This is a genomic window from Streptomyces sp. RKAG293 (assembly GCF_023701745.1).
Lineage (GTDB): Bacteria > Actinomycetota > Actinomycetes > Streptomycetales > Streptomycetaceae > Actinacidiphila.
This window is the reverse complement of sequence record NZ_JAJOZB010000001.1, coordinates 9,019,546-9,075,200: the sequence shown is the minus strand read 5'-3', so window position 1 is coordinate 9,075,200 and position 55,655 is coordinate 9,019,546. Positions and strand designations below refer to the sequence as shown.

The following is a 55,655-nucleotide window of genomic DNA, read 5'->3' as shown; positions in this document are numbered from 1 at the left end:
GGTCGCGGCCGGACTCGTACAGCTGGAGGAGGAAGGCCGCCGTACCGGTGCTCCCGTGCATCAGCCCGGCCCGGCCGCCCGGAGTACCGGCCGCGGCAGGTCCGGCGTCCGTGGCGTGGCGGGTCGTCGCATCGGCCTGGAGACGGTTCGTGAGCAGCTCCGTGACGCAGTGCAGCTCGTCGCGCAGCCCTCCGTCTCCGGTCAGTTCCGCGAGCTGGAGCAGGGCCGAACCGACACCGGCCAAGCCGTCGTGCAGTGCCGGCGGCAGGTCGGCGCCGGTGGCGTCGACCGCCCTGGCCAGGGTGTCGAAGGCCTCGGAACGCCGGCCGAGCACGTGCAGCGCCAGCGCCGCGCCGTGCAGCCCGTCGTACAGGCCGGGGCGCGCGATGTCCGTGCGGCGTACGGTGTTGCAGAGCCATTGCGTGTGCTCCTCGTCCACCGGCTGCCCGGTGACGGCCAGCGCGTACAGGACACCGGCCGCGCCGTGGGCCAGGGTGTAGCCGCCGTCGTGCAGGGCGCTGGGATCGCCCGGGAAGAGCCGGTCGGCGCGTGCCGGGGTGGCGCAGGCGCTGATGGAGCGGCCGAGTGCGGTGCGCAGGGCGGCGGTTGACTCACCGGTGAACAGTTCTGCCACGGAAGGACGTTGGGGTCCTGGACGGCGCAGGCCCCGTCGGACCTGCGCGGTGTAGCCGCGCGGCACCGGGAACAGGCCGGCCATCGCGTCGCTGAACTCGTCCACCTTGCCGGGGTCCAGGTCCAACAGCACCGTGAGCGGCAGGAACAGCGCGAGACGCATGCTGTCCAGGGCGTACTGGTCGCGGTCGGTGCCCGTGACGGCGTGCGGGGCTATGAAGCCCGGGCAGCCCATGGCGGGCGGCGGGTCGATACCGGGGCGGTGGGCGACCTCGAAGTCGATCAGGCAGACCCGCCCGTCCGGGCGGAGCAGCACGTTGGCCAGATGCAGATCGCCGAAGACGTATCCGCGCTGGTGGATGGCGTCGAGGGCGCGCTGGAGCTGGTCGGTGATGTCGACAACGCGGGCGGTGTAGCGGGCGACGCGCTCCGGCGACGGATCCGGCCGGGTCATGGGGTTTTCGTGCGCCAGGAACTGCCGCAGGTCGATGCCCTCGATGTACTCCTCCGCCAGGTAGTGGTGCTCCCAGACGGTGAACCGGTCGAGCAGCCGCGGCACGAAGTCGAGCCCGTCCAGGGCTTTGAGGGCCGCGGCCTCTTGGCGCAGCCGGCTGACCGCGTCCACTCCCGCGCCGTCCAGCCCGGCCAGCGGGCGCGCTTCGCGCAGCACCACGTTGCGGCCGGTCTTCTCGTCGCGCGCCAGATAGACGCCACCGCCGTTGGAGAAGTGCAGAGCACGCTCGATGCGGTACGGCAGGTGCACTCCCTCGCTGGCGGCTTCGTCGGCGCGCAGTTGGGCTGCGACACAGTCCGGCGGCGTCAGCCAGTCCGGCAGCCGGAAGAACGGGTCGCGGCGGTCCGGGACCAGGGTGCCGTCCGGCCGGGCGATGGCCAACACACGATCGCCGTCCTCGTTGGTGCACCAGCGCTCGGCGAAGCCGCCGTAGCGCAGGTAGAGCGGTCCGTCGTGCCAGCGCAGGTCACCCAGGATGTACGGGCCTCGGCGGCCGGCCAGCAGCGGACCAAGCGTGTCCAGGATCCGCCGCAGGTGCCCGCTGCCGGTGGGGTAGAGCGCGAGCAGCTTGCCGCTGCTGCCTCGGCGGGCGTACTTGCTGTTGTTGAGCAGGTGGATCCGCGGTCCGGCGAGGAACTTGTGGGCCACCGCGTGCTTCACGCAGTACGCGCTGACCAGGTCGATGACCTCGGCCGCGTCCTCGGTCGTCGCGGAGACGTGGATCTTCCAGCCCTGGTCGGGCAGTCGAGCCCCGGTGGGCGTCAGATGAATCCAGGTCTCCTGCTCCACGCGGCGCCAACCGGACGGCACCGGCCGGTCGGCGGCGGCGAAACGCCCCTGTGCGGCGCGGTCGGGCCGGTCATAGAAGTGCGGATCGGCCCCGGCGTAGATGTGGTGATCGCGGATCACTGGTGACACCCCCGGTTCGACGGCGCCCCCACCGCGTTGGCCGGTGGCGGGCTGCCGACCAGAAGCATGGGACGGCGTACGGGCGGCTGTCGCGCACCGGTCCGCTCAGCGGACCGGACGACCTCGGCCTTGCGGGTGCCTGATGATGTCGGGCGGTGTGAACGGAATGCCGGAGCGAGGCTCCCCGGACGGCTCTGTGGTGGAGCTTGGCCTCTGAGCTGTTGGAGCGTTCGTCCCTGCTCACCGACCTGGACCGCGGGCTCGCGGAGACCGGTTCGGGTGGCCGGATCGCCCTGGTGTCGGGTGAAGCCGGAATCGGGAAGTCAGCGCTGGTAAGGCGCTTCATCCAGCGGGGAAGGTCGCTGTGGCGTCGGTCGGGGTGTCGATCCGGCCCCGTGAGGTGGTTGCGGCGGCCCCGAGGTTCTCCGCTGCGTTCGTAGCGGTCAGTACGCCACTGCCCCGCCTGCGCCCAGCCCCTGCCCGACTCCACGGGCCGGCCCCGCGAGTTCTGCAACCCGGGGGTGCCGAGGCCGGGAACAGACCCTGAGCCACAAGGGCCCGCTCCCCGGCGGGCCCCGCTCCAGTGCTGCCCCGCCCGTCCAGGGAGCACCTGGAGCCCGCCCAAGGCGGCCGGTTGGGGGCATCACACCCCGTCTCGGCAGATAGATGCGAGCAGCAAGTGTCCTATTCATGCCATTACCTGACAATTAATCATTATGGGGCAATTTCCCGTGAGACCTCTATATGTCCCGGACATGATGCGCTGTCATATTCTTGCCAGTTCGCCCCGTTCATCTCGTTGCACCCATCAAGGGAAGGCAGGAAAATGGGCAGGTTCAGGTACGGAACCACGGCGTCGGCCATCGCGCTGTGCGCGTTGGGATCGCTCGCGACCGCGGGAGGCACGGCTCACGCGGAAGCGGGCCAGGACACCATCAGCATGCTGAAACAGGAGAAGACCCAGTGGTGCTGGGTCGCCTCTGGACTGACCATCGCCAAGTTCCAGGGCTTCGACTCCACACAGACGGACTTCTGCAACCGGGCCCAGCCCTACTACGGCTGCAACAACCAGCCCGCCACGCTCGACGACATGGCCAAGGGCTGGAGCAGCCTCGGCATGGCCCACACCGGCTCGGGCCTGAGCAGCGCGGCCACCTTCAACCAGGTGTACACCGACGTCAAGGCGGCCCGGCCGATCGGCGCCCGCATCGGGTGGACGGCCGGCGGCGGCCACATGAACGTGGTCTACGGCTTCGACACGTCGAACAGCACCATCGCCGTGGCCGACCCGTGGCCGGACACCACCACCTACACGTGGTGGAACTACAACGACTACGTGAGCAACAGCTCCTCCAAGTGGACTCACTCCCGCATCGGTATCTCCCGCTAAGGCAGGCGACATGCGCGACACCAACGGCACCAACATGTCCAGCAAGCGGACGGCCTCCCGCTTCCCCCGCCTGTCCATCGTCATCGCAGTGAGTGCATCCGCGCTGCTGTCCGTCGTCGGCCCGACGCACGCGGCCCCGGCCAAGGACCCTCTGCCGGCCGACATCCCCGACTACCAGGCCGCCCTCGACGCGGTGAAGTCCACCGATGTCCGCAACACCGTCTGCCGCTTCCTGCGCACTCCGGTGCCCAACGATGGCGCCGGCGAGCCGGTGCAGACGATCCCCGAAACGTCCGAGCCCTGCCAGGGCCTGCCGGTCTTCACGATCAAGGACCCGGTGGCACGGAACGAGATCACCCCCGGGTTCGTCGCGGGCACCGCTCAGCCACTGCCCACCGAGGCCATCAGGCTCACACAGCTGGTCTCCTCCCTGAGCGTCACGGTCAACGGCCGCAACGCCACCGTCATGCTCGCCCCCACCCAGGGCGGCGGCTGGCACCTGGCGGCCGTGCGCGACGGCGACAGCGACGCCACGTACGCCAGCAAGGCGACCGCGGGCACGATGGTCTTCACGGAGCCGCAGATCCGCGGCTGGTACCAGCTCAGACTCCTCACCGTCGAGCCGCTCAACGAGCAGGCCCGCCAAGGACTGGGCGGCCAGGCGTCGGTGTCGCTCAGCGACTACCAGAAACTGCTCAAGGCCCGCTACGCCGACAAGCTCCCCGGCTCGGAGTACGCCACCAAGGGCTACTCCAGCGGCTACAGCTCCCAACGCGGGGTGCACGAGGCCTCGTCCTCCACCCCGTTGCTTGCCGGCGGAACCGGCACAGCCATCGCCCTCGTGGGCGGAGTCGCCGTGCTCCGCCGGCGCCGGCTCGCCAGCACCGGCTGAGCCGGACCCGTACGCCCCTTCGCTCCGCCCCGGCAGCCGGCCGGGACGGAGCGAATCCCGTCCGGCCGGACCGGCACTGCGGTCCGGCCACCCAGAGGAGCTACGGGTTGTGCATGTCCCAGCGCGCCCTGATCGCCGTCTCCATCCGCACGGGCGGCCTCGCCGGCTTCGAGATCGGCATCGGAGCAGGCTCGAGTGTCGTGGATCCGGCCCTGCGTGGTGTCGTGTCCGTGGTCCGCTCCCGGTCGTCGCGCCAGGTGCATCGCCGCCTGCCCCGGCCCTGTTTCGCGGGCCGTTCGGGCGCAGGGGGCATCGTCCGGCGCGTCGCCCGCGGGAGCACTTGCAGCCTCCCCGCAGCGGGAGGTACGCGCCGGGCGCGGCACGCAGCGGACGGGACCGGCGGGCAACGCACTGCGGCCCCCGGCAAACCGGGGGCCGCAGCGGAGTGACTGCGCTCAGTACTGGCCGGGGGCCGGGGTGAACGGGGGGCCGTCCGTGTAGCCGGGACCGGCCTTCGGGTTCGGGCCGTACTGGTTGTCACCCGGCGTGCCTTCGGTGGCCGCGAACACGATGAGGATGATGCCGCCGACGCACGGGATCGCCCCGAGGAGGACGAACCATCCCGACCGGTCCGTGTCATGCAGGCGGCGCACGGTCACGCCCAGGGTCGGCAGCAAGGTGGCGAGGACGTAAAGACCGTAGAGCAGCGGGAAGCTGCCGATGATCAGGTCCAGCGTATACAGCACGACGATGATGATGGTGTGGATCAGGGCGTACATCCAGTATTCCTGGCGCCGCGCCCGTCCGCTGAAGTTCACGTACTGCTTGAGCACGTCGAGGTAATAGTTCATTGTCCCCCAAGGACCACGATGGGGTCTGTCCCAGCAGATCAGACCGAGAGAGGGGAACGTATGTGCTGGCGGGGCGGGGGTCAAACCGTTACCTCGCCGGTCCGTTGTCCGGTACCTCCTTCCCAAGGCGCCGTGCGCGCAGCAGAGATACCGTCACCCCCTGCCACCGCCTGAGGGCACAGCACTTCTGAACGGGGCGAACTCATCCCCGCCGCACGCCCGCAAGGCCGGGAGACAACCATCCGATCGCGGAAACGCACGTGCGGGACGAGGGCGACAGACAGGCCGGAGCGTGCCGGAGAACGCCCCTCGCGAACGGACCGCATTCGCTGCGGTGATGTTTGCGGGCATCACGGCACTGCGGCGGCTTGGGAGTTCGGTGGATCCTCCACAGCACAACAGGGTGCGGCGCGATGCACGCTCAAGGGACAACAAAACGCCCTAGCGAGGTCACCGACGACATGCGGGCCGCCAGATAACGAAAGCCGACCGGTAGGCCAGGTTCGTGTGAGCTCGGGTCAGGCCATACGGCCGCCGGCCGGCCACCCTCCCTCGATGGCCGGGCCACTGCCCGCAGGGACATTCGCGGCCACCAGTGCCGCGGCCTCGCGAGCGCTGAGGCGGCTACCGAGCACCCGTTCCGGTGTCTGCGGTGACCACGGCGTGACCACGTTCCACAGCCCATCCCCAGCCGGATTCACGCGCGGTACCTCCTCGTGGAACGGGTCCGCGGTACTGCTGAGCAGGCTGAAATGGCCGTGCGACGGCCAGGGGAAGAACCTGCGCAGGGCCGGCTGCGCATACAGGGCCTCGGCCAGTTCGGCGTTACCCAGTCTGATCACCGGCGAGCGTTCCAGAGTCAGCCGCCAAGCGGTCGACACCACCCTTCCCGGTGGTGCCGCGTCCAGCGGGGTCGCCGCGAGCAACGTCCACTCGCGTCGCAATTGAGCGATGGACGCGCCATCACGCCAGGCATGCAGAATCGCGGCAACCACCGCGAGGTCCTCGGTGCTGCCGAAAGCACCCCACAGCCAGCCGGAGGGCCCGGAGATCTCGATGCGGAACTCGCGTTCGTCGATGTTGGTCGCATAGACAGCGAACCGTGCCTGCCCACGCGCGCAGCAAGCCGCGACCGCGGCATCGAACCCCTCAACACGATCCAGCGGCTCGCCACCACACCCGCGGCGAGCCGCCTCGCGACCCAACGCCTCTCTCAAACCGCCTGGGACAGCCAACTCCGGATAGAGCTCGCTCGACACCTCACCGGAACGTTCGTTCATGCACACACCGTCGGCCGTGGAAGTTCAGGAGCCGTGATGGTACGGCCCTCAGCCCAGGACCCGCCATGCCTCCCGGCCGTCCTTACCGGGACCAGATCGTGCCACCGCCGCACGATCGAACTGCTCGTACGCCTCCTGCAGGTATTCGGCCGACAGGTGGGATCCACCTGCCAGAGACTCGAAGCTCTGACCGTGGGCGAGCGCCTTCTCCACTGCTTCGTGCAGGCTGAGCTGCGTACGCCGGTTGGCCTCGACCAGGTCCGCGACCAGGTCCACCCAACGGCCATCGCGCAGGCTGGTGGCCGCCTTGCCGGCGATCAAGTCAGCAGCCAGGGCCAAGTCGGCATCCAGTACCTTCAGATCCTCGGAAAGGGGCTTCTTCTTGCCGGAAGTCTTCATGACGGCACAGTAGGCGCCGCAACCCTCCGCCCGCAGGGGGTCCGCCCCTAGAACACCTCTCCGAGGCCCGCCGCCGCGGTTTCACCGTGCCGATGGCCGAGATGCACCCGGTGGTGCCCCTCGCCAGGCTGAAAAGTCCGGCCTCGACTCCATCGCGAAGTTCGCCGCGCTGGTGTTGGCCAGACCTGCTCACCACGGTTCGCCTTGACGCCGGCGGCAGCTTGCCCGCCCTGCGGCCAGCCGCTGAGAGCCGGCTTGGTTGGATGACCGCATGACGGATTGGTCGCAGTTGAAGCACGCGTATGGCACCGCCGATGACATCCCCGGGCTGTTCGAACGGCTTGGCACCGAGCCCAACGACGAGGGCTGGAGCGACCTGTGGTCACGGTTGTGCCATCAGGGCAGTGTCTACTCGGCGAGCTTCGCTGCCCTCCCTCTACTTGCCGATCTGGGAAGCGAGGCGGGCAAGGACGGCGACAACGCGCTGCTCCTGGCCGGAGCGATCGCCGCTGCTGCCGATGACGAGACCCGAAACCAGCACGACGCCCTGATCGAGCGACTGCGGGCCCTGGCCCACGCTCGGATCCGCCGCCCGGCTGAACCCGCCTTCTACGTCTATCTGCTGCAGAGCGTCATGGCGTTTGACGGCGTCCCCGTCTGGTCCTCGGCTCTGGAGGGCTTGGCCGACGGGACCATCGAGGTGTTCTGCCCTGAATGCGAGATGGGGGTGTTCGTCTCCATCGGTGAGGCCGGCCACTTCTCCGCCGTCGGCGACTGGGAGCCCGGCGATCCGGAGGGCTCGCCGCTTCGCGCCGCCGAGTCGGACGACTTGTCGGGGCCCGCGCGCGTGCTCTACGACGCGGCCAGCGAGGCCGGGGTCGACACCGTCGCGCTCGCCCTGACCTACCTGTTCGGCGAGGGAACGTCCGGCGAGTGCGGCGCCGAGTTCTCGATCGCCGAGCAAGCGGCCGAGCAGTACTGAGACTCCCTGCGAGCAGGTCGGCCAGCGCTCGGCCGTCTGCCCGGTGTCCCCCGCTGCGGAGAGTTCCGTGACCTGACCCGCCGTCAATCCTCGGACCCCGCCGACCGAGGTCGGCGGGGTCCGACGCTCTCTCCCCACTCCACGCCCTCCCCAGGCCGTTGAACGGCTCAACCAAATTGGGACACCGAGAGCGGACCTGGTCGTTTTCGCGGATCCCCATCACGAGCCAGGTGGGGCCGCAGCGCAGGTCGCTCATCCGTTTCCGGCACCAGGGTGGGTTCGTTGGCCAACGAGGACGGCGCTGATCGGGCCGCTGAGGAGAGCGGGGTCGTGGTGGATGTGGGGGGGTGTTCCGGGCCGTCCCGGTGCGGTGGTCGGGGAGACGACGTGGTCGTTCGTCGGGCGGGATCGCCGCCGCCTACGAGATCGCACCCTTGGACCTTCTGCCGGGATGGAGGATCTCCGGGTCCATGGTGTGGAAGACCGATCCGGTGTGGCGGACGGATGTCGAGGTGGCCTTCAACCGCTTTAGGCAGGACACGCCGGCGCGGTTGTGCGGGGCCGGACCACAGAGCCTTACGCGGCTGGGCCCGGCCATCAGACCCGGGCCGGTGCACTTCCGCTGGATGGGTCAGCGACAGGGGTGGCCCGGGCCCGCCGGGGCACTCCCCTCAGCCCCACCAGTGCGGCGGCGGTTCGTCACGGGCGCAGCGATCCGCTCCGCCTGACGGTGCGGGCAGGACCCACAGGTCCGGATTCCTGTGCCGGTGGAGCGGCGGACCGATAGCTCGGACGACAAGACCCGCGCGAATTTCGACGCCGAGCACAGTGACCGAGTCAGGACGAAGCGGACGGCACGCACCGCATCGGCGAAGGCACCCGCATTGCGCCGGGCCATTCGGCCCACACCACAAAGCCGGAAGCGTGTTCCGGTTCGTGGACGACGCGAAGTGAGCCACCGCTCCCTGTAGAACCCCTGGCTCAGACGACACCCACAGTCGGGCCCGAAGGCGTCAGACTCACCCGCATCGCACCCACCCACGCAGGCCGGCCGGCCCAGGGACTGCTGCCAGCCCAGCTCGCTCAGTCCAGGCATCGCCCGCCCCCACGCCCTGGTCCCGGCCTCGGCGGGGCAGGCACAGGCCTTACAGGCCGTCCTGAGGACGCGCAGAACCATGCGGGCGGCGCGGCGGGTGTCCGCGCGGCGCGATGACCGGCCGGGCCCTATCGTGGAGATCACCAGGGATGGGACAGGCGCTGAGGCAGGCTGGGCATGACGGATCCTGAGATCGACTATGCGGCAGTGTTCCAGGCACTGCCCGGCATGGTGGCGCTGCTGACCCCCGAGCTGGTGTACGCGGACGCGAACGAAAAGTACCTGCACGCCGCCGGGCGCACCCGCGCACAGGTGATCGGCCGCTATCTGTTCGATGTGTTCCCCGACAACCCGAACGATCCCGGCGCCAGCGGCACACGCAACGTGCATGCCTCGCTCCAGCGGGTCCTCGCCACCGGTGAGCGCGACACCATGGCCCTGCAGCGCTACGACGTCCAATCCACGCAGCGGCCCGGCGAGTGGGAGGAACGGTACTGGAGCCCGGTCAACGCCCCCGTCCTCGACCAGGACGGCAAGGTCGTCCTGATCGTGCACCGGGTGGAAGAGGTCACCGAACTCATCGCGGCCCGCAGCTCCCCCGACGGCAGCCGAACCAGGGTCCTGGAAGCCGAGCTCTACACCCGCGCGAGGGAACTGCAAGAAGTCAACGACCGACTACGCCAGGCTCACACCCGCGAACGCAAGATCGCCCTCGCCCTGCAAGAAGCCATGCTGCCCGCCCCCGGCAACATCGGCCACCACCGCGCCGCCGTCCGCTACCGGCCCGCCGTCGGCTCCCTCAACATCTGCGGCGACTGGTACGACCTCGTCGCCCTGCCCGGTGACCGCATCGCGGTCGCCGTCGGCGACGTCGTGGGCCACGGCCTGCACGCCGCCGGCATCATGGGCCTGCTGCGCAGCGCCCTCAGCGCCGCCTGCCTCGTCGCCGACGGCCCGGCCCAGGCCCTGGAAGTCCTGGGACTGTACGCCCGCTCCGTCACCGGCGCCGAGAACACCACCGCCGTCGAGACGTACATCGACTGGGAAACCCACACCCTCACCTACAGCAGTGCTGGCCACCTTCCACCGGCCCTGCTCCACACACACGGCGGCGTCGAGTACCTCGACCAGGCCACCGATCCCCCGCTCGGCGCCCGCCCGGAACACGTCCCGCGCCCCCAGGCCGTCACCGGCTTCAGCGAAGGCGACACCCTCGTTCTCTACACCGACGGACTCGTCGAACGCCGCCGCGAAGACATCGACACCGGCCTCGCCCGCCTCACCCGCTCCCTCACCCGCCACCAAGGCGCCGACCCCGAAACACTCGCGGACGCCGTCCTCCTCGACCTCCTCCCACCCGGCGGGGCCACCGACGACACCGCCCTCCTCATCATCCGACTCTGAACACCACACAACTGACCAGGACCACGGTGACCGCGGTCGAGCCCATCGAACCGGCCGAACCGGCCGAACCGGCGCCGAACCACAGCGGCCACGAGAAAGTGCGGCGCCAGGCCGAGGGCCGTCACCTCACCCGGAAGCGACCACGAGCTCCTGCCGGAAGTATGATCGAGAGGGGTTTCGGCAGAATGGAGACCTTGTGGACGGGCCCGGTTCCGATGCGGTGTTCGCAGGCTCGATTCCCGAGTTCTACGACGACTACCTCGTGCCGCTGATCTTTGAGCCTTACGCCGAGGATCTCGCCCGCCGCGTGGCGGAACTTGTTCCGGCCCGGGTCCTGGAGGTCGCTGCCGGCACGGGCGTCGTCACGCGCGCGGCGGCACGAGCGCTGCCCGGGTCGGTGGAATTGGTGGCGACCGATCTGAACCAGGCGATGCTCGATCATGCCGAGGCCGTCGGCGCCACGCGACCGGTGCGGTGGCAGCAGGCCGACGCCATGCGGTTGCCCTTCGCGGCCTCGAGCTTCGATGTGGTCTTCTGCCAGTTCGGCGTGATGTTCTTCCCGGACAAGAGTCGCGCATTCGCCGAGGCGCGACGCGTGTTGCGTCCCGGCGGGACCCTGCTGTTCAACGTGTGGGATCGCATCGAGGAGAACGAGTTCGCGGACATCGTCACCAACACGCTGGCCGGCGTGTATCCGGACCGCCCTCCGCGCTTCCTGGCACGCACACCACACGGACACTCCGATCTGACCGCCATCGCCGGCGACCTGGCGCGTGCCGGATTCACCGCCGCACCGCGCCACGAGACGGTCACCGCGCGCAGCCGTGCGGCGTCGGCGCAGGTGCCGGCAACCGCGTACTGCCAGGGGACGCCGTTGCGTAGCGAGATCGAGGAGCGCACCGGCGCAGATCTTGCCGAGGCAACTGCCGCGTGCAGCGCGGCGATCGAGAGACGATGCGGCCCAGGTCCGGTCAACGGCAAGATCCAGGCGCACATCGTCACCATCGTGAACGTGTGACGGTCCGATCTCCAGGCGAAACTCATCATCCTCGAAAGCACGGTCACCGAGGATGCGATTTTCAGTGATCTTCTGGACGGTGGGAGACAGAGTAGGAGAGGCTGCAGCTAGTGCCTGGAACGAGCAGGCGATAGACCCCTCTCCCAGCGAAGTTGAGGCTCATGCCCGTGACGGTCCCCCTGGCATCCCTGCCCCCTGGCGTTGCTGAACTGGCAGCACAGCACGAACTGGGTGCGCTGGTTGCCGCCTTCAAGCCCCAGCGGTTCGGGGTGATCGTGAAGGCGTCGTTCTACCTGACGCTCGCGGTACTGCTCTTCCTCTTTGTGGTGCCGGCCGTGGTCTTCTACTACGTATCACTACGCCGCCATCCGGACTTCAATCGCCGGCAGGCGGCGAAGCGGCTGTACCTGTTCGAGCACGGCATGATCGCCGATCAGGAGACCGGTGCGGGGACGGTGGCCGTGCGGTGGGACCGGGTCCGGCTCTACGAGGAGCAGGTGCAAAAGATCATCAACGGCATACCGGGTCCGATCCTGCACACCTGTGTGGCGATGGCACCGGGAGCGAACGTGACCGTCACCAACTTCTACCAGGACGCCAACACCTGGGCCCCGGCCATGCAAAGAGCGGTCCTGCGGGCCCAAGGCACCACGGTGCAGAAGGCGTTCCTGGCCGGCGAAGTCCTCGACTTCGGCGAGTTCGACCTCTCCACCGCCGGGATCGCGCACCGGAAGCAACTGCTGCCCTGGACCCAGGTGGGGCAGGTCAAGCTCAGCGGCGGCGCTGTCGCGGTGATGAAGACCGGCGCATCGGACTTCTGGGCCCGCGCCATGGCCAAGAGCGTCCCGAATCTGCAGGTGTTCCTGGCCATGGTGGACAAGCACCGCAGCTCGTGAGCATTCATCTCGCGCCACTCAGCGGGAGAGCACCAGCACCGCCGCCGTGACTTCGGGGCGGGCCCGAGCAGGTTATGGAAGGCCTGCGGCGGGGCCGGGCCGCGCAGTTCGCTGCCCGACCCGGACCCGGGTCCGAGAGCCGCCCCGAAAACCGGCCCGAAGACGCCCTCAGCGGGCCTTGTACGTGTAGACGGCGGTGGAGGCGGCGCACTCGCCCGGCGGGATCATCTCGACCCGCAGGGTGCCGGTACGGGCGTCGTAGTCCACGCCTTCGGTCTCGAAGCCGGTACCCGCGCAGGCGGAGCGCTGCGGGAGGGGACGAATGACGGAGACGCGGCCCGTGACGGGCTTGCCGTCGAGCGCGCGGTCGAGGTCCACCTGGAACAGCGGGCGCTCCACCGGCCACAGCGACAAGGTGCTGTCGTCGGAGGCGCACACCAGGCGCCTCGCCGAGACGAAGTCGCAGCCCTGGATGTCCCGGACCGGGTGGTCCAGGGAGATCCGGCCTGCCTCGGGAAGCTCGCCGCCGCCCGCGGGGGCCCGGGTGTTGAAGACCGGGGCGGGGAAGACCAGGAGCCGGTCCTGCTGGTCCCATTCGCCCGAGACCAGCCACTGCGCGTCAGGGGAGACGGCGGCGAAGGAGTTGTTCATCCGCTCGTCGCCTTGGAGCTGATGCGTGTAGACGAGGCGCTTCCCGCCCGGGGTGGTGACGGCGAACATCTTGGCTGTCGCGCCGCCGTTGCCCTGGTAGGCGTCGAAGATGTGCTGGCGGGAGATCTCCGGGTCGCCGACGTGGGTCCAGCCCTGGTCTCTGAGGTCCTGGGGGATGGAGCCGTTGCCGCGGAACAGCAGGCTGCGGTTGCTCCAGGACGCCAGGCCCTGGCCGCCGGCCTGCGAGTTGACGTACGAGACGCCGGTCTCGGTCCACCTGTCGGGAGACGGGGAACAGGAGGCGACGGCGGTCGCCGTTCCACTGGCGGCGGCCAGGGCGAGTGCCCCGAGGAGTACGAGGAACTTCTTCATGGCTTTTCAGCCCTTCGGCTCAATTGAGATGGGGTTGGGGTGGAACCACGTGCCGAGCCAGGGGTTGCTGTCGCCCGGCACGTACGGAATCGGTCCGTTGGGGTCGATCGAGGCGCCCAGCCAGCCGCCCGCCCCGCTGCGCTTGCCGTCGCTGCCGCGCAGCCGCAGTCTGCGGATCGGATCATGGGGGGCAGGGGGTGACGCTGTGCGGGCATGGCGGATGCGCCTCTTCAATTCGGCGGAAGAACGGGCCCCGGCGCGACAGGGCAGGCCGGCAGAAAACGGGAGCCGCATGGGGCGGGTGCTGAAGTCACCGTCGGAGACGCGGGTGTTCATCACCGACAGTCGCGCGATGTCGGTTCGTCGTGGTGTGTGGCAGCACCGTCACACAAGTGCCGTCGAAGAGCGCCGCGGCCGCACCTGGAGCGTCTCGCATACGAGCGGGTCAGTACCTGTCACGAGAGCGCTCCGCTTGAGCACTCAGTGGGCCGCTGCCGATCGGTGCGTGCCATCGGTTAAGACTCGGCCGGGAGACTTCATGTGATGCACACCTTGCAGTTCGGTTGTCCAATCGGGGTGGAGCAGCCTGCGCCCCATGGGGACGCCGACTTCGGGATGCCGCCCGAGTCCCGCCGCATGTCCGGCGGTGGCCTCCGACAGCCGCTCCCTCCCCGTACGCGCAACGCCCGGCCGCCCCACACAGGGGCGGCTGCCGGCCGGCGTCTGCAGCCTCCCGTAGCCCCGTACCTTCTGAGTGAATCCGCCCTGACTGTCAGGGGCGAGCCAGATGGCCGTCCGGCGCCCGCCGGAACCCCGTTTGAACTCCCCGGTGTACCGCTTCGTGTACGTGCTTCCGACCTGGCGCTACTTCCACTGGACCTCAAGTCCCACCCGGCAGGTGTCCACGAACAAGAGGCCGCTTCCGGGCCCGGACCGCCGCCTGCGCCGACTCGGTGCGTTGGCGACGGCCCCGGCGACCGGCCCCGGCGTCCGGCCCCGTTCAGCTGCGAACGGGCGCGGCCACAGGGGTGGCCGGGACCAGCCGGTACGCGCCGTTCTCACGTCGCACGTGCCCGGCCGTCGGAGGCGCAAAGTGGCTACCGAGCAGGAGGGTTGACGTGTCAGCGAGCGAGTCGAGCAGTTCGTTCCGGGTTCTGGCGGCGAGTTCGGGTGCGATGTCGACGCAGCTGCCGACCGCCGGATGCGACAGCTGGACCGGGTGGTGGATGCTGTCACCGGTGACCAGCGCGGTCTCACCACGGCTGCTCAGCTCGACCGCTACTTGCCCCGGGGTGTGGCCGGGGGTGGGCAACAGGCGGATGCCCGGGGCGACGGCCGTGCCCCCGTCCGAGACGTCGATGAGGTCGAAGAGGCTCGCGTCCCGCACGGGGTGGACCGAGTCGCGGAACATCTGGCGGCGCGCCTCCTCCATTTCCACACCGGCCCAGTAGTCCCACTCGGTGCGAGTGGTGAGATAGCGCGCGTTCGGGAAGGTGGGTACCCAGTCGTTGCCCTCGGCGCGGGTGTTCCACCCCACGTGGTCGGCGTGGAGGTGGGTCAGGACGACGAGGTCCACACTCTCCGGCGCGAAGCCCGCCGCCCGGAGCCGCGATTCGTAGTCGGTGTCCAGGTCGTGCCAGGCGGGGTTGGCGCGCCGCTTTCCGTTTCCGATACCGGTGTCGACCAGTATCCTCATGCCGTCCATCTCGACAGCGAAGCTGTGGCTCGCGAGGCGCAGGACGCCCTGGTCGTCGGCGAAATCGGGATGCAGCCAGGGCGTCCGGGTCACGAGGTCGGCAGTCGCATCGGGCAGCAGCCACGGACCGGTCTCCGGGGGCAGGACCACCTCGTCGATGCGCTGGACGGTGTGGTCGCCCACCGTCCACGAGAGTGCCGGAGAAGTGGTCGTCGTGCTGGCGCTGGTCTGCGAAGGCGTGAACATGGATCTGGTTCCTTACCTGTTATGAGTCGTCTGGACGCGGGAAGCGTGGGTGGCGGCGCCCGCCGCAATGGATGCGGTGTCCATCGCGGCGAGACCGAGGTGAGTAGGGTGGGGCGGGGTCCGGCGTCGTCCGCGCAGGGACGCGGACAGCGCCACCACCGCGATGCCGGCCAGTACGGCAACGCAGCCGGCGTACGCCAGCGCCGCGGTACGCAGTCCGAACTCCGCGGTGAGGGCGCCGGCGCCGATGGCGGGCAGACTCATCGCCAAGTAGCTGAGTACGTAGTAGGAGGCGAGTGTGCCGCCCTTCTCCCCCGCCGGAACCGAGCCGACGACGGTACGCAGCGCACCCTGCGAGACGGCTCCGAAGCCGAACCCTGCCAGTGCTGCCCCGGCGAAGAGCAGAAACAGGCTACCGAGGAAGAGGGCGCCGAGGGACAGCCCGGCCGCCGGTATCACCGCGCAGCTTCCCAGGAGGGCCGAGACGTCGGCACGCACCTTGCGGGTGAGGTACACCGTCAGGGCGGCGACGGCCGTCAGGGTGAAGAAGACCATGCCGCCTGCGGATTCGGGTCCTTCTGGGGAGATGAGTCGTGCGAAGGCCGGGCCGAGGGACGAGTAGAAACCCCCGAGCGCCCAGATGGCGACCACACCGGCGCCGTTGAGCAGGAGAGCGTGGGCGGCCGCGGGCGGCAGCGCCAGGTGAGGCCGCATCGAGCGCAGCCCGCCAGGACGAGGACGGACGGTCTCGGACGTCCATGCCAGGGCAGCGGTCTGCGCGGCGAACAGCGCGACCAGGACCATGTACACCGTGATCGTCGGTGCGGGAGCGAAGCGCACCAGGACCGTGGCCCCCATGACGCCGACCGCCATGCCGGTCACCGGGGCGATGCTGTTGGCCAGGGCGGAACGGCCGGGCCGGGTAGGGCTTTCCAGGTCGAGGAGAGCCGCGCCGGCGGCGCTGGTTGCCGCGCCGGTGGCGAGGCCCTGCAACACCCGGGCGCCGATCAGGGTGGCCAGGCCGCCTGCCGTCGCGAACAGGGCCATGGAGGCGACCTGGACCGCGAGTGCGCCCATGAGGACGGGGCGTCGGCCTACGTGATCGGAGAGGGTGCCGGTCGTCAACAGGGCGATCAGCAGTGCCAAAGCATAGGCGCTGAAAACGACGGTGATGTCGAGGGCGGACAGGTGCCACTGCGCCTGGTAGCGGGAGTACAGCGGGGTCGGTGCGCTGGATGCGGCGAGCAGCGCGATCAGGATCGAGGCGTGCAGCACGAACGGCAGACGCGCTGAGCCTGAGGTGGATGTGCGGGGAGAGGCGAGACCCGCGGAGATGCTCTGCATGAGGGTCCTTCTCGAGCTAAAAGCAATCGGTTGGCTTTAAGCAACCGTAGGCCCTATCGTCGTCTAAAGCAAACGCTTCGCTTTTAGGCGATCGGTCGCCTTGAGCCTGTCCCCCGGCCCGACGCCCCGCACGGATCCGGAAGGACCCCGGAGGTGGCTGGAGCGATCGCCGGTCGGCTCGGACGGCCAGAAGCAACGCATTCGCATTAAGGTGAATCGTATGAGCCCCAAGCCCATGACTCGCCCCGGCGGGCGCAGCGCACGCGTACAGGAGTCCGTCCACGCAGCGGTGCGTGACCTCGTCAGCGAGGTGGGCCGCGAGGGGCTGACCGTCCCGATGGTGGCCGCCCGGGCCGGCGTGACTCCCTCCACGATCTACCGCCGCTGGGGCGACCTGCAGGAACTCCTGTCCGACGTCGCGGTCGAACGGCTGCGTCCGGAAACGGAGCCCGCCGACCTGGGGAGCCTCAGGGCCGACCTCGACGCCTGGGCGGAGCAGTTCCTCGACGAAATGGCCTCTCCCCCGGGGCGCGCATACATCCGGGACGCCTTGCTCGGGGACCCGGACGGCAGTAACGCCGGTCGGTGCTCGGCCTACGCCGCCGAGCAGATCGACGCTGTGCTGAACCGCGCGGTACTGCGCGGGGAGCAGGTACCCGATACGGAGCTGGTGATCGACCGCGTCGTGGCGCCGATCATGTACCGCATCCTCTTCCGCCCCGGCAAGCTCAACACCGAGTACGCGCGCGAACTCGTGGCGAGCGCCCTCCGTCAGTTCTGACGAGTGACTCTGGGGACGTTCGGACCGCAACGGTGGCAGGTGCCGTCCGCCGCTGTCCTCGGGACGATCATCGGCACGCATCTGCCGTGAGCGGTATCGCTGGGATGCCAGGCGGATCGGTCTGCCGTCACGCGCGTGCGGTGGGGAGGGTCTTCATGGTGACGTAGCTGGTCACGGTGGCCACGTTGGGCAGGCCGGCGAGCCGGTTGGCGTGGAAGTCCTCGTAGGCCGGAAGGTCGGCGAGGTCGACCTGGAGCAGGTAGTCGTAGTTGCCGGTGATGTGGTGGGTGAAGACCACCTCGGCGAGCTGGACGACCGCGCGTTCGAAGGCCGTCACGTCCGCCCGTGTGTGCCGCAGCAACCGGACGCCGGCGAACACCCTCAGCCCGCGGCCGAGCGCGGCGGGGTCGATCTCGGCGCGGTAGCCGCGGATCACACCGGTCGCCTCCAGTCGGTTCACCCGCCGCAGGCACGGTGACGGCGAGAGGCCCACTCGGGCGGCGAGCTCTGCGTTGCTGATCCGGCCGTTCTTCTCCAGCACAGCCAGGATCTGGCGATCCACTTCGTCCATAGGGGCAGAATAGTGCGCACCGAGGATCTGTAGGACAACATCATGCCTCGCACAGGGCGCAATTTGCTGCCAAAATTGCCCCGATTCCGGGCTGTCGCGGGCCGTCGGAGACAGGATTCCTTCTGTCACCAACCCGACCGAACGAGCTTGGTCGCTGAGGAGCTCCCGATGAAAACCCTGATCACAGGCGGCACCGTGCTCACCATGGACCCGTCCACCGGTGACCTGGCGCGCGGTGATGTGCTGATCGACGACGGCCGGATCGTCGAGGTCGCGGAGCGGATCGACGCGCCCGACGCCGAGGTGATCGACGCCACGGACCGGATCGTGATGCCCGGCTTCGTCGACACGCACCGGCACACCTGGCAGACCGCGTTCCGGGGCATCGGCGCGGACTGGACCTTCCCCCAGTGGGCGCTGGCCATGCACGGAACCCTCAAGCCGCACTACACGCCCGAGGACGTCTACGTCGGTACCCTCCTTGGCCGCCTTGAGGCGCTGCACTCCGGCGTGACCACGATGCTCGACTGGTTCCACTGCGCGAGCGGCCCCGACCACGCCGACGCGGCCGTCGCCGGCCTGCGCGCCTCCGCCGGCCGCTCGGTGTTCTGCCATGGCGCGGGCTGGGGCACCACCGAATCCGTCGAGACCGAGATCCGCCGCGTCCGCTCCGCCGTTTCCGACGACGGCCTGGTCACCATGGCCTGGGGCCTGCGTGGCGCGGACGAGACGAGTATCGAGACCGCCGCCGCCGAGCTGAAACTGGCCGATGAGCTCGGCCTGCGCACCAGCGTCCACGTCGCCTCCGACGGCATCCAGCGTCCGATCGCCGACCTGCGCGACGCCGGTCTGCTGCGGGACACCACGACGTTCGTCCACGCCAACGGAGTCTCCGACGATGAACTGCGCATGCTTGCCGACGCCGGCAGCTCCGTCTCCATCAGCCCTGATGTCGAACTGCGCATGGGGTTCGGCTGGCCGATGACCGGCCGGATGATGGCCGCCGGCCTGCGCCCGACCCTGTCCATCGACGACGTCCCCTCCGTGGGCGGCGACATGTTCGCCACGATGCGCACCGCCTTCGTCGTCCAGCGGGGCCTGGACGGCAGCCTCAACTCCCGTGACCTACTGGAGTTCGCCACCCTCGACGGAGCCCAGGCCCTCGGGCTCGACGCCCGCACGGGAAGCCTCACCCCGGGCAAGGACGCCGACGTGATCCTGCTGCGGACCGACGACCTGACCGTACTGCCGGTCACCGATCCCGCCGGAACGCTCGTCGCCTCCGGACACCCCGGCCTCGTCGACACGGTTCTCGTCGCCGGGAAGGTGGTCAAGCGGGCCGGGGCACTGGTCGGCGTCGACCTGCCCGAGCTCAGGGCGCGGCTGGTGGCCTCCCGCGACCGGGTCGCGGCGGCGGCCGGCGTGCCCCTGGACGGCACCTGGAACCCGCGGCCCAAGGCCTGAGCGCATCCGCACCAACAGGTCCGTTGGCCCGGCTCGGCCGCCGACCTCGACCAGCTCCTGGCCTCGGCGGCCGCCTCTTCCTGGCACTACGCGAACGCGGCTACCGCGGCAGCCGACAGGTATGCACGGGGCTTCCATCGGCGGCCGTAGGCGCTGAGGGCGTGGCGGACGGGATCGAGTGCGGTTGGTTCCCGGTCGACTCCACACCGGCCTCTGTTCGCCGCTGACCCCAGCCGCCGGCAGCTGACCGTTGGCCCCTGACGGACGAAGGCTCCCGGCCGGTGTGGTTCACCGGCCGGGAGCCTTCGTCGTTGCGTCGCCTGGTGTCAGGCGCAGTTGGACGGAGCGGGACGGCCCGCGAAGCGGTCCGCGATCCAGCCCAGGTACTCCGGCTCCGCGACGTTGGGAATCGTCTGGTGCGTCGCGCCCTGGTACTTCGTGTACTCGACCGGCTTGTTGAAGCTGCAGGCCCGCTTGACGTACTCGTCGGTCGAGTTCGGGTTGATGACGGTGTCCGCCGTCCCCTGCATCACCAGGATCGGCGCCACCGAGGCGACCAGGCCCGCGGTGTTCTCGCTGAAGCGCCGGTGCCAGACCTCCGGCACCACCGTCAGCGGCTGGAACAGGGTGTCGAGCTGGCCGACGTTGCCCACGTTGTTCTGGATCACGTCGGCGAAGTGCTCGATACACGCCACACCATCACCGCTCAGCGCCTGCAGACCGGCCGGCTTCAGCACGTCGGTGGCCTTCAGCTCGGGGTAGGCCGCAAGGAAGCCCCGGTAGACGTTGGTGCGCAGCGCCGCGTTGTGGGAGGCGGAGGTGGCGTCGGTCGGGCCGGGGAGCACCAGGCCGCGGAAGTCCGGGCCCAGGTTGGCAGCGGGCGCCAGCGCCGCGATGCCGACCATTTGGGTCTCGGGGGTGTACGCGCGGTAGTTCTGGGCGATGAACGCTGCCGCGCCGCCGCCCTGCGACCAGCCCAGGACGGCCGCCTTACGGTTCGCGTGGGTGGCGGTGATCTGGCGGGCCGCCCGGACCGAGTCCAGGACGTTGTTCGTCTCGGTGACGGCGACGGTGTACTGGTGCACGCCCGGGGTGCCCAGGCCCTGGTAGTCGGTGCCGACCACAACGTCGCCGGAGTCCAGGAACGGTGTCAGCGCCGGCACGCCGACGTCGATGCCCCAGGGGCTGTCGTAGGTGTAGTAGCCCACCAGGTCGGTGGCCGGATTCGGCACCGCGGACGGCGCGCACTGCCGCGGCCCGCCCACCGTCCCGTGAGCCCAGGCCACCACGTTGCGGCCGGTGCGCGGCGCGGGGGCGTCGGGCCAGGCCACGATGCCCGAGACGGCCACGGGCTTGCCGGTCTGGAGAGTGGAGCGGTACAGGATCCGACAGGCGCTCGCACCCTTGGGGGCGTCGACGCGGCGGGCCCAGATCAGATCGCCGTGGTTGCCCTTGGGCAGCGGCGACGGCGGATCGTAGAACTTCTCGCCCTCCGGGCCGATGGGTACGCCCGGGGCACACAGGCCCTTGGCTGCCTTCCCGCCCTTGCCGCCATCCAGGTGCATGCCAGCGGTGGTAGCTGTGGCAGCGGTGCCACAGCCCAGCGCGATCGCCGCGGCCACACAGGCCGCGGTGATCACTGAAAGCCGTTGTCTCATGCTCAAGTCCCTTCACTCGGTGCCGGAGCAGAGACTAGGCAGCGGAATCCGTAATGTCACCAACTGTTACTATTTATACCTTTTGTGTCGCACCAGCCCTGACTACTGACCCGGCACCCCGGCACCCCGCGGCCGCCTTCGAACATGCTCCCCAGCCGAGGACGCTCCCACTTCCAGGGCCCGCCCCGTGGGGGATCATGGAGTCCTGAGCCCCCGCGGAATGGGGTCAGGACCCGTCACGGGCGAGCCAGTCGGCTATCGCCGCGGTGATGGGCTGACCCGTCGCCAGCTCGACGAAGCCGAACTGGCCCGACTGGTTGCACTCCAGGAACCACCAGGTGCCGTCACCGTCCTCCGCGAAGTCGAAGGCACCATAGGCAAGTCCGGCGCGGTCCATGTAGTCCCGGACCGCCCGGGTGATCCGCGCGGGCGGTTCGACCGGATACCACTGCGCATCCTCGGGGCTGCCGAAGCGGCCGTCCACCTGGTCCGGGCCCGCCTTCTTGGCGGCGGCGAACTGTCGGGCCCCCACACAGGTCAGCCTGATGTCGGCGGTCTTGCGAACGTACTCCTGGAGCAGGGTGGGCCCCGCCGAGACCGACGAGAAGTCGGGGTCCGGCGGGACCACCGTCGTCGGCAGCACCATGGGAGGCTTCCCCGGGTGGGTGCCGGAGACGGACTTGACCACCAGCTCCGGGTGCTGCTCGGCGAACTCCCGGGCCGCCTGCGGAAATGTCGTGATGAGTGTGGCGGGCACGGCGAAGCCCGCGCGGTGCGCGGTGAAGAGCTGCCAGGGCTTGTAGCGGGCCTGCTCGGCGGCGGCCGGATGGTTCATCCACGGTGCGGACACACAGCGCAGTGCCCCGTACAGGGCCCGCTCCGCCTCGGCGGTCAGCCACTCCGACTGCTCGGAGCGCCGCGCGGCTCCCGCGCCCGGGGCACCAGGGCGCCGTACCCACACCGAGCGCAGGCTGCTCATGCTCACCAAACGCTCCTGTACGGACAGGAAGCCGTGCACGTCGCCGCGCACGTACTCGGCGGACATGGAAACGTCGCCGGGCAGTCCAGCCGGGTCCAATCGCACCACCGGCACCGCCCGCTCGTGCAGGGCGGCCACCACCAGGTCCGCTGTCACGTCCTCCGGGACGGTCAGGATCAGGACGGTCATGAACGTCTCAGGCTCAGTCGTCGAAGTGGGTCTTGGAACCGGCGGTGGAGGTGGTGGAGCCGGTGGCCAGCAGCATCACGGGGTCACTGATGACGGGTCGTCCGTCGGGCAGGACGTTGAGTTGCCGCGCGCCGTCGTAGGTGTAGAGGGCGGTGAATGTGTCCGGGGTGGCCGGCCGGGCATGAAACAGCGCGAACGCTCGCATGGCTTCTCCTCTGTCATTCCGGCCCGGGTGATGTCCGGCCCATGTGCCCAACTACGTCTCTACGTATGAGACTTGCTCAGCCATCCGATGCGTTCCCCGTTGTCATGTGACGAAGGTAACTATCTGTGCCCGAAGTGCATCGACTTGACACCCTCCGTTACCTTGTGGCTCTTGTGGGTGGTGAGTTGCCTCATCCACGACGACAACGGGCAACTCTCCCTCAAGGCGGCCGGCCTGACGGACGAGTTCTACGCCATCGTCACCAGCGTGCTGGTCGGCGCGGACGGCGCGTGGTCGCGAGTCCGTCCGCTGCTCTCCGACGCCACACCCGAGTACGAACGAGCGAGGCAGGCGATAGTCCTAGCCGTCTCCGCACCGGGCGGCGACCGGCCGGTGCGGCGACCGGCCCGTGCGGAAACGGCGATGGCCTGAAGCGGATCGCGGCGGAGGGCGCCGGAGTTGCCCTGGTGGGCGGGGCGTGACCGACCCGGTTTCGTCCGACGACGCTTCACCACCCGCTGGTGACCGGCCGTTCGGTGTGGGACGCCGGGCGGGCCGCGGCTCAGACGACCAGGACCCGGCGCCCGCGGGTGTGGCCTGCGCGGCTGTCCGTGTGCGCCACTGCTGCCTCGGTGAGCGGGTACGACTTCTCGACCGGGATGTGGAGCCTGCCCCGGGAGATGAGATCGACGGCCTCGGCGAGCGCGTCCGGCACGCTCCCGGCCACGCCGGAGAACCGGACGCCCAGTTGCGGCGCATCGAGGTCGGCGATGGAGACGACCTTGCGCGGGTCCCCGGTCAGCTCGACGAGTTCGCGGATCACGCCGGAGCCGGCCAGGTCGAGGGCGGCGTCGACCCGGCCCAGGTGCCGCACCCGTTCGACCCAGCCCTTGTTGTAGGTCGTGGCGAGGGCGCCCAGGCCGCGCAGGTAGTCCTGGTTCGCGGCCCCGGCCGTGCCGATCACCGTGATGCCGCGCGCGCGGGCGATCTGCAGCACCGCCGACCCGACGCCGCCGGACGCGCCGCTGACCAGCAGCGTCTGCCCTGGCAGCACGCTGACCTCGCGGATGATGCGCAGCGCGGTCTCCACCACCGACGGATACCCGGCCGCCTCCTCGAAGGCCAGTCCCTCGGGCATCCGGGCCCAGGCCGACAGCACGGCGAATTCGGCGTACGTGTCGGCGCCTTCGCCGAACACGCGGTCGCCGACTTCGACCCCCTCGACGCCCTCGCCGATTTCATCCACCACCCCGGCGGCGTCCAATCCGACCCCGGCGGGCAGCTCGACCGGATGGGCTCCCAGGACCTGGCCCTCCCGAATCCTCCAGTCGACGGGGTTGACCCCCGCCGCCCGTACGGCGATGCGTATCCGGCCGGGGCTCGCGTGGGGCTCCTCGGCTTCCACCAGTTGCAGGACCTCGGGACCGCCGAACTCGGCGAAGCTGATTTTCCTCATGCGGCCGAAGATAGACCTAACCGTTAGGATTTTACAACTGTTAGGAATTCATACCTGATAGTGTCAGGCCATGACCGAGCCATCCGGACGCCGCGAACGCAAGAAGGCCGCGACCCGTCAGAAGATCGCTGACACCGCGCTGCGCCTCTTCCTGGAGCGCGGATACGACGCCGTGGGCATCCGTGACGTGGCGGCCGAGGCCGACGTCGCCGTCACCACCGTCTTCGCCCACTTCGTCTCAAAGGAGGCCCTGGTGTTCGAGCGCGACCAGGCCTTCGAGCAGCGCCTCACGCGGGCGGTGACCGAACGGCCTCCGCACGAGCCGCTCATCCCGGCGCTGCACCGCGAGGTCCAGGCCCTGGTGCGGCACTGCACGGCGGAGGGCAGTGCCCCCGTCCGACGCATGATCGAGGAATCACCCGCCCTGCGGGAATACGAGGAGTCGATGAGCCTGCGTCACGCGCAGGCACTGGCAACGGCGCTGGCCGCCGACCCCCACCTGTCCCGCAGTGCGACGGCCTGCCGCGCGACCGCGCGGTTCGCCATCGACGCCTACGCGCTGGCCTGCCGGGCGGACGATCCCGGGGCCACGGTGGACGAGGTCTTCCGGATGATCACGGCGGCCTGGGAAGCCACCGCGCCCTGATCCGGGGACGCCGGCGCGCTGCGGCGCGCGCCGGGGCCGGGGCACGACACGTGCGGGTTGCTTGGGCGGCTTGTACCGGACCCGTTCGCCCGACCATGTGACTACCGCCGGTCTGGGTCGTCGGGCTCGGGCATCGGGCATCGGGCGGACTGCACCCAGTTCGAGCGAGTGGTCTCTCTTCCCTTAGCGCCTCGACCCGGCCCCGGCCCAGGAGGTCTTCGGGGCACCGGTGATCGAAAGACACCGGGGTGGTCGGCATACTCGGCGCCATGACCCACGAAACGTCCCGCGAAGCTCTGACCGTACCCGCCGCCCCCGGCACCGCCGCATGTGCCGCCGCTCTCGAGGTCGCCAGCGCCTACTGCACGCCCGCCCTGCTGAACCACTCGATCCGGTCCTACGTGTGGGCCTCCGCGTACGCCGCGGACCAGGGCATCGAGTACGACGCCGAGCTGCTGTACGTGGCCGCGCTGCTCCACGACATCGGGCTGGTCCCGCAGTTCGACAGCCATACCGTCGCCTTCGACGAAGCCGGCGGGCACGTGGCCTGGGTATTCGGCGCCGGGGCCGGATGGCCGGTGGAGCGCCGGCAGCGGCTGTCCGATGTCATCGTGCGGCACATGTGGGACTCGGTGGACGTACGGGAGGACCCGGAGGGCCATCTGCTGGAGCGGGCCACCGGTGTGGACATCTCGGGGCGGAACGCGGACGACTTCACCGCCGGGTTCCGGGCGGAGGTGCTGGCCCGCTACCCGCGCGAGGGCCTCGCGGACGAGTTCCTGGCCTGCTTCCGTGACCAGGCCGCCCGCAAGCCCGACAGCTCCCCCGCGGCGGCCATACGGAGCGGTCTCGCCGAACGTGTCCTGGCGAAAACGCACCCTTTGGAGAGCTGAACGGACCTGACGTCTTCCTCCATCCCTCCGGATCAAGCCGGGCCGGGCCGACCGGGCGGTCAGTCGGTCAGCGAAGCACGCACGCCATCGGTGACCAACGTCCTTGATTCATCGCCCGTGTGGGAGACCGGCGATGAACAGAGCCCCCGACGGGTTGGGCGCCGCGTGCAGGGTTCCGCCGTGCCGGGTGGCGATCTCGCGGGCGATGGCCAGGCCCAGCCCGGTGCCGCCGGTGCCGCGGGCGCGGGCGCCGTCCAGGCGGGTGAAGCGTTCGAAGATCCGCTCGCGGTCGGCGGGCGGGATGCCGGGACCGTCGTCCCGTATCTCCACCCGGGCCAGACCGTCGGCGCCGGAGGTGACGGCGATGTCCGTGACCGTGCGGGCGTGCCGCGCGGCGTTGTCGAGGAGGTTGCGCAGCAGCCGCTCCAGTTGCACGGCGCTGCCGTGGACGACGACCGGGTCGTCGGCGTGGAAGGTGAAGTGCAGCGTCCGGTGGACGCGGAGGTGGCGGAACTCCTCGACCAAATCGTGGGCGAGCGCGGCGAGGTCGACAGGGGTGCCGGCCGGCACAGCGGTGTCGTCCAGCCGGGCGAGCAGGAGCAGGTCGTCGGTGAGGTGCTGGAGCCTGTCGATGTCGGTGAGCGCGTCCCGTACGGTCTCGGGCCAGTCCACCTTCTCGGGGTGGGCGAGGGAGGATTCGAGGGACGCGCGGAGGTTGGCGATGGGACTGCGCAGCTCGTGGGAGGCGTCGGTGATGAAGCGCTGCTGACGGGCGACGCCGGCGAAGACGCGGTCGAGCATGACGTTGATGGTGCGGGCCAGCCAGGGAATCAGCGTGCCGATCTCGGGGACCGTGATCCGCTGGTCGAGGGCGCGGCTGGCGGTGATCTCCTGCAGTTCGCGGTTGAGGTTCTCGACCGGGTGTAGTGCGCTGCGGGTGGCGAACCGCACGATGGCGCCGACGAGGAGTCCGCCGCCGATGGCCAGGAGCCAGTTGACGAGCGCGCCCCGGGGGTTCCACCCCCAGCGGTAGGACTGGCCGATCAGGACGAAGAACCAGGCGGCCACGGCCATCAGGGCCGCGGTCGCGGAGCCGGTGACCAGCAGCCGACGGGGACGGCCCCGGTCCGCGCCCGGTGTGCTCCCTTCCTGTGGCCGCGCGGATACCCAGGTGGTGGCGGCGACGAGCAGTCCGGAGGCCGCGGCGGCTCCGCCCAGGGCCAGCCATGACACGTGGGGGCGCGGCCGGTCGGTGCCGGACAGGACGACGGCGGGCAGCCAGCGCGCGTCGGCGAAGGTCACCAGGAGCGCGGTCGCGGCGGCGGCCGTCACCGCGCCCCGGCCGCGCGAGCTCCCGCCCAGCTGCCAGGTGGCGGCGGCCACGAACACGGCGGCCAGCAGTGCTCCCGGCGTCGCCACCTCTTCGATGAGCGCGAGAGCGCGGGCCTGACTTTCGAAACGGACGTCGCTGCCGGCCGGCAGCGGCATCGCGGAGCTCATCAGCAGAAGAGCCGCAAGGCCCGCGCAGAGCACGGCGACGGTGCTGAGGCCCGCCACCACGGCGAGGCGGTCCCGGCCCGCGCGGGTGTCAGCCACCGTCGGCCGCCAGCCGGTAGCCGCCGCCGCGCACCGTCTCGATCGCCGCGCGCTGGAAGGGCGCGTCGATCTTGCGCCGCAGGGCACTGACGTAGACCTCGACGATGTTGATGTCCCCGTCGTACGACACGTCCCAGACGTCGTCCACGATGTCGATCTTCGGGACGACCTCGCCCGGCCGCCGGGCGAGGCATTCCAGTACCGCGAACTCCTTGGCGGTGAGGGCGATCCGATGGGCGCCGCGTCCGCAGTTCCGCGCGGCGGGATCGAGCCACAGGTCGCCCAGGCGCAGCTGGGTGCGCACCCGTTGGCCGCCGCGGCGCAGCAGGGCGCGGAGCCGGGCTTCCAGGACGACGTAGGAGAAGGGCTTGGCCAGGTAGTCGTCGGCGCCGGTGTCCAGCGCCTCCGCCTCGTCGTACTCACCGTTCTTGGCGGTGAGCATGAGGATGGGGGTGTTGACGCCGTCGGTGCGCAGACGGGCGCAGACCCGGTAGCCGTTGAGGCCGGGCAGCATGATGTCGAGGATGATCGCGCTGTACGCGTGCTCCCCCGCCATCCACAGGCCGATCCGGCCGTCGTGGGCGACGTCGACGGCGTACCCGGCGGCCTCCAGGCCGCGCTTGAGGGAGGCGGCCAGCCGCTCCTCGTCTTCGATCACCAGCACTCGCATGATGGCCAGTATCCCCGGACCGCGACGATCTCCCTGAAACGATCTTCAGGAAGCTTCAGCCTCTTCTCAGCAGGTCAAAGGCAGTGTCAGCGCGTGACCCTCGCGACCGGCTCCCTGCCCGACACCTCGACCGCCCCCGCACGCCCCACCGCCCGCCCCGCCGCTCTCCCTGCCCGCGGCCGCCTCCGGCGCCGCGTCCGCTCGGTCTCGCCCGCCGCCACCCTGGGGCTCGCGTCCTTCGCGCTCTACGCCCTCTACGCGCTGCGCCATCACGCCCGCTTCGACACCGGCGCCTACGACTTGGGCATCTTCGGCCAGGGCGTCCGTGCCTACGCCGACCTGCGCCTGCCTGCCTCGGAGATCCGCGCGGCGACCGCCGCGCCGGGACTGCAGGACGTCGCCTTCCCGCTGCTCGGGGACCATTTCCATCCGGTCCTCGCCACCCTCGCCCCGCTCTACAGGCTGTTCCCGCACGTCGAGACGCTGCTGATCGCCCAGGCCGCGCTGGCGGCGTGGTCGGTCTACGTCGTGACGCGCAGCGGCGGCCCCTGGATCGGCGCCGCGTACGCGCTCAGCTGGGGCATCCAGAACCTCATCGGCTTCGACTTCCACGAAGTGACCTTCGCCCTGCCCCTGCTGGCCCTCGCGCTCGCCGCCTACCTCGACCGCCGCTGGACCGCCTGCGCGGCCTGGGCATCGGCGCTGCTACTGGTCAAGGAGGACATGGGGGCCACGGTCCTCGTCCTCGGACTGCTTCTGCTGCGCCGGGGACCAGGCCCCGCCCGCCGGGCGGGGCTGGCGCTGTGCGTGCTGGGGCCGACAGCGGCAGCGCTGATCGTGCTGGTCGTCATCCCGCATTTCAACCCCGGCGGCGCCTACGTCTACCTCGGCTCGCAGAACCCGGCCGGCACCCTGGCCGCCAACGGCACGAAGGCACTGACCCTCCTCATGACGCTGCTGCCCACCCTCTTCCTCGCCGCCCGCAGCCCACTGCTGTCCCTGGCCCTGCCGACGCTCGCCTGGCGCTTCCTGTCGGACAACCCCTCGTACTGGGGCATCCACTTCCACTACTCGGCGGTCCTCATGCCCATCGTGTTCTTCGCCCTGATCGACGCGGTCTCCCGGGGCAAGGCGCCGACACGGCTCCGCGGCCGCATCCCGCTCGCCGTGGCGCTCACCGCCGCCGCGATCGGCTCCTTCTTCCCGCTGGCCCGGATCGTCACCCCCGGCTTCTGGACCGACACCCCACGCATCACGGCCGCCCGACAGGCCGTCAGCCTGATACCCAACGGCGCCCGGGTCGCCGCCGGCCACAACCTCGCCCCCCACCTCACCGACCGCGCCACCGTCTTCCTCTTCGCCCCGGACATCACCGACGTCCGCCGCCAGCCGGTCGACTGGATCGTCTCCGACACCGAGCGCCCGGGCATCGGCACCCGGCCCGGCCCGTCCGAGGTCAGCGGATTCCGCCAGGTCTTCGCGGCGGACGGCTACGTAGTACTGCGCCGGAAGTGATGCAACAGCGCCCGGGTCACCGCCGCCGACCCACCTGGCTGCGGCAGCGCGTACGCCTCGGGGCTGATACGGCGGCAATGCGGTTACGCCGCAGTGCGGATGGTGTTCATGCCGTGGCTGGACGCGGGCAGTGGAGGCCTGCGAAAGCATCAAGTGCACGCACCGAACGACACTGCTGATCAAGGAGGTTGCCGCATGGCCACCACTGTTCCCTTCGCCGACAAGGCCCAGATCGAAGGAGAGCATCTGCCCCACGGCGCATCGGAGCGGACGGTCCCGGGCGTCCCGGCCTGGGCGCGACGTGCCGCGGCCGCGGCCGTCTGGCTGTCTCTGCCATCGGCTTTGTGGCGCCTCGCCGTCGTACTGGGTGTTCCGCTGGGACTCGGGCAGCCCGAGTACGACGCGATGCTCCTGCCTGGCTGGGGCCTGCTAGTGCTGCCTCTGCTGTCGCTGGCCCAAGAGGGCTTGGCCTGGCTGACCCTCGGGTTGGTGCGGCCGTGGGGAGAAGTGTGGCCGCGTTGGCTGCCGTATCTCGGAGGCCGTCCGGTTCCGATACGTGCTGCCGTTGTCCCGGCGGCGTTCGGCGCACTCGCCTGCAGCATCTACGGAGTCTTGCTTGTCTGGACGACCCTGCACGCCCAGATGGACATCACCCCGTGGGGCAACTGGCTCCTGACCGCCTGCTACCTGCCCCTGGCCGCCTGGGGGCCGCTGCTGGGTGTGGTGGCCGTGCACTACTACCGGCGCCGCACACATGGGTGAGGGGCCGGGCCCCGCCGTGGGCCTATGGGGAAATGAGCGAGAATCGGGCAGCCGTTCGTCGAGGACGGCGATTCACGCTCGATCGCCGCGGTGCACCCGGCCTCCCCGCGCTAGTCCGCCCCTGACGGATCGGCAGCAGATCCCGTCAACGTAACCGCGATCCCGACTGCGCCCAGGCGATGGCTGACGCCTTATCCCGCCTTGTGGGGTTCCTGGGCGTTGCGCCAGATGGTGAGATCGAAGGTGATGTACTCGCTCGGATCGTTCTCGCCCGACCTACCGCGGTAGGTCGCCACCGCGATGTGGCCGGCGTTGCTCAGTACGCACAGCTGCGATCCGTCGCTGAGTTGGTCGAGGCTGATGGTCTCGGCATAGCGGGTCTCCGAGCGGCAGACGTTCAGTGAACCCTTCTGCGCGTTGTTCAGCAGTACCAGTTTGCCGTTGCCCGATCCGATCTCGTCCTTCTCCACCACGTTGGTGCTTTTTGGTTGGAAGTACAGGTCACCTTTTCTGCCGAACGCCGCCCCTTCGGTAGGACGCGGCGGGTTGTCGACCAACATGACGAAGTAGTTCTCTGTCATGTTGACGCCCTTGTAGGTGACCGGCTTCGGGTCGGGCCGCGGGCCGCTGGAAGCGCTGCTGGAGCGGGTGTCCTTGGCTTCGTCCTTGTTGGAGTTGCCCGGCAGTTGGGAGAAGAGGACGGCCAGGCCCACGACCGCGGCGGCCACCGCCCCGGCGACGACCAGTCCGCGGCGCTTGGGCTTCGGCGGCGGATAGTGCGCCGCAGGCGGCTGCACCCAGGGTCGCTGGCCACCGCCGACGGGCCGCAGGGTGGGCTGGACATAAGGTTCTGCCTGCGGTGCTGCGCTCGGCCGGTTGGGCGCGGTCTGGGTGGGCGGGTAGGCGGGGCCGAAGCCCGGCTGCGGCTGGTGCGGGGAGTATTCGGTGGGCGTCGCAGGAGCGGGCGGCGGAGTGCGGGCGGGTTCGGGGATCTGCCGGCGCTCGGTGAGGGAGCCTGCCAGCGACTGCGGCAGCCAGTCCTCACCCTGTCGCAACGGGTCGGGCGAGAGTGCCTGGCACAGCTCGATGACCTCGGCCGGGGTGGGCCGCCCGGCCGGATCGCGGCTGAGGCACCGGGTCACCAACGGCCGGAGTGCGGCGGGCAGCCGGCTGAGGTCGGGCTCCTCGTGCACGATCCGGTAGAGCACCGCGTGTGAGGGACCGTCACCGAACGCGGGCGCCCCGATCGCGGCGAAGGCCACGATCTGGCCGAGCGCGAAGATGTCGGTGGCGTGGGTGACGATACCGGCCGACGCCTGCTCGGGCGCCATGAAGGACGGAGTGCCCACGGTGACGCCGGTGCCGGTGAGGGCGGTGCTGTCGGCGGCGCGGGCGATGCCGAAGTCGATGACGCGCGGACCGTCCGCGGCCAGCAGCACATTGGCGGGCTTCAGGTCGCGGTGCACGATGCCGGCGGCGTGGATGGCATGCAGAGCCTCGGCGACCCCGACCGTCAGCAGCAGAACCGTGCGCAACGGCAGAGCGCCGTGCTGCGCCACGGCGTGCGCGAGCGAGGGCCCGGGGACGTAGGCGGTGGCGAGCCAGGGCTGCGCGGCGTCGGTGTCGCAGTCGATGACCGGCGCCGTGTAGAGGCCCTGTACCCGCTGGGCGGAGAGCACTTCCTGCTGGAAGCGGCGCCGGAACTCGGGATCCTCGCTGAACTCCGATCGGATCACCTTCAGGGCGATGGGCCGCCCGCCGGGCGTGTACGTCAGGTACACCTTGCCCATGCCGCCCGCCCCGAGCACCGCCACCAAACGGTATCCCCCGACCACAGCCGGGTCGTCGGCCTTCAGCGGCTGGAAGGGACTTGCCGAAGGTGTACCGCTCATCCCGAACCATCCCTATTGACGCCAGTCCTGACCCGGCCCGAACCCGAAGCCTCAGGAATCTTATCGAAGTCCTTCGTCCCCCCTCCTCCCGGCGGCAACAGACATGTCACGGTGCTGCTACTGCACCGCCGGTTGACGCCGGTGGTCGGGGGAACCGGCGAAACGGACGGCGGATGATGGTCAAGCTGCCGGGCCGACCGGCCCTCCGGGCCCAGCCGCCCGCGCCCGGCATCGAAGTCGTTGAGGGCGGCTTCGATACCGGTGCGGTTCATCCGGATTCCTGGGTGTGTTCGGCGGTCCGGGGAGGACCGGTCGGACGTTCAGGCACTGGGGGTGGCGAAGGTGTCGTCGAGCCAGTCGTAGATGCGGGCGAGGGACAGGCGCATGGCGCCGGGGTGGCAGTGTGCGCCGGCGCCTTCCTCGGCGGTGAAGACCATGAGGGTTTTGGGGCAGGTCAGGTGATCGTAGAGCTGCTCGGGCTGGCCCTTGAAGAACTCGTCCTCGGCGGCGTCGCAGACCAGGGTGGGGCACTGGATCTGCTCGGCGATGCCGTGGTCGAGGGTGTAGTCGAGATAGGAGGCGCTGAAGGCCCGGGGCGTGTCGACGCCCATGACGTACATGCCGTGGTTGATCGCCCACCGGGCGGTGGCATCCTGGACCATGATCTGCTCGAAGACGGCGTCGAGTTCAGGGGCGCAGTCCGCGCGCAGGAGTTGTTCGGCGGCGCCGCGGTCGCCGGGGATGTTGCGGACGGATATCTGGCCGAGGTCGTAGACGCCGTCGACGGCGATCACCGCGGCCAGCCGGTGTTCGAACGCCGCCGCCCTGGGGGCGAGCACGCCGCCCATGCTGGAACCCAGCAGCGCGATACGGCTGTTGTCGACCTCGGGGAGGGACTCGGCGAAGTCGACGACGGGAGTGATGACGTTCTCCCAGTCGGGACGGAACACCATGCCCTGATGGTGGCGGGGTCCGGGCTGTCCGGGGCCGTCGAAGGTCAGGACGGTGTAGCCGCGCTCCACGGCCGCCAGCGCGCCGCTGAAGTGGAGTTCCTCGGCGGTGCCGTCGAAGCCGGAGTGCATGATCAGGGTCGGGCGGGGTGCGCCGGAGGTGTCGGCCCGGTAGAGGTAGCCCGGCAGCGTCGTGCCCTCGTACGGGATACGCACCGGCTCGATGCGCGGGGTGTACAGGGCGGCGGCCGCCTGGAAGCAGGACACGCTGCGGTCGTAGGCGTGGTCGTGGCGCGGGTCGCACGGGTGACCGTGCAGGAAGAACTCCGCCGAGCGGTAGTAGTTCGACGCCCGCAGGAACCCGTCCCGGGCACTGACCCGGTGACCGGCATCCAGCGCCTTCCGCGCCTCGTCGGCCACCCGGTCGGCCGTCGCGAGCCACTCGGTGTGCCAGCTGTCGTAGTCACCCTCGACGATGCGCTCACCCGTGGAGACGACCTCCCCGAAATCCGCGCCACCATAGGCGATATGGCTCATCGAACGCAGGGTCTCGTACCAGAACTGCGGGTTGTTCGGGAACAGCAGCTGCTTCATCACACTCTCCTTAAGCACAGATCTGTGCGTACGCCAGAACTGTAGACCCAGCGAGCCCCGCGAAGCAAATGTTTGTGCTTACGATGTGGGGGTGACACCGAAACAGTCGACTCCCCGCATCCGTAAGAGCTCTGAACAGGTCCGCTCGGCCGTCCATCAGGCGGTCGTCGACCTGCTGTCCGACCCCGGGGGCGCGGACCTGACCATTCCCGCGATCGCGCAGCGCGCCGGGGTGAACCACACCAGCATCTACCGGCGCTGGGGCAGCCGTGAGGCGCTCCTGGCCGATGTGGTCGTCGACCGGCTCGAACGCGAATGGCCGCTGGCGGACACCGGCACCCTGCGCGGCGACCTCGTCGCCTGGGCGGAGGCGGGGGTTGCGAGCATCCGCAAGCCCGAAGGCCGGCTCCTCGTGCGGGCCGTCGCCCTGTCGATGCCGGGCAGCGCCCCGGCGCAGGGCGAGCGCGCGCAACACTTCGAACGCCGGATCCGGTCCATCGAAAGCATCCGTGAGCGGGCCGCGGCCCGTGGCGAGATCCCCCCGCCCCTCGAACAGATCCTCGACCAGCTCATCGCGCCGCTCTACCTACGAGCGATCTTCGGCATCGACCCACCGGCCACCGGCTATCCGGAACTCCTCGTGGACCGGCTGCTGAGCACCACTGATGGGCCGGCAACGGCCTGAGCGAGGGGCCCCTCTCGGCGCGTCGCAGGGCCCTTCTACGATGCTCCCGTGCCGTCCGATCAGCGGGGGGCCGTCGGGAGGGTGGGGGAAGACTCGACATGGAGAATCCGGCGGTTTCACCGTGGCCGGTGCCGGTTCGCAGAGCGAATCGGAAGGGGCTGATCGTCTCGTGTGCCGTGCTGGCGGTCGGGCTGCTGCTGGTGCTGGGCGACATCATCGCGTTCCGAATGAACATCGAGTTGTACTCCCACGCGAGCGACTCGATGCAGCCGACCATTCAGCACGACAGCAAAGTCGTCGCTGAAAGGATCGAGGGCAGCCAGGTGCGACGCGGTGACGCGGTCGTGGTCGACATTCCGCAGTGGGAATTTCGCGGATCCGTCATCGAGCGGGTGATCGGTGTCGGCGGGGACCGGGTCACCTGCACTGGGGACGGCAAGGTGACGGTGAACGGCAAGCCACTCGATGAGCCCTACGTCCTGAACGGGGTGAGCAACGGGGTGCATCGCGACTACGACGTGACCGTCCCGCCCGGGCGGCTCTTCCTGCTCGGCGACAATCGCATCGACTCCCTCGACTCCCGCTTCCACCTCAGCATGGAGCAGGGAACGGTACCCGCCTCCGCCGTGTCCGCACGGGCGACGACCGGTACCGGTGCGCTGGTGCCCTACGCGGTGCCCTTCGGTGCCGGGCTGATCATCGCGCTGGCCGGGTTGATCGGCGCCGTGATCGCCTGGGCCAAGGGGCGGCGTCGGATCGTCCCCGTGCCGAGCGGTACCGCTGCCCCGCACAACTGGCCGTAACCGGCGACGAACAAGCGACACCGCCGCACAGAGGGGCGCCACACGGAGCGCTACGCCTGGCGCGCCGCCCCGCTCATCGCGGCCTGCCCTGCAGCCCGGTGTCTCGGACACGTCAGATGGTTGACCCTCCAGGCGGGTCAGGTAGTTGACCCTCCAGGCGTGCGAAGTGTCCTGCGGACGGCGTCGCGGAGCCAGTGGTGGGCTCCGTCGGCGGCCTGGCGGGGATGCCAGGCCATGCCGATGGTCACCGGCGGCATAGGCAGGGGGATCTCGAGGAGGTGCAGGCCGAGGGCGGTGGCGTCGGCGGTGAGGGGTGAGGGGGTCGCGCCGGGGAGTGCCGCGGGGACCAGGCAGACGACGTCGGTGCGGGCGGCAAGGGCCATCGCGGCCAGATGACTGGGGAGGACGACAGCGACCCTCCGACGAAGGTCGCGCTCGGCCAGAGCCGTGTCGAGCGGACCGGTGAACCGGCCGCGGCGACTGACCGCGACATGGTCGGCGGCAGCGAGCCGGGCCGGGGTCAGGGGTCCCTCGGCCAGGGGGTGACCGGGCCGGACGGCCGCCACCATCCGCAGGGTGAGCAGCTTTTCGACCTGGGTTTCGGGATCGACGTGGTCGATGGAGCCGATCTCCAGGTCGACCCGGCCGTCGCGGAGGGCCGGCTCTGCCTCCAACTCCTCGGCCCGGAAACGCAAGGAGATCCCCGGCGCCTCTCGACCGGTCAGTCGCAGCAGGCCGGAGGCCAGTACCGCACCGACCAGGTCGGCGGCCTGGAGAGTGAACGTCCTGCGCAGGGTGGCGGGGTCGACGACGCTGCCGGAAGTGAGCAGTGCTTCCAGACTGCGCACCACCGCAGCCGCCTCGTCGCGCAGGGCCTCGGCGCGCGGCGTGGGGACCATGGTCTGCCCCGCCCGGACCAGGAGGGGGTCCTGGAGGACGCGGCGCAGTCGGGCGAGTGTGCGGCTCATGGCTGCCGGGGAGGTGTGCAGGCGGGCGGCGGCGCGCGTGACGCTCTGCTCGGTCAGCAGGGCGTCGAGCGCGACGGCGAGGTTGGCGTCGATGACCGGATCAGAGCTGTTCACCAGTGTTATTCCATTTCAGGCAATGATTGCGTGCCGAAGTTCCCATTGTGGCACTGCCGTGGTTCTCAGCAGGATGAAGGGCATACCGAACCGGCACGACCTACGAGGTTTTCATGATCGTCATCACTGCTCCCACGGGGAACATCGGCCGCCACCTGCTGCCCCTGCTCCTGGCGTCCGCCCCCACCCACGGCGAGGAACTGCGGGTGATCGTGCGCGACCCCGCCCGACTCCCTGACGCGGTGCGCGAACGCGTCGAGGTCATCGTCGGCTCGCACGGCGACGCCGAGGTCGTCGACCGGGCCTTCGAGGGCGCGGACGCCGTCTTCTGGCTCGTCCCCCCGGACTCCTCGCTGCCCCCGATGGACGCCTACTGCGGCTTCACCGACCCCGCAGCGGAGGCGCTCGCCGCCCACGGCGTCGGGCACGTCGTCGGCGTCTCCGCGCTCGGCCGCGGCACTCCGGTCGCCGACCGCGCCGGACTCGTCACCGTCTCCCTCGCCGTGGACGACCTCATCGCGAAAACCGGCGTCTCCTACCGGGCCCTGGCCAACCCCTCGTTCTTCGAGAACTTTCTGGAGGAGGCCGACTCGATCCGCGAGAAGGGCGTCTTCACCGACGTCGTGGACGCCGACCGCAAGGCCCCCCTCGTCGCCGTCGCCGACATCGCCGCCGTCGCCGCCCGCCTGCTGCTGGACCGCTCCTGGACCGGGATTGACGACGTCCCGGTTCTCGGGCCCCAGGACCTGTCCCCCAACGACCTGGCCCGCATCATGACCGAGCAGCTGGGCCGTCCCGTCCGCTACGAGCGCCAGCCGTTCGAGGACCTGCGCACCGCTCTCGTCGGCTACGGCCTCGACGAAACGTTCGTCCAGGGCATCGTCGATATGAAGCAGGCCAAGGACAACGGCCTCGACGCAGGCGTCACCCGTACCGCGGACACCGCCTCTCCCACCACCTTCGAGCAGTGGTGTGCCCAGACCCTCAAGCCCGCCGTCCTGTCCTGACCCACACCGTCACCCTCACCTGCATCCGCATCCGCACCCGCACCCCGCCGGCGCTTCACCGGAGCAGTGGTGCCCACTCCACTAAGACCCCAGCCACTTGGGAAGGACCGTCATGCCCACCGAGGAAGCCGTAACACCGGTGACCGCTTTTCTACTCGTCAAGACCACACCTGAATGGCTTGGGCTGACCGTCCAGCAACGGGTGGACGCCTTCACCACCCAGGTCGTGCCCGCGATCGAGGCCAAGACCACCGGCGTCCGGTCACGCTTCTACGACACCGAGTTCTACTCCGCACGCGTCACCGACGTCTGGGTCTGGGAGGCAGACGATCACCACGCCTACCAGCTCCTCATCGACGCACTGCGAGAGACTCCCTTCTGGGACCGCTACTTCGAGGTCGTCGACCTGCTCGTCGGCACCGAGAACGGCTACGCCCGCACCTACGGCCTCGACGCCGTAGCCACCATCGCCACCTGATACACCGTCCGCTCCGCGTGACCGGGCCGGTGTCCGTCATGGAAGCACACAGACACCGAGCCTTCCCTCCCATGGGCCGTCTCTCAAGAGGCGGCCCATGGGCGCGTCTCCGCGCGGGCGGATACGCGCCAACGCATGCTCAGGATGTGCCAACGCATCCTCAGGATGTCTGCGCTGGAGGCGCCGCGCGCAGGGCCCGGTATTCGGTGGCCGACATCCCCGTCGCGGCCCGGAACGCGCGGGCGAACGCGTGCGGTTGGGGGTAGCCCCAGCGCGTGGCGATGGCGTGGACCGTCAGATGCCGTAGTGCCGGATCGGCCAGATCCCTGCGGCACCGGCTCATGCGCTGCTCACGGATGAACGTGCGCGGCGTGGTGCCGTTGTTCTGGAACACCCGGTGCAGATAGCGCAGCGAGACGTGGTGCGCCGCGGCCAGCGCCTCGGGGCCCAGGGCAGGGTCGGCCAGGTGGTCGGTGACGAAGGCGCTCATCCTCAGGAACGTCCCCTGCTGTTGAGGCTCGCCGTCCCCGTCCCGGGGCGCGTCGCCCCCCTCGGCCAGGACCGCCATCAGCAGATCCACGGCCGTTGCCCCGAGCCCCGCCGCCTGCTGCGGGGTGCAGTGCGGGTACTGCTCAGCGAGCTCCACCAGAAACTGTCCGAACAACCGCCCCACCCCGTGCGTCCAGGGCCTCGACAACCCGCAGAGCGCGGTGAACCGCTGGTGCGGCAACCGCAACAGACCCTTGGGGAACTGGAACAGGAGCGCCCGTCCCGGTGTCTCGCCCGCCTGGGTGTCGAAGGGGCGCGAGCTGTCGAAGAACCCCATGTCGCCTTGGCGCAGCAGGGAACTCTGCCGGTGCTGCGCGATGCCGATCTCGCCCCCCGTGGCCACGGCCACGTGATACATCTCCGGGTCCGACTGGCGCACCAGTCGCGGTGTGCGCTGGGCGACGAGCGAGGCGTACGAGAGCGTCGACAACTGTCCTACGCCCAGCGGCATGATCTCCATGCGGGCGCTGAGCCGCGCTGTCTCCAGGAACTTCACCCGCTGGGTGACCTGCGCCAGAGCCATCGTCTCAACCCATGCGGCGGGCCTTTCCGCTACGGGGACTTCGACGGTGTCGAAGACGATGGGATGCATGTTCGCTCCGGCGCTGGTGGGGGTTCCGGGAACTCAGCCAACTGCAGTGGCGGGTGAAGTGAAAGTGCGTTCCACGCCAACCAGTGTGCGCACGGCGCCAACGACAGTCCGGAATTCGCTCGGCCAGGATCTTGGTAGCCCCCTCCCGGGATGCCGGGGGGTACCGGGAGGCGGGCCGGACCACACACGACGAGGCGACCGTGCCGTAGGCACGGTGGAAGGAACGGCATGCGACAGCAGCTCGGCCGACGCCTGGGACGCGGCGCGGCGGCGTGGGGGCTGGTGGTGGCGATGCTGGTCGGTGGAGGCGCGTTGCCGGGCGCCTCGGCAGCGGCTGCCGGGCCGCAGCCCACGCCCACGTCCCCGGGGAGTGGCTCCCGCCCACCGGGCTCGGCCACGGGAACGGACCTGTCGATCGACAAGCGGTACCGGGGTGAGAACGTGCTGTTCCACCCGCTGATGCTGCCGATCGTGGACCTGCGCCTCGAGTTCTACCGAGAGCTGAAAACCGATCGTGATGAGGCGTTCAACGTGTATCACAACGGGGCCGTCGAGCTGATCAATCCGTTGGGCGTGCCCGCCGAAACGAGGGAGAGGATGCTGAAGGAGCACGCCGTCGCGTCCCCCAGCAACGCCTACTGGCGCAACTCAGTCGTCCAGCTCGACTCGGTGGCCCCGTTCCTGCCCCCGGGCCTCGCGGCCAAGCTGCGCGGCGAAAGGGTGACCCAACTGCTGGCCGTGAGCGCGCTGAACCTCTTCGAGCAGGAGGACGCCAAGTCCAAGAAGATCATTCCGCGCGAGCATTCGGAGGCCGTCCTCCAAGATCACCTCCGGGCCTACAACATACCTCTCAGCGCTCGGGTGCTCGGCGCCTCGGAGCGGCAGCAGTGCACGCTGTGCGCGGGCCTCTACCCGCCGGACATGCCGACCTACTACGCCTGGCGCTTCGGCTTGTCCGTCGAGGAGACGGCGGAACAGCAGCGCCAGATCGCCGCCATAGCCAAGCGGACCGACCGGAGCGCGACGTGGCGCAAAGAGGAGAAGCGGCGGACCAATGAGAGATTCGATGACGTCCGAGGGCTCCGTTCCGATCACGCGCGGCAAGAGCTCGAACGGAAACTGAACGACGTCAAGAAGCTCGACGCCAAGCACCCGAACTCCACGGCGAGCGCGGCCCTCAAACTCTTCGCTCCTCCCGTCGACCCGATCGGCAAACCCTGCCCATCGACCGCAGTCCAGATGGGATTCGCGGCGCTCCGGGCTGCCGGCCCCTGCGACAAGGACGCCGGCGGATCTTCCCCTGCGGACGGCGGAACCGCCGCGGCCACCGGTTTGGGGCAGACACTGGCCGGCGGACCCTCCACGGCACCCGGCGGCATCGACTTCACCACGATGGACCTGCGCTACCTGGCCGACCCGGGAGACGGCAGCGGCCTGCAGTACTCCTTCGAGGCGGGCCGTGACCCCGTGCGCGGGGACGCGCGCACCAGCACCGGAATGAACGCTGCCACCCTCAGCTCGGACGCCTTCTTCGTGTGGCTCTCGCTGCGCCCCGGCGACTTCTGGGTCAATCTCAACCCTGACGAGCCCGACCGCATCGTCGATGCCCGCCTCGGCTCCACCGACGCCGGCCGCGTGCTGCTCCAGGCCGACCTGCGGATGAAGAAGACCGTCGGCACACTGATCCATCCCGACACGGGATCCGGCAAGGAGCTGTGGAACCGCGTCAAAGGGCAGTGCCTGTCGTTCCGCACCTGGATCGTGCCCGCGCCCGCCTCCGTCCACCAGGACGGCGACAAGCTGTACATCCTCGACGCGCCGCTCGACGTGAAGATGGACACCCAATACCTCAAGTCCCGGGGCGTGGCAAGTGGGCAGAACTGTCCGCACCAGGACGCGGCCACCGAGGAGCACAACGAGCAGGTGTACCGCAGTCTGGTGCTGCCCGAGCTGAAGCGGGCCATCAACACCGCCCCGGATTACGCCGACCTGCGCCGCGTCTACCTGGCCCGGGTGGCCGCCGAGTGGTACCGCAACCTGAGCCGCAGCCGGCACACCACTTACGGCGCCCTGATCGACCGGGGAGACGCGAGGGCCTGGCCGACCAAGACGTCCTGGAAACCCACCGACACCTTCAACGAGTTCGTGAAGTCGTACACCAAGGGCGAGTTCAAGGTCACCCGGCGCACCAGTCAAGGCAACACGGACTACGTCACCACCTACACCTACGGGGGTGTGGACCTGACGACGGTACCGCTGCGCGACGCTCCGGCGGCGGCCTTCGCCGCGCAGGTGGAACGCTCGCTGCGCACCTCCGACGTGTCCGGTAAGGATGATTCGATCTGGCTCGGTGCTCCCACGCCCCGGCAGGCCGCCGGTCTGGACGCAGCGGACGGGGCGCTGTCCCCCACCGCCGTGGCGCTCCGTGTGCTGCCCGCCCTGCTGGTGGCGGTGGGCGGGCTGCTGTGGTGGCGCAGACGCCGCCTGAGCGCCGCCGGTTCGGCCAGCCCGCTGCGCCGCGCGGCCGTTTCGCGCCCGCGCTCGCCGTCCCGTACCCGGAGGTTCCGATGACCCACCCCGGCCCTCGACCGCCCGGATCGCCGGAGCCGGAGCTGGAGCCCTCCGGGCAGCCTCGGCGCCCGCACATCCGGCTCATGGCCGCCGTCGGTGTACTCGGCGCGGTGGCGCTCACACTCGGCGCCCTTGCCGCGTTCACCACCGACCCGGCCATACCGCTGCCGGAGAACATGCCCACCCTGCCTTCACGGCCCGGCACGTTCCCGCTGCCCTCCGGTCTCCCGACCGGTTTGCCGTCCGGCTTCCCCACCGACCTGCCGTCGGACTTTCCGACCGGATTGCCGTCCGACTTCCCCACCGACCTGCCATCGGACTTTCCCACCGCACTGCCGTCCGACTTCCCCACTGACCTGCCGTCGGACTTTCCCACCGGGCCTCCCGGTTCTCACCCGTTCGGAGGCCCCCGATGACGCTGCCCCCGCCGCCCCCGCGGACCGCTCCGGACACCTTCCGTCGCCCCTGGCGGATCGCCCTGGCCATCGCTCTCGTGCTCTCCGCGGCCTTCGCCATGGCCCAGGTGCTGTACTGGACCGCACCGGACATCCACTCACCGCTGCCGTGGATGCGGATCTACCTGTTGCCCCAGCCGCCCGCGCTGAAGCTGACCCGGGTGCTGCTGTACACGGGCTGGGGCATCGCCCTGCTGCTCGCCCCGGTGCTGCACGCAGCGCACCGCTCCGGGCGGGTGCGGGTCGTGCGCGCCTGCCGGGCTGCCGTCCTGGCGGTGCTGGTGTTGCCGTACACCGTGATGGCGCTCGACGCTCTCTCCGATGCCCCGCTGACGGCGTTGCTGTGCCTGCCGACCTCCGGTGTCGCGCTCCTGATCGTGCACCGTGCCCAGTTGTACATACGGCTGCCCGCCCGCCTGACGCTGATCGCCTTCGGCTGGGGCGCGCTGGTGGGAGCCGGATTCGCGGCCGTCATGGCCATGTGGTTCGCCTGGTACGCGGGCGGATATCTCATGGACTTCCAACACCCGCGCGGCTCGATCCGCACGCTGCTTGCACTGTCCGCGCTCAACGCGGACCTCTTCGCCGAACTCGGCAAGGCGGCCGGCGTCGCCCTGCTCGTCCTCGTCTTCCGGCGGTACGCCGACGGGCTGGTACCCGGACTGGTGCTCGGAGCCGCCGTGGGCATCGGCTTCAACCTCACCGAAACCGTCCGCTATGTGGCGGAGATCGAACCCGGCCAGGCGGCCGCCCAGTTCTGGACCCGCCAGGTCGTAGGACTGCTGACCGTGCACGCCGCCTTCACCGCGCTGGCGGGAGCCGGGTTCGGCACGGCGATGCGGGCCACCACCCGCCGGGACCGGATCACCGCGTGCGCGGGAGGCCTTCTCGCCGCATTCGGCGGCCACTTCCTGCTCGACACGGCCATGCCACTGCTCGACCGGTGGCGCAAGGACCTGTTCACCGACGACGCGGTGCTCGGGGTGCTCCTGGGCGTTCCGCTGGTCACTCTGCTCGCCACGGGCCCGTTCGTGGTCGCCTGCGTCCTGCTGCTGCGACGGGGACTGCGCGACCAAGCGGGCGAGCTGCGAGCGGCTCTGCGGTTCGAGACGGTGGGCGGCGCCCTCGCCGTGACACCCGCCGAGTGCGAATTGTTGCTGTCCCCGCGCCGTCGCCTGCTGCTCGAACTGCGGGTCTGGCGGCGTGACGGCACCGCCGGGCTGCGCCACCTGATCCGTCTCCAGCAGACCCAGTTGCGCCTGTTGACCTCACCACTGACGCAACAGCGTGATCACGTCATGGAGTTGAAGGGGTTCGCGATGCGTCCGAACGTCCATCCGGCCCATCCCGAGCAAGGAGTCCCGTCGTGACCGTCGTGACCCGATCCCGCACCCCCCGGGCCCTCGCCGTGTTCGCCCCGCTTCTCGCGACGGCCCTCGTCCTGGTGACGCCGGATCCTGCCGTCGCGCAGTGTGCCGCGTCCGACTACCGGGGCGGCCGGGCATTCCCGAGCGGCGGCTGCCCCACGCACGCCGCCGCCACCGCCTCCGCCACCGTCTGGGTCCTCCTGGCACTGGCGGCCGCGGTATGGCTGATACTCGCGATGCGCCGGGCGCGGGCCGTCACGGACGCGGACCTGGCGGTCGTCGACGCAAGCTTCGCGGCCGCCCGGAAGGAGACATCGTCCTGGGAGGACGACAGCATCTGACGCCGTACGACTCCCGGTGAACCTTTCGCTGCTCGTGGCAAGTTGGCGGAGTTTGGCACCGTCAGTCTCCGGGGTCCGGCATCCAGGTTCTGATAAGAAGTGACGATGCAGGAAGAACCCGCTCAGACAGCCATTGATACGTTCGTCTCGGCATTCAACGCGTCTGCCGACAGCTACGTCACGGAGCTGCTCGTCCGAGCTCTCACCCCCGACGTCGTCTTCTGGGGACCGTTGGGGCGCTGCGAGGGTCTGGAGGCGGTTGAGCGCTTCGTGCTGGAGATGCGGCGTCATCCCGCGGGACCGGGCTTGATGGTGCGCGCTTCGGCGGTCGACGCACCTGGGGAATGGGCGCGGTATCGCTGGGTCTACAGCACGCAGGGCAGTGGCCCGACGCTGGCCGGCACGGATGTGGTGCATCTGCGGGATACCAGGATCGACCAGATGATCGTTTTTGCGGGAGACATTTCTGGAGCTGTTTGACAGTGCCGTGGCTGCCGGGTGATCTGCGCCGGCTCCGGCGGCCGGGGGCTCAGCCACTCTCTCCGTGTCCCCGGGCGGGGATGCCGGACGCCGGTAGCGGGCTCATCATGGAACGATGACGGAGATCTTCCCGCCGGTGCCGCTGATGGAGTGGCGGGATACCAAGGAGACGCTGCACCGCTTCGCGCAGATCGTCGGCAAGATCCGCCTCGCGGCGAGCGCCCGGTGCAACCACTGGTGGAACGTCCCGTTCCATGTCACGGGGCGCGGGATCACCACGCGTCCGATGGGGCAGGCCGGCGGGAGCCAGATCTTCACGATCGACTTCGACTTCGTCGACCACCGGCTCGTCATCGCGACGCTGGACGGCGAAGAGCGGTCCTTCCCGCTTCCGGGCCAGTCCGTCGCGTCCTTCCATGACGCGACCCTGGCCGCTCTGGCCGCGCTGGGGGTCCGGGTGGACATCGCCGTTCCCAGGCCCTTCGACCTGCCGGACTCCGGCCGGCCGTTCGCCGAGGACACCGAGCACACGACGTACGATCCCGTGGCCGCCAACCGGTACTGGCGGGTTTTGAGCCAGGTCGCGTGCGTGCTGGAGGAGTTCGCGGCGGGCTACTCGGGGAAGCAGAGTCCGGTGCACCACTTCTGGCACACCTTCGACATCGCCCACAGCCGGTTCTCCGGGCGGCGGATCGACCAGTCCCGGCAGACCGACCCCGTGACCCGGGAGGCGTACTCCCGAGAGGTGATCAGCTTCGGCTTCTGGTTCGGCGACGACACCTTCCCCGAGCCCGCCTTCTACTCCTACACCGCCCCCGAGCCCGCGGGCCTGGCCGGCGAGCCGCTCAGCCCCGCGTCCGCGCGGTGGGTCGCGCGCGGCGACAGCCACCTGGCCGTGCTGCGCTACGACGCGGCCCGTGTCGCGCCCGATCCTCGTGCCGCCGTCCTCGCCTTCTACGAGAGCGCCTACCGGGCCGGGGCCGAAGGCGCCGGATGGGACATCGCGGCGCTCGCGTGCCCCGGAGGCATCACGGACCCGCTCCAGCGGATCTGACTCCCGGACCGGAGGGCCCGGCAGTCCAGCGCGGTCAGTGGAGCTTCTGCTCCCAGTCCGCGGGGACCTTGTCCTGGGGGCCCGGCGTGGACTGCGAAGCCGGGTGCGCGGTGGGCGGGGTCAGCTCCGGCCCCTCGTAGTACTGATCGGTCTCGATGTTCCAGAACCAGTCCTCACCCGGTTCGAAGCTGGTCAGCAGGGGGTGTCCGGCCTCGCGCGCATGTTGCGTGCCGTGCTGCCCGGGCGATGAGTCGCAGCATCCGATGTGCCCACAGGCGGCGCAGCGCCGCAGATGGAACCACCATCCCGCATTGGCCAAGCACTCCACGCACCCAGTTCCGCTGGGCGTCGCGGTCGGATCGAGGCCTGGGATCTGCTGGTCTGCCATGAGGGTTACCTCTCGTGTGAGGCGCCGTTCGGCGGTCAGGTGCCGGTGCCGGTGCGTGCCAGGATGCCCTTCAGCAGGCCCGTGGCCTGCCCTACCTCGATGAGGTACCCGTCCGGGTCGCGCATGTAGCAGCGCAGCTCGGCGCGCCGGTCGATGGGCGGGGTGAGGAACTCGGCTCCCTTGGCGCGGGCCGCCGCGTAGAACTCCTGGAGGTCCGCTACCCGTACGTTCAGGAAGCTGGAGACCGTATGGGGGTCCTCCGGTGTGCGCAGGACGACGTCGGGCTTGTCGTCGGTGGGCCCGCCGCCGGGGTTCATGATGATCCAGCTGTTGGCGACCTTGATGATGCAGGGGTTCTCCTCCAGCACCACCCTTCCGCCCAGTACATCGGCGTAGAACGCCCGCGAGCGCGGAACGTCGCTGACCGTGAGGAAGTGCGTGAGCAGCAGGCCCTCAGCCGGTGCGGGAAGGTCCGCGGCCGACGCGCCTTCGGCGATGAAATCGGACATGCGCCGAGCCTATGGCGCGGGCGGCCGCCCGGCATTCCCACCCGGCGGAACCGGTCGACCGTGGCCCGGCGGCCGGCGGGAAAACGATTCGACGGCTTCGCGGAGTCCTGGCACAGTGGCGCACCATGACCGACGTCGAGCTCTTGACCGCCGCGGACATTCCGCTCATGCAGGGTCTGGCACAGCGCGTCACCGCCTCCCGCCCGGACCTGATCAGCGCCGGCGCTTCGTACGGGGAGCTGGCCTGGGTCTGGGGCAAGGGGTGCGCCTCCTACGGCGCGACCTGGCCGCGTCGGCTGTGGTTCTCCGGTGGCGAATTGGTGGCGTGGGGCTGGGCCTTCCTTCCGCACCAGGTGCGGCGCAATGACGGGACGGCCACGGACGTCACCGGCGCCTGTCTGAGTTATCAGGTCCATCCTGACCACACCGAACTGGTCGACGAAGTGATCGAGTGGTACGACGGTGTGGCGGCCGGCCTCGAGCGCACGGTGTCGCCGACGACCGCCGCGGAGTTCGCGCTGAAGCGATGGGCGGCGCACGGCTATGGGACCGACGTGGGGGCGCTCGGTGACACCGGCGACTGGACCCAGCTCAACGAGCGGGACCTCACGGATGTGGAGCGGCCGGTGCTGCCGTCCGGATTCCGGTTCCGCACCGCCGACGAGGCCGGACCGCAGGCCGCGGTCCTGGCCCATCTGGACGCGTGGGCTCCCTCCGCGTACACGGCCCGAAGCTACGACGATGTCCGGCAGACGGCGGCCTATCGCGGCGACCTTCACGTCCTGGTGGAGGCGCCGGACGGAACCATGGCATCCTCGACGATCATGTGGTTCGACGAGGTGAACAAGACCGTCGAGTTCGAACCGGTCGGAACGCATCCGGACTACCGTCGGCTCGGGCTGGCAAGGGCGATGATGCTGCACGGGATGCATCTGGCGCGGGCGGCCGGCGCCACACATGCGACGGTCGTCTGCCTGGGTGCGCCGGGGCACCCCAAGGCGCGCGGGCTGTACTACGGCCTCGGGTTCCGGGAGCTCTCACGGGACGCGCCGCTCATCAAGACCAAGACCACGGCCAGAACCACGGCCAGGACCACTACCGCGGGCTGAGGACTGGTCGTTCGGGCCGTCGCCGGTCAAGCCACGCTGGCGCGGGCGACGACGCTGGCCCATGTACTGGACGGCGGCAGCCATCCCAGCGTGTTCCATCGCATCAGCCATGGAAGAGATCCAGCCGCGGCCTGCGTATGACATGATTCTGAACGCGTTCAATATTGCGTTGCCGGGATGGTGGAGGAGTCAGCCATGCGCTGGATCAAGCCGGACAGTCACAGACTGAAGGCCCGACTGAAGAACCTCCTCGCTTCGGAGGCCGGCCCGGCGGAAAAGATCCGCAAAGCGCAGCGGGTGTCGAGGATGTGGAAGGTCTGGCTGCTCTCAGCTGCCTGGATCATTGTCTCAACGGCAAACCCCTTGGTGCAGGAGTGGTTGGCTCCGAACGGTGACTTGACGGGGATCTCGCTGCCGGTTTCCTTCATCGTGGTCGGCGTTGTGGGTTTGCCGTTGGGTGTGGGCTTCGGACGCCTTGGCGCCCTGCGCGAGGCCGCGGTCGCCGCAGTGCTGTCGGTCATGGCGACGGCGGCCCCGGGCGTTGAGAGCTTCGGTCCCTACTCGAGCAGAGTGTGGACGCCCTTCTCGGCCATCGTCGTGGCCCTTCTCTTCGTGGTTCTGGCGCTGCCGCTGCCGGGGCTCGGGCTCGTTCTCGGCTGGGCGCTGAGAGATTGGCGGGGCTCCTGCGCGCGGCACCGGACTGATTGCGTAGGCGGAAGGCGGCAACCCTCGGCGCCGGCTGCGCACCCCACGCCGTGATCAGCGGCGGCAGAAAGGTCGCGGAACGCCGATGAGGCTCCGCCGGGAATCCTCCAGAGAGCCTGACCTGCTGGTCGGCATCGGCAGCGGCTGCACCAGCGGCTGCCGCCGGCTTGGCCGCTTCCGCCGATCCGCGGACGGGTCCGGCCCGGTGGCGTGCGCCCGGACCGGACCCGTGTGCCACGGACGGGGTCAGCGCCGGGCGGCGGTGGGGCCTGTTTGGAAGTGCTGGATGTTCTCGCTCAGGAAGGCCTCCAGCGTGCGGGGTTCGCGGCCCAGGATTCGGGAGACGGTGTCCGTGGGCTGTTCCGGCCGGGTCACGGCCAGTTGCTGGATCTCGACGATGTGGGCGGCCAGCCAGTCGGGCAGGCCGCCGTGCTCGACCAGGTTCTGCCGCATGGCCGCGGGCGGCAGGTCGACGTACTCGATACGGCGTCCGAGCACCGAACTCAGCAGCTCGGCCAACTCGGGCTGGCTGAAGGTACGCCGCCCGGTGAGGGTGTAGGTCCGCCCGGCGACCTGGGGTCGCACCAGCGCCTCGGCGGCGACGTCACCGATGTCGCGGCAGTCGACGTAGTTGCAAGCGGCGTTCCCCAGGGAGCCGAGGACGACGCCTCGGGCCACGATCGCCGGTGCCAGGGTCAGCAGTTTCTGCATGAAGGCGTAGGGGCGCAGCAGGGTGTGGGTCAGGCCGCTCTCGCGCAGGACTTCCTCGATGCTGTGGTGCCAGCGGGAGATGGCGACCGGGGAGTTCGGGGCGGCCGCCGGGGCGGAGAGCTTGACGATGTGCCGGATGCCGCTGTCGGCGGCGAGGGTGATGGCGCGGGTTTCCAGAGCGACCTGTGCCGGACTGTTGACCATGCTGATGAAGAGTTGGTCGGCGCCGTGGAAGGCGTTCCGCAGCGACTTCGGGTCCTGTGCGTCCGCCCCTCGGACCTCGACGAGCGCGCGGGCCGCTTCGTCGAGGCCGGCCCACAGGCGGTCGGGGTCGCGGCTCAGTGCCCGGCTCGGCACCCCGAGGGTGACCAGGCGTTGAAGGAGTGCGCTGCCGGTGGCCCCGGTGGCTCCCATGACGACGATCATCGTTGTGCCTTTCGTGTGGTGTGTGCTCCGCGCCAGCGCCAGGTGATGATCCCGGCGGCGAGGGCCGAGGAGAGCGGGAGGTCCAGCCGGAGCCGGTCGGGCCACGACCCGTGGTGCCCGGTGGTCCCGCCCGGCGTCCAGCCGGTGACCAGCCAGGCGACGAGAGATCCGACGGCTGCGGCCCCGATGGTGAGCGCGACCGTCGGTACGATCCGCGGCGCCGTGGTGAGCCACCCGCCCCGGGTGCCACGGCGCTGCAGCCATGAGCCGATCAGGGTGGCCACAACCGCCGAAGTGCCCGCTATGGAGGTGCAGGCGGCGATGGCCAGGTCCGGTTGGGCGCTCGCGACGCCGCCCGCGCCGGCCATCAGCGCTGGTGCCAGGTAGGCCATCAGTACCTCGCGCCACAGGGTGAAGCGGGGCGGCGCGGAGCCACCCGTTTCAGTCATCATTTGATTAGCGTCCTAACTATATGGGCGTGGAAAACCCAGCCCACGGTGGTGGTAAGTAACGGATGCGAGGGGAATGCGAGCCCCGGCAGCTAGTCCTCCGTCAGCGCCGGAATGCCCCGGACGAGACGGCCCAACAGGTCCAGGAAGACCGTCCGCTCCTCGGCGCTGAGCGGGTCCACCATCGCCTGGAGCCGGCTGAAGTGCTCCGGGGCCAACTCCCGCATCTTGCGCGCCCCCCGGGCGGTGAGAACGACGACGGCGGAGCGGCCGTCCTCGGCGGACGGGCGACGGAGCACCAGTCCGTCCCGCTCCAGGCCGTCGAGCAGGCCCGTCACGGTGGCCCTGGAAACTCCGAGGCTCGACGCGAGCTGCGAGGGGGATTTCTCGCCGTCCGCGTCCTCGAGGTCGGCCAGCAGACGGTAGCGTCCGGCGGACAGGCCGAACCGGGAGAAGTGCACCTCGACCGCCTGGCCGAGCCGGGCCCCGGCCGTCATCAGGCGCACCGCGACGAGCACCGCTTGGGGGTCGACGTCGAGGCCGTAACGCCGGATCTGGTATCTGGCCTGATCCAGCGTGGGGATTTCCTCGGGCCTCGGTTCCTGTGCCATGCAAAGTAGTATGGCCACTAATCATTCTCTTCGTCAAGGCGCGCAAGCGACGTCGGACACCGGACCACTCCCCCAGGACGGTCGGCCCGGTCTCGTCGTCAGTGGAACAAGCGCACACCGACCGCAGACGCCCATCACCAGGGTCTACTCGGACTTGTCCACGCGGGTGAGGCGGGCGTAGACACCGCCGGGCCTGCGCCCTTCAGCTGGGTCGACCGTTCCCGGCAGACGGCACGGTGCTGCCCGCGCCGGTCACTTCCGCTCCAGTGCGGCCAGCCGCAGCTCGAGCTGGTCGACCCGGTGCCGCAGCAGGGTGACCTGGGCTTCCAGGCTGACTTCGCGTTCCGCCCTGCGCTGAATGCGCGGTGACGCGGCGGCGCGCTCGATCACCGCGTCCAGCTGGACCAGGCGCTGCGGCCCGTTCGGGCCGTCCACCAGCCGGGACTGGATCTCGCCATTGCGGTACCAGGACCGCAGGGCGGAGCGGGAAACGCCGGTCTCCGCCTCCGCCTTGCCCAGCGTGACCCAGGGCGTCTCGTCCAGCCGCTCGAACAGCTCCAGCTCGTTCTGCCAGCGAGCGAGCCGGTCCTCCCAGTCCGACGGTGTCCCCATCAGACCCTCCCCTCAGCACAGTGACCCTGTCAATACCAGTGTATTGACAGGGTTGAGACCCTGGAAGCATGCCATTCGAAAGATTCACACCGGAAGCCCGCAAGGTGGTCGTCACGGCTCAGGAGGAGGCGAGGCTGCTCAAGCACAGCCACATCGGCACGGAGCACCTCCTGCTGGGGCTGCTCGACGCGCCGGACAGCAAGGCGGCGAGAGTTCTGCAGCAGCTCGGGTACGACAAGGAGACGGCGCAGGCCGATATCGCCGCGGTGGTCAAGCCCGGCACGAAGGAGCGGCGCGGCCACATCCCGTTCGCGCCGCACGCGAAGAAGGCCCTGGAACTCGCCCTACGCGAGGCGCAGCAACTGCACCACACCTCCATCGGTACGGAACACATCCTGCTTGCCCTGGTCGCGGAAGGTGAGGGCGTCGGAGCGAACGTACTTGCCGAGCGGATCCGTCCGATCACCAAGATCCGTGCCGCGGTGCTGGCGTCATGGGAGGGATCGCAGGACGTCGCGGCCGACTCATGGCCGGCCGGAACCTCCGCCACCGAGGACACCGTGTCCGCGGCCAGAGCGCTGGCCGGTGACGCACCGGTCGGCAGCCATCACCTCCTTGAGGCGATGCTGCGGGCGGAGAACAGCATGGCGGCCAAGGCGCTGCGCGAACTCGGGGTCGACCCGGACGCGGTCGCCGCCAAGCTCGACGAACTGGATCCGGAGACGACCACGGACGCAAACCCGGACGAAGGCGCCGCGCGCCTGATGGAGATCCGGCTGGTCGACGATGAGGTGCACCTGATCCTGCGGGATCCGACGACGGTCACGATCGCCAAGAAGGTCATGGAGCTGTCCAACGGCCCGATCCAGGGCGTCGGGCCGGTGGCCGGCCTGTTCGTCCCGCTCTGGCGGTCGACCAACCAACTGCTGCTGCAGATCCAGCGTGTGCTGGAACCGGAACCCGAAGAGGACGAAGCCCCCACGAGCAACGTGGCCAAGATCGTACGTGCGGTCCTCACGCCCCGGCTCCGCCGGTGAACCGGCTGCTCAACGGCGCCCTGCTCGGCCTCGCGCTGGTCGCAGCCCGCAACGAACGGCTGTGACCAGTACTCTCACAACGGACCCTAGTAGGGCACCGTGCCGCACCAGGTCTGCGCCCAGGCAGAGGCACCGTATTGGTTGGCCGCACGCACCGAGACGCAGATCTCGTCACCGGAGTACGGGCCGTTGATCACGTACTTGGTGCCACTGGTGGGCAGGATGCTGTCGACGTTCTTCGTGGTGAAATTGCTGCCCTTGTTGGTGTAGTGGACGTCGTACCGGGTCGCCCGGGGGATCGCCGACCAGGACACCGTGAGCGGCATGTTGCACGCCCCGACACAGGAATTGTTGTAGGCGATGTTGTAGCCCGTCATGGCGGGCGGCCGGGAGCCGGCGGGCGTGGTGGCGGGTTTCGTGGCCGGTTTGGTGGCGGGCGGCCCGGGGGTCGAGCCGACGGGGCTGGACGGACCGGCGCCGCCCGCGCCCGAGGGGCCGGACCCGCCACCGGCGGTCGGATTGCTACTGCCGCCACCACCTGGTGGCGCCGAACTCCCGGTGCCACCCTGGGTGTTCTGCTCACCCGTCGCGCCCTGCGCCGTGGAGGGCGAACTACCGGCCGTTCCGGGTGCGTTGCTGCCCGCGGGAACAGCGCTCAAGCTGCCGGCCGGCGACTTGGCCTCCGCTCCGGCCCCGCCACCGCTGTCGAAGGTATGGAGCAGCGCGGCCGTGCCGCCACCGACGGTGATGACGGCGACGATGGGCAGCACGATGAGCGTGCTGCGCCGACGGGGCCGTCGTTCGCGCTCCCCCGTGGGGACGCCTCCTGCGGCCGGTAGGACGTCGGGAATCCCGGCCTGCGGCCGCAGACCGACGGTCGCCCGGTCCACGGGCTCCTCCCGAAGCGGCTCCGCCTCGGCATCGAGCAGCCGCGCGGACTGCTGCGCGAGTTGCGCGACCACGGCGGCAGGCAACCAGGTGCCGAGCGTGATGAGGGGACGTGTCCGCTCGGGACCGTCCAGCAACTCGTCGACGCCGGGCCGTTCGCCGGGATCCTTGATCAGACAACGGGCGATGAGCGCCCGCAACGAGGCATCCTCGACGCCTGTCAGATCGGGCTCGCCCTCGACTATCTGGAACATCACCGCATGCTGATTGCTGGCCCCCTGCCCGAACGGCAGCTTCCCACTGGCCGCATACATCAGCACGCAGCCAAGGGTGAACACATCGCTCTTCACCCCGGCGCGCTGCCCGCGCACCTGCTCCGGCGACATGAACCCCGGAGAGCCGACGACCATCCCCGTACTGGTCAGCAAGGAGTCGACGGACGTTTCGAGCGCCCGCGCGATCCCGAAGTCGATCACCTTCGCACCGTCCACGGTGAGCATCACGTTGGACGGCTTCAGGTCGCGGTGCACGATCCCGGCGTCGTGAATGTCCTTGAGCGCCTTCAGCAGCCTGAAGGTGAGGGCATGCAGGGACGCGGTCGGCAACGGCCCGTGCCGCCGGACGACCTGCTCGAGCGAGAGCCCGGGAACGTACCCGGTGGCGACCCATGGCGGCTCGTCGTCCGGACCCGCGTCGAGCACCGGCGCCGTGTACTGCTCGCCGACCCTCCGTGCCGCATCGATCTCCCGCCGGAACCGCGCCCTGAACTGTTCGTCGGACACGTGCTCCTCGTGCACGACCTTCACCGCGACGGTCCGCCCGCTGTCCGACCGTGCGAGGAACACCCGCCCCATGCCACCGGCGCCGAGCCGCCCGAGCAGCAGATAGGGCCCGATGCGCGCCGGGTCGCTCACCGCGAGCGGTTTGATGCCCCCATCGACGTAATCGTCCCGCTCGTCGTGTCCGTCCCCGTTCGTACCGCTCATGATGGCGTGACTCCCCCGGTTCTTCTCGCCTGGTCATCGGCGTAACTCACCTGAGAATAGACACTGTTGATTCACCCGGTGCAGGAGAGGACGCGCGGGACGCCCGGGACGGTTCTCCGCACCGGCTCCCGGACGGTCGACCAGAGAGACGACAGGAGGGTTCGGACGCCGTTTCCGTTCCACAACACGCGGCTGTGATCTGGTCCGCAGGTGCTTCGGCACCTGCTGGGACAATCGCGACCGTGACCCATGAGAGAGCCGTCCCCGACGCCGCGGACGCCGTTCGACCGCTGGAACTCTTCTTCGACCTGGTCTTCGTCTTCACCATCACCCAGGTCGCCTCCATCCTCGCCGCGGCACCAACGCTCCTCAGTCTGAGACGCGTGGCCGTGCTCCTGGTGATCATCTGGTGGATGTACTCCGGCTACGCCTGGCTGACCAACGCGCTCGATCTGGACCGTACCGGCCCCCGCCTGCTCCTCCTGACCGGGACGGCGGGGTTCTTCGTGATGTCGATGGTGGTACCGAAAGCCGCCGGAACGGGGCCCTGGGCGCTGATCTTCGGTGCCAGCTACCTCCTGGTCGTCACGGTCCACCTGGTCGGATTCATCGGCACCTCGGGGCACCTCGGCATCATCCGCATCGGGCCGCTGAACCTGGCCAGCGCCCTGGTGGTGCTGGCCGCCGGGCTCGTTCCGCCGCACGCACGCTTGTGGCTCTGGACGCTGGCGGCCGCGATGGAGGTGATGACACCCCTGGTCACCGGGGTCGCCAAGTTCGCGGTCGGTGCCGGGCACTTCGTGGAGCGCCATGGACTCGCAGTGATCATCGTCCTCGGCGAGTCGATCGCCGAGGTCGGCGCGGCGACCTCGCGAGAGACCAACGTGACCACCTCCATCGTCGGCGCCCTCCTGGCTCTGGTGCTGAGCGCCGAGATGTGGTGGCTCTACTTCGACCGCGAGGAGCGGGAGAGCGAAGCACGGCTGGAACGGGTCCCGGCGCATCGCCGGCCGCGCGTCGCCGTCTACTCCTTCGGCTACGCCTACTACCTGATCATCCTCGGCATCGCGGTCGCGGCAGTCGGGATGGAGAAGGCCATCGACGAGTTCCACCACTCCTCCCACCACCTCGCGGCCCTGCTGCTGCCCCTCGGCATCTGCCTCTACCTGGTCGGACTCGCCTGCTTCCACCGCACGCTGGCGGGCAGCTGGACCCGCCCCCGGCTCACAGCCGTGCTCGCCGTCGCGGCCCTCGTCACCCCCGCCGCTCTCTGGAACAGCGGCGCCTTCGCCCTCGCGACAGCCGCGCTGGTGCTGCTGGCACTCATCGCGTGGGAAAGCGGGCTGGTCCGCGGAACCGGGATCGGCGGAGGGCCTGCACACCCGGCACGGGAGCCTGGCGGCTCCCCCACGCCATAAGAGGCGAGCAACGTTACCGGGTCGCCTCCCGGCCGCCCGTCGCCCCAGCGATTCGATAAGGCCTGCGGGACGACGTCAAACTCAGTGGCCTTCCGCTCCTGCGCAATCCGACACAAGGACGCTGAGCGCCAACCTACCGACGCCCCAACGGCATCAGCGAGTTGCGAAGCGTAGGGATCTTGTCGAGTGGGGAGGGAATCACCGGGAGTGGAGTATCCCTTGTGTTGCATCGCCGTCAACACGGCAGCGTTCAGAGGCTGCCCGGCGCTGCAGGTCGGTCTCCGCCGGCGGGAGAGAGCCCCATGACTCTGTCATGGCCTCGGAGGCTCTCATGCTTCACCTTGTGCTGGTTGCCGCCGTGGGCGGCTGGCTCCTCGTCGTCCTTCTGCTGTTCGGGATCGTCATCGCTCCGGCGGTGTGGTCGAAGTTTCCCGCCCGCCGCCGACAAGCGCTGCGGGTCATGCAGGAACTGCGGCACTGGCTGCCCTGCCTGCTCCCCAACCTGCCCGGTTGGCTGCGGCGGCGATGAACACGGGCATCTCCGACCCCGGGGCGTTGCGGTCGCCGCGCACGCGGAGCCGGGGATTTCCCGGCCGCCGACCCGAGTCGGGGAGCACCCGTAGGGTCTGAGCCATATTCTCGGCCACCGCGAGCACCAGCCGCGAATCCGGACGCGGAAGGCGGCAGCTCAGATGGATGAGAGGGAGGTATCGGGCGCCTACTGATCAATCTGAGCTGGTGGAGAATGCCTTGACGCACCTGAGTCGACCGGGGATGTTGAGTCCCGCCCGGCCGCCGGCCGGGGCAGCCACCTAGCCGGGAGGTTCACCATGAAGTCGACCACCGCTCTCAAGGCCACCAAGAAGATCACCGTCCGCCGTACCGGCGACATCCGCCTGACGTCGGCCGCCTGTCAGTGCCCGTACAGCGCCAACGCGTAACGGTAAC

Annotated in this window: 54 protein-coding genes (1 of these 54 running past the window's edge); 28 read left to right on the top strand and 26 right to left on the bottom strand. The window is 69.8% G+C overall.

The annotated features are described in order from the left end of the window. Positions 1-2,056, bottom strand: the 5' portion of a protein-coding gene (gene lanKC / locus LNW72_RS39965; RefSeq protein ID WP_250979929.1) for a class III lanthionine synthetase LanKC. It extends 623 nt beyond the left edge of the window; 2,056 of the gene's 2,679 nt are visible here — the first part of the coding sequence; its start codon is at positions 2,054-2,056; its stop codon lies beyond the left edge, outside the window. An 826-nt stretch (positions 2,057-2,882) separates the two neighbouring features. Here lanKC and LNW72_RS39960 point away from each other — a divergent pair. Next, positions 2,883-3,446 (top strand): papain-like cysteine protease family protein, encoded by a 564-nt coding sequence (locus LNW72_RS39960; protein ID WP_250979928.1) that lies wholly within the window; start codon positions 2,883-2,885, stop codon positions 3,444-3,446. 10 nt (positions 3,447-3,456) lie between these two features. After that, positions 3,457-4,338: a hypothetical protein gene (locus tag LNW72_RS39955; RefSeq protein ID WP_250979927.1), complete on the top strand. Its 882-nt coding sequence runs from the start codon at positions 3,457-3,459 to the stop codon at positions 4,336-4,338. A 455-nt stretch (positions 4,339-4,793) separates the two neighbouring features. Here LNW72_RS39955 and LNW72_RS39950 read toward each other — a convergent pair whose 3' ends face one another. The 3 genes from LNW72_RS39950 to LNW72_RS39940 form a co-directional block, all read right to left on the bottom strand. Then, a complete protein-coding gene (locus tag LNW72_RS39950) occupies positions 4,794-5,189 on the bottom strand; it encodes a DUF805 domain-containing protein (RefSeq protein WP_250979926.1) in 396 nt (131 codons plus the stop codon). Between the two features lie 518 nt (positions 5,190-5,707). Continuing rightward, entirely contained in the window at positions 5,708-6,469 is a 762-nt protein-coding gene (locus LNW72_RS39945; protein ID WP_250979925.1) for a DUF6193 family natural product biosynthesis protein, read from the bottom strand. 48 nt (positions 6,470-6,517) lie between these two features. After that, the gene (locus LNW72_RS39940) at positions 6,518-6,868 is read right to left on the bottom strand and encodes a hypothetical protein (protein ID WP_250979924.1); all 351 of its coding nucleotides are present in this window, start codon (positions 6,866-6,868) and stop codon (positions 6,518-6,520) included. Between the two features lie 271 nt (positions 6,869-7,139). On the opposite strand from LNW72_RS39940, the gene LNW72_RS39935 reads away from it, so the two are divergent. From LNW72_RS39935 to LNW72_RS39920, 4 genes are all read left to right on the top strand, one after another. After that, entirely contained in the window at positions 7,140-7,850 is a 711-nt protein-coding gene (locus LNW72_RS39935) for a hypothetical protein (RefSeq protein WP_250979923.1), read from the top strand. Between the two features lie 1,273 nt (positions 7,851-9,123). Then, complete coding sequence (locus LNW72_RS39930; RefSeq protein WP_250979922.1) at positions 9,124-10,350, top strand: SpoIIE family protein phosphatase; 1,227 nt, start codon at positions 9,124-9,126, stop codon at positions 10,348-10,350. A gap of 196 nt (positions 10,351-10,546) precedes the next feature. Continuing rightward, complete coding sequence (locus LNW72_RS39925) at positions 10,547-11,368, top strand: class I SAM-dependent methyltransferase (RefSeq protein ID WP_250979921.1); 822 nt, start codon at positions 10,547-10,549, stop codon at positions 11,366-11,368. Positions 11,369-11,535: 167 nt separating this feature from the next. Next, positions 11,536-12,264: a DUF6585 family protein gene (locus tag LNW72_RS39920; RefSeq protein WP_250979920.1), complete on the top strand. Its 729-nt coding sequence runs from the start codon at positions 11,536-11,538 to the stop codon at positions 12,262-12,264. Positions 12,265-12,432: 168 nt separating this feature from the next. On the opposite strand, the gene LNW72_RS39915 is transcribed toward LNW72_RS39920, so the two are convergent. The 4 genes from LNW72_RS39915 to LNW72_RS39900 all read right to left on the bottom strand — a co-directional run bounded on the left by LNW72_RS39915 (position 12,433) and on the right by LNW72_RS39900 (position 16,573). Next, positions 12,433-13,287: a hypothetical protein gene (locus LNW72_RS39915; protein WP_250979919.1), complete on the bottom strand. Its 855-nt coding sequence runs from the start codon at positions 13,285-13,287 to the stop codon at positions 12,433-12,435. A gap of 6 nt (positions 13,288-13,293) precedes the next feature. After that, a complete protein-coding gene (locus LNW72_RS41905) occupies positions 13,294-13,623 on the bottom strand; it encodes a hypothetical protein (RefSeq protein ID WP_308402126.1) in 330 nt (109 codons plus the stop codon). Between the two features lie 664 nt (positions 13,624-14,287). After that, positions 14,288-15,229 (bottom strand): MBL fold metallo-hydrolase, encoded by a 942-nt coding sequence (locus LNW72_RS39905; RefSeq protein WP_250979918.1) that lies wholly within the window; start codon positions 15,227-15,229, stop codon positions 14,288-14,290. A gap of 12 nt (positions 15,230-15,241) precedes the next feature. Continuing rightward, positions 15,242-16,573, bottom strand: coding sequence for an MFS transporter (locus LNW72_RS39900; protein WP_250979917.1), 1,332 nt, complete (start codon positions 16,571-16,573; stop codon positions 15,242-15,244). 220 nt (positions 16,574-16,793) lie between these two features. Between LNW72_RS39900 and LNW72_RS39895 the strand changes: the two genes are divergently transcribed. Next, a complete protein-coding gene (locus tag LNW72_RS39895) occupies positions 16,794-17,354 on the top strand; it encodes a TetR/AcrR family transcriptional regulator (RefSeq protein WP_250979916.1) in 561 nt (186 codons plus the stop codon). Between the two features lie 127 nt (positions 17,355-17,481). Here the strand turns inward: LNW72_RS39895 and LNW72_RS39890 are convergent, their stop codons facing one another. Beyond that, positions 17,482-17,925: an Lrp/AsnC family transcriptional regulator gene (locus LNW72_RS39890; protein ID WP_250979915.1), complete on the bottom strand. Its 444-nt coding sequence runs from the start codon at positions 17,923-17,925 to the stop codon at positions 17,482-17,484. 168 nt (positions 17,926-18,093) lie between these two features. Here LNW72_RS39890 and LNW72_RS39885 point away from each other — a divergent pair, with 168 nt between their 5' ends. Continuing rightward, positions 18,094-19,389: an amidohydrolase family protein gene (locus tag LNW72_RS39885; protein ID WP_250979914.1), complete on the top strand. Its 1,296-nt coding sequence runs from the start codon at positions 18,094-18,096 to the stop codon at positions 19,387-19,389. Positions 19,390-19,715: 326 nt separating this feature from the next. On the opposite strand, the gene LNW72_RS39880 is transcribed toward LNW72_RS39885, so the two are convergent. From LNW72_RS39880 to tgmA, 3 genes are all read right to left on the bottom strand, one after another. Beyond that, the gene (locus LNW72_RS39880) at positions 19,716-21,047 is read right to left on the bottom strand and encodes a lipase family protein (protein WP_250979913.1); all 1,332 of its coding nucleotides are present in this window, start codon (positions 21,045-21,047) and stop codon (positions 19,716-19,718) included. Positions 21,048-21,273: 226 nt separating this feature from the next. Continuing rightward, the gene (gene tgmB, locus LNW72_RS39875) at positions 21,274-22,215 is read right to left on the bottom strand and encodes an ATP-grasp ribosomal peptide maturase (protein ID WP_250979912.1); all 942 of its coding nucleotides are present in this window, start codon (positions 22,213-22,215) and stop codon (positions 21,274-21,276) included. 13 nt (positions 22,216-22,228) lie between these two features. Then, positions 22,229-22,420: a putative ATP-grasp-modified RiPP gene (gene tgmA / locus LNW72_RS39870; RefSeq protein ID WP_250979911.1), complete on the bottom strand. Its 192-nt coding sequence runs from the start codon at positions 22,418-22,420 to the stop codon at positions 22,229-22,231. Positions 22,421-22,591: 171 nt separating this feature from the next. On the opposite strand from tgmA, the gene LNW72_RS39865 reads away from it, so the two are divergent. After that, complete coding sequence (locus tag LNW72_RS39865; protein WP_250980499.1) at positions 22,592-22,852, top strand: hypothetical protein; 261 nt, start codon at positions 22,592-22,594, stop codon at positions 22,850-22,852. Between the two features lie 130 nt (positions 22,853-22,982). Here the strand turns inward: LNW72_RS39865 and LNW72_RS39860 are convergent, their stop codons facing one another. Next, entirely contained in the window at positions 22,983-23,876 is an 894-nt protein-coding gene (locus tag LNW72_RS39860; protein ID WP_250979910.1) for an NADP-dependent oxidoreductase, read from the bottom strand. Between the two features lie 70 nt (positions 23,877-23,946). Between LNW72_RS39860 and LNW72_RS39855 the strand changes: the two genes are divergently transcribed. Together LNW72_RS39855 and LNW72_RS39850 are read left to right on the top strand one after the other, a co-directional pair. Further along, a complete protein-coding gene (locus LNW72_RS39855) occupies positions 23,947-24,522 on the top strand; it encodes a TetR/AcrR family transcriptional regulator (protein WP_250979909.1) in 576 nt (191 codons plus the stop codon). Positions 24,523-24,791: 269 nt separating this feature from the next. Next, on the top strand, positions 24,792-25,415 hold the full coding sequence (locus LNW72_RS39850) for an HD domain-containing protein (protein WP_250979908.1): 624 nt from the start codon (positions 24,792-24,794) through the stop codon (positions 25,413-25,415). Between the two features lie 108 nt (positions 25,416-25,523). Here LNW72_RS39850 and LNW72_RS39845 read toward each other — a convergent pair whose 3' ends face one another. Both LNW72_RS39845 and LNW72_RS39840 read right to left on the bottom strand, forming a co-directional pair. After that, positions 25,524-27,011 (bottom strand): HAMP domain-containing sensor histidine kinase, encoded by a 1,488-nt coding sequence (locus tag LNW72_RS39845; RefSeq protein WP_250979907.1) that lies wholly within the window; start codon positions 27,009-27,011, stop codon positions 25,524-25,526. Beyond that, positions 27,004-27,681, bottom strand: coding sequence for a response regulator transcription factor (locus LNW72_RS39840; protein WP_250979906.1), 678 nt, complete (start codon positions 27,679-27,681; stop codon positions 27,004-27,006). Before LNW72_RS39840 ends, LNW72_RS39845 begins: the two co-directional genes overlap by 8 nt. A 93-nt stretch (positions 27,682-27,774) precedes the next feature. On the opposite strand from LNW72_RS39840, the gene LNW72_RS39835 reads away from it, so the two are divergent. Together LNW72_RS39835 and LNW72_RS39830 are read left to right on the top strand one after the other, a co-directional pair. Next, positions 27,775-29,196 carry a DUF2079 domain-containing protein gene (locus tag LNW72_RS39835; RefSeq protein WP_250979905.1) on the top strand — a complete coding sequence of 474 codons (1,422 nt, stop codon included), beginning with the start codon at positions 27,775-27,777 and terminating at the stop codon, positions 29,194-29,196. Positions 29,197-29,391: 195 nt separating this feature from the next. Further along, entirely contained in the window at positions 29,392-29,958 is a 567-nt protein-coding gene (locus LNW72_RS39830) for a hypothetical protein (RefSeq protein ID WP_250979904.1), read from the top strand. 191 nt (positions 29,959-30,149) lie between these two features. Here LNW72_RS39830 and LNW72_RS39825 read toward each other — a convergent pair whose 3' ends face one another. Further along, positions 30,150-31,850, bottom strand: coding sequence for a serine/threonine-protein kinase (locus LNW72_RS39825; RefSeq protein WP_250979903.1), 1,701 nt, complete (start codon positions 31,848-31,850; stop codon positions 30,150-30,152). 320 nt (positions 31,851-32,170) lie between these two features. Then, a complete protein-coding gene (locus LNW72_RS39820; RefSeq protein WP_250979902.1) occupies positions 32,171-33,394 on the bottom strand; it encodes an alpha/beta fold hydrolase in 1,224 nt (407 codons plus the stop codon). Between the two features lie 91 nt (positions 33,395-33,485). Between LNW72_RS39820 and LNW72_RS39815 the strand changes: the two genes are divergently transcribed. Then, a complete protein-coding gene (locus tag LNW72_RS39815; protein ID WP_250979901.1) occupies positions 33,486-34,079 on the top strand; it encodes a TetR/AcrR family transcriptional regulator in 594 nt (197 codons plus the stop codon). Positions 34,080-34,207: 128 nt separating this feature from the next. Then, positions 34,208-34,882: a signal peptidase I gene (lepB, locus tag LNW72_RS39810; RefSeq protein ID WP_250979900.1), complete on the top strand. Its 675-nt coding sequence runs from the start codon at positions 34,208-34,210 to the stop codon at positions 34,880-34,882. A 137-nt stretch (positions 34,883-35,019) separates the two neighbouring features. Here the strand turns inward: lepB and LNW72_RS39805 are convergent, their stop codons facing one another. Further along, positions 35,020-35,973 carry a LysR family transcriptional regulator gene (locus LNW72_RS39805; protein WP_374117445.1) on the bottom strand — a complete coding sequence of 318 codons (954 nt, stop codon included), beginning with the start codon at positions 35,971-35,973 and terminating at the stop codon, positions 35,020-35,022. 104 nt (positions 35,974-36,077) lie between these two features. On the opposite strand from LNW72_RS39805, the gene LNW72_RS39800 reads away from it, so the two are divergent. Further along, on the top strand, positions 36,078-36,971 hold the full coding sequence (locus LNW72_RS39800; RefSeq protein ID WP_250979898.1) for an NAD(P)H-binding protein: 894 nt from the start codon (positions 36,078-36,080) through the stop codon (positions 36,969-36,971). A 112-nt stretch (positions 36,972-37,083) separates the two neighbouring features. Beyond that, complete coding sequence (locus LNW72_RS39795) at positions 37,084-37,449, top strand: darcynin family protein (protein ID WP_250979897.1); 366 nt, start codon at positions 37,084-37,086, stop codon at positions 37,447-37,449. A gap of 160 nt (positions 37,450-37,609) precedes the next feature. Here the strand turns inward: LNW72_RS39795 and LNW72_RS39790 are convergent, their stop codons facing one another. After that, positions 37,610-38,590 (bottom strand): helix-turn-helix domain-containing protein, encoded by a 981-nt coding sequence (locus tag LNW72_RS39790; RefSeq protein ID WP_250979896.1) that lies wholly within the window; start codon positions 38,588-38,590, stop codon positions 37,610-37,612. Positions 38,591-38,818: 228 nt separating this feature from the next. Between LNW72_RS39790 and LNW72_RS39785 the strand changes: the two genes are divergently transcribed. The 6 genes from LNW72_RS39785 to LNW72_RS39760 all read left to right on the top strand — a co-directional run bounded on the left by LNW72_RS39785 (position 38,819) and on the right by LNW72_RS39760 (position 44,858). After that, positions 38,819-41,161: a hypothetical protein gene (locus LNW72_RS39785; protein ID WP_250979895.1), complete on the top strand. Its 2,343-nt coding sequence runs from the start codon at positions 38,819-38,821 to the stop codon at positions 41,159-41,161. Beyond that, positions 41,158-41,577: a hypothetical protein gene (locus LNW72_RS39780; protein ID WP_250979894.1), complete on the top strand. Its 420-nt coding sequence runs from the start codon at positions 41,158-41,160 to the stop codon at positions 41,575-41,577. Before LNW72_RS39785 ends, LNW72_RS39780 begins: the two co-directional genes overlap by 4 nt. Continuing rightward, complete coding sequence (locus tag LNW72_RS39775) at positions 41,574-42,986, top strand: PrsW family glutamic-type intramembrane protease (protein WP_250979893.1); 1,413 nt, start codon at positions 41,574-41,576, stop codon at positions 42,984-42,986. The genes LNW72_RS39780 and LNW72_RS39775 overlap by 4 nt, the downstream gene beginning before the upstream one ends. Then, on the top strand, positions 42,983-43,324 hold the full coding sequence (locus LNW72_RS39770; protein WP_250979892.1) for a hypothetical protein: 342 nt from the start codon (positions 42,983-42,985) through the stop codon (positions 43,322-43,324). The genes LNW72_RS39775 and LNW72_RS39770 overlap by 4 nt, the downstream gene beginning before the upstream one ends. Before the next feature lie 105 nt (positions 43,325-43,429). Next, positions 43,430-43,804 (top strand): nuclear transport factor 2 family protein, encoded by a 375-nt coding sequence (locus tag LNW72_RS39765; protein ID WP_250979891.1) that lies wholly within the window; start codon positions 43,430-43,432, stop codon positions 43,802-43,804. A 115-nt stretch (positions 43,805-43,919) separates the two neighbouring features. Beyond that, positions 43,920-44,858 (top strand): DUF5996 family protein, encoded by a 939-nt coding sequence (locus LNW72_RS39760; RefSeq protein ID WP_250979890.1) that lies wholly within the window; start codon positions 43,920-43,922, stop codon positions 44,856-44,858. A 34-nt stretch (positions 44,859-44,892) separates the two neighbouring features. Here the strand turns inward: LNW72_RS39760 and LNW72_RS39755 are convergent, their stop codons facing one another. Together LNW72_RS39755 and LNW72_RS39750 are read right to left on the bottom strand one after the other, a co-directional pair. Beyond that, positions 44,893-45,246, bottom strand: coding sequence for a UBP-type zinc finger domain-containing protein (locus tag LNW72_RS39755; protein ID WP_250979889.1), 354 nt, complete (start codon positions 45,244-45,246; stop codon positions 44,893-44,895). Positions 45,247-45,281: 35 nt separating this feature from the next. Continuing rightward, the gene (locus LNW72_RS39750) at positions 45,282-45,755 is read right to left on the bottom strand and encodes a VOC family protein (RefSeq protein ID WP_250979888.1); all 474 of its coding nucleotides are present in this window, start codon (positions 45,753-45,755) and stop codon (positions 45,282-45,284) included. Positions 45,756-45,880: 125 nt separating this feature from the next. Here LNW72_RS39750 and LNW72_RS39745 point away from each other — a divergent pair, with 125 nt between their 5' ends. Together LNW72_RS39745 and LNW72_RS39740 are read left to right on the top strand one after the other, a co-directional pair. Beyond that, entirely contained in the window at positions 45,881-46,864 is a 984-nt protein-coding gene (locus LNW72_RS39745; RefSeq protein ID WP_250979887.1) for a GNAT family N-acetyltransferase, read from the top strand. A 195-nt stretch (positions 46,865-47,059) separates the two neighbouring features. Beyond that, on the top strand, positions 47,060-47,623 hold the full coding sequence (locus LNW72_RS39740) for a hypothetical protein (protein ID WP_250979886.1): 564 nt from the start codon (positions 47,060-47,062) through the stop codon (positions 47,621-47,623). Between the two features lie 192 nt (positions 47,624-47,815). Here LNW72_RS39740 and LNW72_RS39735 read toward each other — a convergent pair whose 3' ends face one another. The 4 genes from LNW72_RS39735 to LNW72_RS39720 all read right to left on the bottom strand — a co-directional run bounded on the left by LNW72_RS39735 (position 47,816) and on the right by LNW72_RS39720 (position 50,378). Beyond that, complete coding sequence (locus LNW72_RS39735) at positions 47,816-48,694, bottom strand: NmrA family NAD(P)-binding protein (RefSeq protein WP_308402124.1); 879 nt, start codon at positions 48,692-48,694, stop codon at positions 47,816-47,818. Positions 48,695-48,702: 8 nt separating this feature from the next. Next, positions 48,703-49,158 (bottom strand): hypothetical protein, encoded by a 456-nt coding sequence (locus tag LNW72_RS39730; protein ID WP_250979884.1) that lies wholly within the window; start codon positions 49,156-49,158, stop codon positions 48,703-48,705. Positions 49,159-49,247: 89 nt separating this feature from the next. Next, complete coding sequence (locus LNW72_RS39725; RefSeq protein ID WP_250979883.1) at positions 49,248-49,766, bottom strand: MarR family transcriptional regulator; 519 nt, start codon at positions 49,764-49,766, stop codon at positions 49,248-49,250. Positions 49,767-50,018: 252 nt separating this feature from the next. After that, complete coding sequence (locus LNW72_RS39720) at positions 50,019-50,378, bottom strand: excisionase (RefSeq protein ID WP_250979882.1); 360 nt, start codon at positions 50,376-50,378, stop codon at positions 50,019-50,021. A gap of 68 nt (positions 50,379-50,446) precedes the next feature. Between LNW72_RS39720 and LNW72_RS39715 the strand changes: the two genes are divergently transcribed. Continuing rightward, positions 50,447-51,415, top strand: coding sequence for a Clp protease N-terminal domain-containing protein (locus tag LNW72_RS39715; RefSeq protein ID WP_250979881.1), 969 nt, complete (start codon positions 50,447-50,449; stop codon positions 51,413-51,415). A gap of 86 nt (positions 51,416-51,501) precedes the next feature. On the opposite strand, the gene LNW72_RS39710 is transcribed toward LNW72_RS39715, so the two are convergent. Next, entirely contained in the window at positions 51,502-53,289 is a 1,788-nt protein-coding gene (locus tag LNW72_RS39710) for a serine/threonine-protein kinase (RefSeq protein WP_250979880.1), read from the bottom strand. 242 nt (positions 53,290-53,531) lie between these two features. Here LNW72_RS39710 and LNW72_RS39705 point away from each other — a divergent pair, with 242 nt between their 5' ends. Continuing rightward, positions 53,532-54,707, top strand: coding sequence for a low temperature requirement protein A (locus LNW72_RS39705; RefSeq protein WP_250979879.1), 1,176 nt, complete (start codon positions 53,532-53,534; stop codon positions 54,705-54,707). 331 nt (positions 54,708-55,038) lie between these two features. After that, on the top strand, positions 55,039-55,236 hold the full coding sequence (locus tag LNW72_RS39700; protein WP_250979878.1) for a hypothetical protein: 198 nt from the start codon (positions 55,039-55,041) through the stop codon (positions 55,234-55,236). The last annotated feature ends 419 nt before the right edge of the window (positions 55,237-55,655 follow it).

Bases quoted from the DNA above. Each gene is read 5' to 3' on its own strand.
- LNW72_RS39945 (WP_250979925.1), bottom strand. From the start codon at position 6,469: ATGAACGAACGTTCCGGTGAGGTGTCGAGCGAGCTCTATCCGGAGTTG.
- LNW72_RS39820 (WP_250979902.1), bottom strand. From the start codon at position 33,394: ATGAAGCAGCTGCTGTTCCCGAACAACCCGCAGTTCTGGTACGAGACC.
- LNW72_RS39755 (WP_250979889.1), bottom strand. From the start codon at position 45,246: ATGGCAGACCAGCAGATCCCAGGCCTCGATCCGACCGCGACGCCCAGC.
- LNW72_RS39735 (WP_308402124.1), bottom strand. From the start codon at position 48,694: ATGGGAGCCACCGGGGCCACCGGCAGCGCACTCCTTCAACGCCTGGTC.
- tgmA (WP_250979911.1), bottom strand. From the start codon at position 22,420: ATGCGAGCGTTCGCGCTGTTTCATGCCCGGCCGGCCACCCCGGACACA.
- LNW72_RS39740 (WP_250979886.1), top strand. From the start codon at position 47,060: ATGCGCTGGATCAAGCCGGACAGTCACAGACTGAAGGCCCGACTGAAG.
- LNW72_RS39780 (WP_250979894.1), top strand. From the start codon at position 41,158: ATGACCCACCCCGGCCCTCGACCGCCCGGATCGCCGGAGCCGGAGCTG.
- LNW72_RS39745 (WP_250979887.1), top strand. From the start codon at position 45,881: ATGACCGACGTCGAGCTCTTGACCGCCGCGGACATTCCGCTCATGCAG.
- LNW72_RS39765 (WP_250979891.1), top strand. From the start codon at position 43,430: ATGCAGGAAGAACCCGCTCAGACAGCCATTGATACGTTCGTCTCGGCA.
- LNW72_RS39935 (WP_250979923.1), top strand. From the start codon at position 7,140: ATGACGGATTGGTCGCAGTTGAAGCACGCGTATGGCACCGCCGATGAC.
- LNW72_RS39700 (WP_250979878.1), top strand. From the start codon at position 55,039: ATGCTTCACCTTGTGCTGGTTGCCGCCGTGGGCGGCTGGCTCCTCGTC.
- LNW72_RS39800 (WP_250979898.1), top strand. From the start codon at position 36,078: ATGATCGTCATCACTGCTCCCACGGGGAACATCGGCCGCCACCTGCTG.
- LNW72_RS39900 (WP_250979917.1), bottom strand. From the start codon at position 16,573: ATGCAGAGCATCTCCGCGGGTCTCGCCTCTCCCCGCACATCCACCTCA.
- LNW72_RS39950 (WP_250979926.1), bottom strand. From the start codon at position 5,189: ATGAACTATTACCTCGACGTGCTCAAGCAGTACGTGAACTTCAGCGGA.
- LNW72_RS39760 (WP_250979890.1), top strand. From the start codon at position 43,920: ATGACGGAGATCTTCCCGCCGGTGCCGCTGATGGAGTGGCGGGATACC.
- LNW72_RS39880 (WP_250979913.1), bottom strand. From the start codon at position 21,047: ATGAGACAACGGCTTTCAGTGATCACCGCGGCCTGTGTGGCCGCGGCG.
- LNW72_RS39715 (WP_250979881.1), top strand. From the start codon at position 50,447: ATGCCATTCGAAAGATTCACACCGGAAGCCCGCAAGGTGGTCGTCACG.
- LNW72_RS39750 (WP_250979888.1), bottom strand. From the start codon at position 45,755: ATGTCCGATTTCATCGCCGAAGGCGCGTCGGCCGCGGACCTTCCCGCA.
- LNW72_RS39790 (WP_250979896.1), bottom strand. From the start codon at position 38,590: ATGCATCCCATCGTCTTCGACACCGTCGAAGTCCCCGTAGCGGAAAGG.
- LNW72_RS41905 (WP_308402126.1), bottom strand. From the start codon at position 13,623: ATGAACACCCGCGTCTCCGACGGTGACTTCAGCACCCGCCCCATGCGG.
- LNW72_RS39710 (WP_250979880.1), bottom strand. From the start codon at position 53,289: ATGAGCGGTACGAACGGGGACGGACACGACGAGCGGGACGATTACGTC.
- tgmB (WP_250979912.1), bottom strand. From the start codon at position 22,215: ATGACCGTCCTGATCCTGACCGTCCCGGAGGACGTGACAGCGGACCTG.
- LNW72_RS39830 (WP_250979904.1), top strand. From the start codon at position 29,392: ATGGCCACCACTGTTCCCTTCGCCGACAAGGCCCAGATCGAAGGAGAG.
- LNW72_RS39940 (WP_250979924.1), bottom strand. From the start codon at position 6,868: ATGAAGACTTCCGGCAAGAAGAAGCCCCTTTCCGAGGATCTGAAGGTA.
- LNW72_RS39895 (WP_250979916.1), top strand. From the start codon at position 16,794: ATGAGCCCCAAGCCCATGACTCGCCCCGGCGGGCGCAGCGCACGCGTA.
- LNW72_RS39915 (WP_250979919.1), bottom strand. From the start codon at position 13,287: ATGAAGAAGTTCCTCGTACTCCTCGGGGCACTCGCCCTGGCCGCCGCC.
- LNW72_RS39730 (WP_250979884.1), bottom strand. From the start codon at position 49,158: ATGATGACTGAAACGGGTGGCTCCGCGCCGCCCCGCTTCACCCTGTGG.
- LNW72_RS39930 (WP_250979922.1), top strand. From the start codon at position 9,124: ATGACGGATCCTGAGATCGACTATGCGGCAGTGTTCCAGGCACTGCCC.
- LNW72_RS39855 (WP_250979909.1), top strand. From the start codon at position 23,947: ATGACCGAGCCATCCGGACGCCGCGAACGCAAGAAGGCCGCGACCCGT.
- LNW72_RS39825 (WP_250979903.1), bottom strand. From the start codon at position 31,850: ATGAGCGGTACACCTTCGGCAAGTCCCTTCCAGCCGCTGAAGGCCGAC.
- LNW72_RS39840 (WP_250979906.1), bottom strand. From the start codon at position 27,681: ATGCGAGTGCTGGTGATCGAAGACGAGGAGCGGCTGGCCGCCTCCCTC.
- LNW72_RS39905 (WP_250979918.1), bottom strand. From the start codon at position 15,229: ATGTTCACGCCTTCGCAGACCAGCGCCAGCACGACGACCACTTCTCCG.
- LNW72_RS39795 (WP_250979897.1), top strand. From the start codon at position 37,084: ATGCCCACCGAGGAAGCCGTAACACCGGTGACCGCTTTTCTACTCGTC.
- LNW72_RS39785 (WP_250979895.1), top strand. From the start codon at position 38,819: ATGCGACAGCAGCTCGGCCGACGCCTGGGACGCGGCGCGGCGGCGTGG.
- LNW72_RS39725 (WP_250979883.1), bottom strand. From the start codon at position 49,766: ATGGCACAGGAACCGAGGCCCGAGGAAATCCCCACGCTGGATCAGGCC.
- LNW72_RS39885 (WP_250979914.1), top strand. From the start codon at position 18,094: ATGAAAACCCTGATCACAGGCGGCACCGTGCTCACCATGGACCCGTCC.
- LNW72_RS39960 (WP_250979928.1), top strand. From the start codon at position 2,883: ATGGGCAGGTTCAGGTACGGAACCACGGCGTCGGCCATCGCGCTGTGC.
- LNW72_RS39955 (WP_250979927.1), top strand. From the start codon at position 3,457: ATGCGCGACACCAACGGCACCAACATGTCCAGCAAGCGGACGGCCTCC.
- LNW72_RS39720 (WP_250979882.1), bottom strand. From the start codon at position 50,378: ATGGGGACACCGTCGGACTGGGAGGACCGGCTCGCTCGCTGGCAGAAC.
- LNW72_RS39890 (WP_250979915.1), bottom strand. From the start codon at position 17,925: ATGGACGAAGTGGATCGCCAGATCCTGGCTGTGCTGGAGAAGAACGGC.
- LNW72_RS39850 (WP_250979908.1), top strand. From the start codon at position 24,792: ATGACCCACGAAACGTCCCGCGAAGCTCTGACCGTACCCGCCGCCCCC.
- LNW72_RS39860 (WP_250979910.1), bottom strand. From the start codon at position 23,876: ATGAGGAAAATCAGCTTCGCCGAGTTCGGCGGTCCCGAGGTCCTGCAA.
- LNW72_RS39775 (WP_250979893.1), top strand. From the start codon at position 41,574: ATGACGCTGCCCCCGCCGCCCCCGCGGACCGCTCCGGACACCTTCCGT.